Annotated in this window: 48 protein-coding genes and 4 pseudogenes; 26 read left to right on the top strand and 26 right to left on the bottom strand. The window is 69.7% G+C overall.

All coding sequences use genetic code 11. The features are described 5' to 3' along the window. Nucleotides 1-121 precede the first annotated feature (121 nt). The 3 genes from ACEXOX_RS43835 to ACEXOX_RS43825 form a co-directional block, all read right to left on the bottom strand. A complete protein-coding gene (locus ACEXOX_RS43835; protein WP_406518355.1) occupies nucleotides 122-838 on the bottom strand; it encodes an alpha/beta fold hydrolase in 717 nt (238 codons plus the stop codon). A gap of 64 nt (nucleotides 839-902) precedes the next feature. Next, nucleotides 903-1,535 carry a TetR/AcrR family transcriptional regulator gene (locus ACEXOX_RS43830; RefSeq protein WP_406518356.1) on the bottom strand — a complete coding sequence of 211 codons (633 nt, stop codon included), beginning with the start codon at nucleotides 1,533-1,535 and terminating at the stop codon, nucleotides 903-905. Beyond that, nucleotides 1,532-2,011: an aldo/keto reductase gene (locus ACEXOX_RS43825; protein WP_406518357.1), complete on the bottom strand. Its 480-nt coding sequence runs from the start codon at nucleotides 2,009-2,011 to the stop codon at nucleotides 1,532-1,534. The genes ACEXOX_RS43830 and ACEXOX_RS43825 overlap by 4 nt, the downstream gene beginning before the upstream one ends. A 126-nt stretch (nucleotides 2,012-2,137) precedes the next feature. Between ACEXOX_RS43825 and ACEXOX_RS43820 the strand changes: the two genes are divergently transcribed. The 4 genes from ACEXOX_RS43820 (at nucleotide 2,138) to ACEXOX_RS43805 (ending at nucleotide 7,157) form a co-directional block, all read left to right on the top strand. Next, nucleotides 2,138-4,111 carry a helicase associated domain-containing protein gene (locus tag ACEXOX_RS43820; protein WP_406526170.1) on the top strand — a complete coding sequence of 658 codons (1,974 nt, stop codon included), beginning with the start codon at nucleotides 2,138-2,140 and terminating at the stop codon, nucleotides 4,109-4,111. 112 nt (nucleotides 4,112-4,223) lie between these two features. Then, nucleotides 4,224-5,957 (top strand): hypothetical protein, encoded by a 1,734-nt coding sequence (locus ACEXOX_RS43815; protein WP_406526169.1) that lies wholly within the window; start codon nucleotides 4,224-4,226, stop codon nucleotides 5,955-5,957. Next, the gene (locus ACEXOX_RS43810; RefSeq protein WP_406526168.1) at nucleotides 5,947-6,321 is read left to right on the top strand and encodes a hypothetical protein; all 375 of its coding nucleotides are present in this window, start codon (nucleotides 5,947-5,949) and stop codon (nucleotides 6,319-6,321) included. The genes ACEXOX_RS43815 and ACEXOX_RS43810 overlap by 11 nt, the downstream gene beginning before the upstream one ends. 215 nt (nucleotides 6,322-6,536) lie before the next feature. Beyond that, nucleotides 6,537-7,157: a hypothetical protein gene (locus ACEXOX_RS43805; RefSeq protein ID WP_406526167.1), complete on the top strand. Its 621-nt coding sequence runs from the start codon at nucleotides 6,537-6,539 to the stop codon at nucleotides 7,155-7,157. 1,620 nt (nucleotides 7,158-8,777) lie between these two features. Here the strand turns inward: ACEXOX_RS43805 and ACEXOX_RS43800 are convergent. Continuing rightward, on the bottom strand, nucleotides 8,778-9,038 hold the full coding sequence (locus ACEXOX_RS43800; RefSeq protein ID WP_406526166.1) for a hypothetical protein: 261 nt from the start codon (nucleotides 9,036-9,038) through the stop codon (nucleotides 8,778-8,780). A 722-nt stretch (nucleotides 9,039-9,760) separates the two neighbouring features. Between ACEXOX_RS43800 and ACEXOX_RS43795 the strand changes: the two genes are divergently transcribed. Then, nucleotides 9,761-10,291, top strand: a complete 531-nt coding sequence (locus ACEXOX_RS43795; RefSeq protein ID WP_406526165.1) for an EF-hand domain-containing protein — start codon at nucleotides 9,761-9,763, stop codon at nucleotides 10,289-10,291. A 1,234-nt stretch (nucleotides 10,292-11,525) separates the two neighbouring features. Here the strand turns inward: ACEXOX_RS43795 and ACEXOX_RS43790 are convergent. Beyond that, nucleotides 11,526-11,849 carry a hypothetical protein gene (locus ACEXOX_RS43790; RefSeq protein ID WP_406526164.1) on the bottom strand — a complete coding sequence of 108 codons (324 nt, stop codon included), beginning with the start codon at nucleotides 11,847-11,849 and terminating at the stop codon, nucleotides 11,526-11,528. 2 nt (nucleotides 11,850-11,851) lie between these two features. Between ACEXOX_RS43790 and ACEXOX_RS43785 the strand changes: the two genes are divergently transcribed. The 6 genes from ACEXOX_RS43785 to ACEXOX_RS43760 all read left to right on the top strand — a co-directional run bounded on the left by ACEXOX_RS43785 (nucleotide 11,852) and on the right by ACEXOX_RS43760 (nucleotide 20,098). Then, a complete protein-coding gene (locus ACEXOX_RS43785; RefSeq protein ID WP_406526163.1) occupies nucleotides 11,852-12,919 on the top strand; it encodes a serine hydrolase domain-containing protein in 1,068 nt (355 codons plus the stop codon). 812 nt (nucleotides 12,920-13,731) lie between these two features. Beyond that, the gene (locus ACEXOX_RS43780; protein ID WP_406526162.1) at nucleotides 13,732-16,152 is read left to right on the top strand and encodes an AbfB domain-containing protein; all 2,421 of its coding nucleotides are present in this window, start codon (nucleotides 13,732-13,734) and stop codon (nucleotides 16,150-16,152) included. 873 nt (nucleotides 16,153-17,025) lie between these two features. After that, on the top strand, nucleotides 17,026-17,766 hold the full coding sequence (locus tag ACEXOX_RS43775) for a hypothetical protein (RefSeq protein WP_406526161.1): 741 nt from the start codon (nucleotides 17,026-17,028) through the stop codon (nucleotides 17,764-17,766). Between the two features lie 43 nt (nucleotides 17,767-17,809). Further along, nucleotides 17,810-18,529, top strand: coding sequence for a hypothetical protein (locus ACEXOX_RS43770; protein WP_406526160.1), 720 nt, complete (start codon nucleotides 17,810-17,812; stop codon nucleotides 18,527-18,529). A gap of 2 nt (nucleotides 18,530-18,531) precedes the next feature. Then, a complete protein-coding gene (locus ACEXOX_RS43765; RefSeq protein WP_406526159.1) occupies nucleotides 18,532-19,113 on the top strand; it encodes a hypothetical protein in 582 nt (193 codons plus the stop codon). A 406-nt stretch (nucleotides 19,114-19,519) separates the two neighbouring features. Then, on the top strand, nucleotides 19,520-20,098 hold the full coding sequence (locus ACEXOX_RS43760; RefSeq protein WP_406526158.1) for a hypothetical protein: 579 nt from the start codon (nucleotides 19,520-19,522) through the stop codon (nucleotides 20,096-20,098). A gap of 92 nt (nucleotides 20,099-20,190) precedes the next feature. Here the strand turns inward: ACEXOX_RS43760 and ACEXOX_RS43755 are convergent, their stop codons facing one another. The 3 genes from ACEXOX_RS43755 to ACEXOX_RS43745 form a co-directional block, all read right to left on the bottom strand. Then, nucleotides 20,191-21,426, bottom strand: coding sequence for a hypothetical protein (locus tag ACEXOX_RS43755; protein ID WP_406526157.1), 1,236 nt, complete (start codon nucleotides 21,424-21,426; stop codon nucleotides 20,191-20,193). Nucleotides 21,427-21,724: 298 nt separating this feature from the next. Beyond that, a complete protein-coding gene (locus tag ACEXOX_RS43750) occupies nucleotides 21,725-22,858 on the bottom strand; it encodes a hypothetical protein (protein ID WP_406526156.1) in 1,134 nt (377 codons plus the stop codon). Between the two features lie 35 nt (nucleotides 22,859-22,893). Beyond that, nucleotides 22,894-23,262 (bottom strand): hypothetical protein, encoded by a 369-nt coding sequence (locus tag ACEXOX_RS43745; RefSeq protein ID WP_406526155.1) that lies wholly within the window; start codon nucleotides 23,260-23,262, stop codon nucleotides 22,894-22,896. Nucleotides 23,263-23,525: 263 nt separating this feature from the next. Here ACEXOX_RS43745 and ACEXOX_RS43740 point away from each other — a divergent pair, with 263 nt between their 5' ends. The 4 genes from ACEXOX_RS43740 (at nucleotide 23,526) to ACEXOX_RS43725 (ending at nucleotide 26,155) form a co-directional block, all read left to right on the top strand. Further along, nucleotides 23,526-23,843, top strand: coding sequence for a hypothetical protein (locus ACEXOX_RS43740; RefSeq protein ID WP_406526154.1), 318 nt, complete (start codon nucleotides 23,526-23,528; stop codon nucleotides 23,841-23,843). Next, nucleotides 23,840-23,995 (top strand): hypothetical protein, encoded by a 156-nt coding sequence (locus ACEXOX_RS43735; protein ID WP_406526153.1) that lies wholly within the window; start codon nucleotides 23,840-23,842, stop codon nucleotides 23,993-23,995. Before ACEXOX_RS43740 ends, ACEXOX_RS43735 begins: the two co-directional genes overlap by 4 nt. A 233-nt stretch (nucleotides 23,996-24,228) precedes the next feature. Further along, nucleotides 24,229-24,924: a response regulator transcription factor gene (locus ACEXOX_RS43730; RefSeq protein WP_406526152.1), complete on the top strand. Its 696-nt coding sequence runs from the start codon at nucleotides 24,229-24,231 to the stop codon at nucleotides 24,922-24,924. Beyond that, on the top strand, nucleotides 24,917-26,155 hold the full coding sequence (locus ACEXOX_RS43725; protein WP_406526151.1) for a sensor histidine kinase: 1,239 nt from the start codon (nucleotides 24,917-24,919) through the stop codon (nucleotides 26,153-26,155). Before ACEXOX_RS43730 ends, ACEXOX_RS43725 begins: the two co-directional genes overlap by 8 nt. A 108-nt stretch (nucleotides 26,156-26,263) precedes the next feature. On the opposite strand, the gene ACEXOX_RS43720 is transcribed toward ACEXOX_RS43725, so the two are convergent. Both ACEXOX_RS43720 and murF read right to left on the bottom strand, forming a co-directional pair. Then, on the bottom strand, nucleotides 26,264-27,382 hold the full coding sequence (locus tag ACEXOX_RS43720) for a lipid II:glycine glycyltransferase FemX (protein WP_406526150.1): 1,119 nt from the start codon (nucleotides 27,380-27,382) through the stop codon (nucleotides 26,264-26,266). Between the two features lie 8 nt (nucleotides 27,383-27,390). Then, on the bottom strand, nucleotides 27,391-28,773 hold the full coding sequence (gene murF, locus ACEXOX_RS43715) for a UDP-N-acetylmuramoyl-tripeptide--D-alanyl-D-alanine ligase (protein ID WP_406526149.1): 1,383 nt from the start codon (nucleotides 28,771-28,773) through the stop codon (nucleotides 27,391-27,393). Nucleotides 28,774-29,284: 511 nt separating this feature from the next. Between murF and vanH the strand changes: the two genes are divergently transcribed. The 4 genes and pseudogenes from vanH to ACEXOX_RS43695 all read left to right on the top strand — a co-directional run bounded on the left by vanH (nucleotide 29,285) and on the right by ACEXOX_RS43695 (nucleotide 32,630). After that, nucleotides 29,285-30,316, top strand: coding sequence for a D-lactate dehydrogenase VanH (gene vanH, locus ACEXOX_RS43710; protein WP_406526148.1), 1,032 nt, complete (start codon nucleotides 29,285-29,287; stop codon nucleotides 30,314-30,316). Next, nucleotides 30,313-31,352: pseudogene (vanA, locus tag ACEXOX_RS43705) on the top strand (D-alanine--(R)-lactate ligase). Before vanH ends, vanA begins: the two are co-directional and overlap by 4 nt. Further along, a complete protein-coding gene (vanX, locus tag ACEXOX_RS43700; protein WP_406526147.1) occupies nucleotides 31,349-31,957 on the top strand; it encodes a D-Ala-D-Ala dipeptidase VanX in 609 nt (202 codons plus the stop codon). The pseudogene vanA and the gene vanX overlap by 4 nt, the downstream one beginning before the upstream one ends. Next, entirely contained in the window at nucleotides 31,929-32,630 is a 702-nt protein-coding gene (locus ACEXOX_RS43695) for a hypothetical protein (RefSeq protein ID WP_406526146.1), read from the top strand. The genes vanX and ACEXOX_RS43695 overlap by 29 nt, the downstream gene beginning before the upstream one ends. Nucleotides 32,631-32,970: 340 nt before the next feature. On the opposite strand, the gene ACEXOX_RS43690 is transcribed toward ACEXOX_RS43695, so the two are convergent. The 4 genes and pseudogenes from ACEXOX_RS43690 to ACEXOX_RS43675 form a co-directional block, all read right to left on the bottom strand. Then, nucleotides 32,971-34,251 (bottom strand): IS701 family transposase, encoded by a 1,281-nt coding sequence (locus tag ACEXOX_RS43690; protein ID WP_406526412.1) that lies wholly within the window; start codon nucleotides 34,249-34,251, stop codon nucleotides 32,971-32,973. Nucleotides 34,252-34,566: 315 nt separating this feature from the next. Further along, nucleotides 34,567-34,845 (bottom strand): annotated as a pseudogene (locus ACEXOX_RS43685) (transposase); the annotation flags it as partial. Next, nucleotides 34,842-35,396, bottom strand: a complete 555-nt coding sequence (locus ACEXOX_RS43680; RefSeq protein WP_406526677.1) for a helix-turn-helix domain-containing protein — start codon at nucleotides 35,394-35,396, stop codon at nucleotides 34,842-34,844. The gene ACEXOX_RS43680 and the pseudogene ACEXOX_RS43685, both read right to left, overlap by 4 nt. A 1,329-nt stretch (nucleotides 35,397-36,725) precedes the next feature. Next, a complete protein-coding gene (locus tag ACEXOX_RS43675; protein WP_406526145.1) occupies nucleotides 36,726-37,049 on the bottom strand; it encodes a hypothetical protein in 324 nt (107 codons plus the stop codon). A 222-nt stretch (nucleotides 37,050-37,271) separates the two neighbouring features. Here ACEXOX_RS43675 and ACEXOX_RS43670 point away from each other — a divergent pair, with 222 nt between their 5' ends. Next, nucleotides 37,272-37,781, top strand: a complete 510-nt coding sequence (locus ACEXOX_RS43670; protein ID WP_406526144.1) for an LAETG motif-containing sortase-dependent surface protein — start codon at nucleotides 37,272-37,274, stop codon at nucleotides 37,779-37,781. Between the two features lie 531 nt (nucleotides 37,782-38,312). On the opposite strand, the gene ACEXOX_RS43665 is transcribed toward ACEXOX_RS43670, so the two are convergent. The 3 genes from ACEXOX_RS43665 to ACEXOX_RS43655 form a co-directional block, all read right to left on the bottom strand. Beyond that, nucleotides 38,313-38,888: an SUKH-4 family immunity protein gene (locus tag ACEXOX_RS43665; RefSeq protein ID WP_406526143.1), complete on the bottom strand. Its 576-nt coding sequence runs from the start codon at nucleotides 38,886-38,888 to the stop codon at nucleotides 38,313-38,315. A 354-nt stretch (nucleotides 38,889-39,242) separates the two neighbouring features. Further along, entirely contained in the window at nucleotides 39,243-39,854 is a 612-nt protein-coding gene (locus ACEXOX_RS43660) for a Clp protease N-terminal domain-containing protein (protein ID WP_406526142.1), read from the bottom strand. 9 nt (nucleotides 39,855-39,863) lie between these two features. After that, on the bottom strand, nucleotides 39,864-40,067 hold the full coding sequence (locus ACEXOX_RS43655) for a hypothetical protein (RefSeq protein WP_406526141.1): 204 nt from the start codon (nucleotides 40,065-40,067) through the stop codon (nucleotides 39,864-39,866). Nucleotides 40,068-40,119: 52 nt separating this feature from the next. Here ACEXOX_RS43655 and ACEXOX_RS43650 point away from each other — a divergent pair, with 52 nt between their 5' ends. From ACEXOX_RS43650 to ACEXOX_RS43635, 4 genes are all read left to right on the top strand, one after another. Then, complete coding sequence (locus ACEXOX_RS43650) at nucleotides 40,120-41,580, top strand: FAD-dependent monooxygenase (protein WP_406526140.1); 1,461 nt, start codon at nucleotides 40,120-40,122, stop codon at nucleotides 41,578-41,580. A gap of 750 nt (nucleotides 41,581-42,330) precedes the next feature. Beyond that, the gene (locus ACEXOX_RS43645; protein ID WP_406526139.1) at nucleotides 42,331-43,116 is read left to right on the top strand and encodes a transposase; all 786 of its coding nucleotides are present in this window, start codon (nucleotides 42,331-42,333) and stop codon (nucleotides 43,114-43,116) included. A gap of 143 nt (nucleotides 43,117-43,259) precedes the next feature. Continuing rightward, nucleotides 43,260-43,400: a hypothetical protein gene (locus ACEXOX_RS43640; RefSeq protein WP_406526138.1), complete on the top strand. Its 141-nt coding sequence runs from the start codon at nucleotides 43,260-43,262 to the stop codon at nucleotides 43,398-43,400. 478 nt (nucleotides 43,401-43,878) lie between these two features. Beyond that, nucleotides 43,879-44,439 (top strand): VOC family protein, encoded by a 561-nt coding sequence (locus tag ACEXOX_RS43635; RefSeq protein ID WP_406526137.1) that lies wholly within the window; start codon nucleotides 43,879-43,881, stop codon nucleotides 44,437-44,439. Between the two features lie 249 nt (nucleotides 44,440-44,688). On the opposite strand, the gene ACEXOX_RS43630 is transcribed toward ACEXOX_RS43635, so the two are convergent. From ACEXOX_RS43630 to ACEXOX_RS43610, 5 genes and pseudogenes are all read right to left on the bottom strand, one after another. Beyond that, complete coding sequence (locus ACEXOX_RS43630; RefSeq protein WP_406526136.1) at nucleotides 44,689-45,537, bottom strand: PIN domain-containing protein; 849 nt, start codon at nucleotides 45,535-45,537, stop codon at nucleotides 44,689-44,691. A gap of 506 nt (nucleotides 45,538-46,043) precedes the next feature. Continuing rightward, nucleotides 46,044-46,367 carry a toxin-antitoxin system YwqK family antitoxin gene (locus ACEXOX_RS43625; protein WP_406526135.1) on the bottom strand — a complete coding sequence of 108 codons (324 nt, stop codon included), beginning with the start codon at nucleotides 46,365-46,367 and terminating at the stop codon, nucleotides 46,044-46,046. Nucleotides 46,368-46,791: 424 nt separating this feature from the next. Further along, nucleotides 46,792-47,048: pseudogene (locus tag ACEXOX_RS43620) on the bottom strand (transposase); the annotation flags it as partial. A gap of 865 nt (nucleotides 47,049-47,913) precedes the next feature. Continuing rightward, the gene (locus ACEXOX_RS43615) at nucleotides 47,914-48,219 is read right to left on the bottom strand and encodes a transcriptional regulator, SarA/Rot family (protein ID WP_406526676.1); all 306 of its coding nucleotides are present in this window, start codon (nucleotides 48,217-48,219) and stop codon (nucleotides 47,914-47,916) included. Then, nucleotides 48,147-48,440, bottom strand: a complete 294-nt coding sequence (locus ACEXOX_RS43610) for a hypothetical protein (RefSeq protein WP_406526134.1) — start codon at nucleotides 48,438-48,440, stop codon at nucleotides 48,147-48,149. Before ACEXOX_RS43610 ends, ACEXOX_RS43615 begins: the two co-directional genes overlap by 73 nt. 58 nt (nucleotides 48,441-48,498) lie before the next feature. On the opposite strand from ACEXOX_RS43610, the gene ACEXOX_RS43605 reads away from it, so the two are divergent. After that, nucleotides 48,499-49,443 (top strand): amidohydrolase family protein, encoded by a 945-nt coding sequence (locus ACEXOX_RS43605; protein WP_406526133.1) that lies wholly within the window; start codon nucleotides 48,499-48,501, stop codon nucleotides 49,441-49,443. A gap of 1,949 nt (nucleotides 49,444-51,392) precedes the next feature. Here the strand turns inward: ACEXOX_RS43605 and ACEXOX_RS43600 are convergent. From ACEXOX_RS43600 to ACEXOX_RS43585, 4 genes and pseudogenes are all read right to left on the bottom strand, one after another. Further along, nucleotides 51,393-52,490 carry a serine aminopeptidase domain-containing protein gene (locus ACEXOX_RS43600; RefSeq protein WP_406526132.1) on the bottom strand — a complete coding sequence of 366 codons (1,098 nt, stop codon included), beginning with the start codon at nucleotides 52,488-52,490 and terminating at the stop codon, nucleotides 51,393-51,395. A gap of 787 nt (nucleotides 52,491-53,277) precedes the next feature. Then, nucleotides 53,278-54,110 (bottom strand): annotated as a pseudogene (locus ACEXOX_RS43595) (PIG-L family deacetylase). Nucleotides 54,111-54,740: 630 nt separating this feature from the next. Further along, nucleotides 54,741-55,172, bottom strand: a complete 432-nt coding sequence (locus ACEXOX_RS43590; RefSeq protein ID WP_406526131.1) for a hypothetical protein — start codon at nucleotides 55,170-55,172, stop codon at nucleotides 54,741-54,743. 517 nt (nucleotides 55,173-55,689) lie between these two features. Continuing rightward, nucleotides 55,690-56,814: a DUF6183 family protein gene (locus ACEXOX_RS43585; protein ID WP_406526130.1), complete on the bottom strand. Its 1,125-nt coding sequence runs from the start codon at nucleotides 56,812-56,814 to the stop codon at nucleotides 55,690-55,692. Nucleotides 56,815-57,052: 238 nt separating this feature from the next. On the opposite strand from ACEXOX_RS43585, the gene ACEXOX_RS43580 reads away from it, so the two are divergent. Continuing rightward, entirely contained in the window at nucleotides 57,053-57,196 is a 144-nt protein-coding gene (locus tag ACEXOX_RS43580) for a hypothetical protein (RefSeq protein WP_406526129.1), read from the top strand. Nucleotides 57,197-57,671: the final 475 nt, after the last annotated feature.

Genomic DNA, 57,671 nt, shown 5'->3' with positions numbered 1-57,671 from the left:
ACGACCTTGTCCCGCATGCGCTGCTGCGCGGCGGGCTGCTCCTCGGTGAGCGGGCCGTGGGAGGCCAGGGGCAGCCGCCCGCCCCAGTCCCGGTCTTCGGCCGAGGGCTGAGCGGTGCCGGTCATGACGCGGCGAAGGCGGTGATCAGGTCGGACAGGGCCTGCGGTGCCTCCATCGGTACCTGGTGGCCGCAGTCGACCGACGCGATCGTGACGTTGGACAGGTAGGGCACCGTCAGCTTCTTCTGCATCTCCAGGCCCCAGGCCGGGTCGCCGTCCGCGACGATCAGCAGGGTCTCGACGTCGATCGGCGCGGCGCGCTCGGTCCAGTCCTCGTATATCCCCTCCTTCAGCCAGGCGTCCCAGGCCTTGCGGTTCATCCGCGCGTAGTCTTCGCAGGCACGGTCGAACACTTCCGGCTCCAGCGGCAGCGCGGTGCGATCCAGCACGAACTTCTTGGCGTCTGCGTCACCCCGACGGCTCTCGAACAGTTCGCGCGGCAGGTCCTCGCCGCCGGCCTCTTGCCCGAGCGGCGTGGGGGTGATCAGCACGAGCTTCGCCGGTGGAGGTGCGAGCCCCAGCCCGGCGCCGGCCCGGCCGGCAAGGATCTGCATGATCTTGCCGGTCATCGAGTGGCCGACCAGCACGTAGTCGGTCAGGCGGAGTTCGTTGATCGTGGCGGCGAACGCAGCGGCCATCTCGGCCATCGTGTAGCCCGGGACCGCGTGCGCCTCGCCGTGGCCGGGCGCGTCCACCGCCACGACCCGGAACTGCTCCGACAGCGGCGCGCTCGCCTCGATCCATTCACGGCGGGCGAAGCTGAACGAATGCGAGGTCACAAGGGTGCGCCCCGGGTACTTCGCATGGGGCTGCTGAGGAGTGTCGGTGAAGGGAAGTATGGTTCTAACCTCCGGTTGCCGTCGGTGGTAGGGGCGGGGTGGTCGGTCGGGTGAGGAGCAGGCCCTGTACGGCGGTGCGGGCCAGGCGCACGCAAGAGTCCACGTCGACGGGCTGGTGGCCGAGCAGCAGGCGGAACGCCACCGGGCCGAAGAGCAGGTCGATCGCCGCATCGGGTTCGACGTGCGGGTCGAGTTCGCCGCGCGCGACCCCGCGTTCCCACAGCGCCCGGAGCGCCGCGCGGCGCGGGGCGAAGAACCGGGCGTTGAGCAGCTCGGCGGTGCCGGGTTCCAGCACGGCGGCAGCGACGAGCTGGGCGAAGACGACGCCGTCGCGGCCTTGGTAGTACTCGGCCAGGTGGGCGACGGCCTGGACCAGGTCGTGCGCGCTGTCCCCGGTTTCGACCAGCGGCACCAGGCGGTCGATGTGCGCGGCGAAGGCTTCGATCGCCAGCGCGGTGCGGTGCGGCCAGCGCCGGTAGATCGCGGGCTTGCTCACCCCGCTGCGGCGGCTCGCCGCCTCGACCGTGCACGCGGCGACGCCGCCTTCCCGGAGCAGTTGCGCGGCGGCGGTGAGTACGCGCTCCTCGTGCGCGGCCTCGCGGGGCCGTCCCCGCCCGCGGTTCTGCGGGCCGGTCACAGCTGGGCCCGGGGCCGGACGGCCTGCAGTGCGCCGTGCCGTTCGCCGGACACTTCCCGGGCGAGCGGATCGAGCCGCGCCAGCACCGTGTCGTCATCCTGCAGTGGCCGGTGCAGGTAGTACAGGTCGATGTGTTCGACGCCCAGGCGCAGCAGTGAGGCATCACAGCAGCGGCGCACGTAGTCCGGCTCCCCGCGCACACGGCGACGATGATCACCCGCCGAGCGGTCGATGCCGAACTTGGTGGCCACCACCACGTCCTCGCGCCGGTCCGCGATCGCACGGCCGAGCAGGACCTCGTCGTGTCCGGCACCGTAGATGCCGGCGGTGTCCAGCAGGGTGGCACCCAGATCCAGGGCCCGGTGGGCGGCCGAGAGAGCCCGGTCCCAGTCGGACCGGCCGTAGTACTCGCCCATGCTCATGCAGCCCAGTGCCTGCGCCGAGACCTGAAGCGTTCCGAGCGGGGTGTGACGCATCGCCACCTCCTTAACGTTCCGGTACGTAACGTAATTTGGATCCCACAGATCCGCAACACCCGCCCCCGGAACTCGGGCGGTACAGCGCCGAACCGCCCGTGGAAAGGCCACCCCGGGGACCGGGGCATGGCCGAGGTGAAGATGAAGCGCGCCGAGCAGGCCCACCATGCCGCCGCGGTACACCTGGCGGCCGCGGACCAGCCCCCGCACCGTCGACCGGCACACCGTTCCACGAGCTGGAGGCCGCCCGGCCGCGTACCCCCGGACCACGTGTGGGCTACGCGGCCGGGCGGCTACCACACCGAGGCCGAGCGGCGCGAGGCCCTGCGCCAGTTCACCGGCGGCATCGACGCCGCCGGCCGCCGGGCCCACCGCACCCTCCCCGCCTCCGTACACACCCTCGGCAAAGACAACGACACCACCAGCGAACACGGCATCGAAGCGACCTGCTTCGCCGGCACCCGCGGCTCCCAGGCCGAGAGCATGCAGAACACCGGCCGGACGCTGCGCCCCCACCGCGACGGCCGCACGAAGACCGCCCGCGTCATCGTCCCCGTCTTCCTCCAGCCCGGCGAGAGCCCGACCGACATGGTCGCCTCCGCCAGCTTCCGCCCGCTGGTCGCCGTGCTCCAGGCCCTGCGCTCGCACGGCGAGCGCAGGGCCGGACAGCTCGCCTCCCGCGCCCTGACCCGCAGCAAGCACCAGCGCAAGGTGCACGTCAAACGCGACGCGCAGGGCCGGGTCATCGGCGCCGGCACCGAGGGCGACGGTGAGGGCCAGGAGCAGGACGACACGGACGCGGCGGCCGAGCCGGCGCTGCTGCACCCTCTTCCCGGGATGCGGCGACGATCGCCGCCTTCCTGCGCACGCGGGTGTACCGGCCGGTTCGCTGGTGCGGCTGGAGGGCTACCAGGCCTGCTGCGCCGGCACGCCGAGAACAAGATCACCGGCCTGTACGCCGTCCCCTACGACGTCAAGACGACCGTCGGCGTCACCGAGGACCTCCCGCTCGGGCGGCGGGTGCGCCAGCAGCGCAAAGCGCTACGGGCCGGAGAGCTGAAGGAGCGGCGCAAGGAACTCCTGGACGCGCCGGAGGCCGGCATGGTGTGGGAGCCGGGAGAGGAGGCGTGGGAGGCCAAGCTCGCCGCGCTGCGGTCGTACCGGCGGGCAACGGGGCACCTCGCGCCTCGCCGGGACGCGGTGTGGACCGACCCCGCTGATGGGGCGCAGGTGCCGATCGGGCAGCACATGGCCAACCTGCGTCGCAAGGGCGGTCTCGGGAAGGATCCGAAGCGGGCGGCGGAGCACGCGGCGCAGCTGACCGCGATCGCCCCGCACTGGCACTGCCCCTGGCCGGCCGCTGGCCCCTGGCCCCTGGCCCCTGGCCCCTGGCTGGCAACGCCATTACCGCGTCCTCGCCGGCCCGGTCGACGCCGGCGGTCCCACCGTGCTGACCGAGATCCAGCCCGGCGTGCTCTTCGGCGGCGACGGCCTCGGACGGTGGCTGAAGCGGCAGACGAGCTGCGTGGGCACAGCTGTCGGAGGAACAGCGGCAGCGGCTGTCCGAGCCGGGCGTCAAACCCACCGGACGCCCGCTGCGGCCCCTGCGGCCAAGGGCACCGGGAAGACGGCCGGGAAGGCCGCAGCGGCCTTCCCGTGCGGCGCCGCGGTCCTCGCCCGGTACATCGCCCGCGAAGGCCACCACGCGTCCCCAGACACCACACCGAGCAGCTCACCGTCGAAGGCGAGGACGCGCCGGTGACCGGGAGAGCGGGCGTATGGATCTCCCGCACCACAAGCCGACGCGGCAAACTCAGCCCGACCAGGGGGCAACACTCGCTGAGCCGGGGGTGGAGCGGGCCGGCCTGGGCTGTCTCGGTGGCTCCACGATCGTGCGGTGCCAAGACCGGGACAGCGCTGCCTTCATGGCCTGTGACGAACCCGTTCCGTCACGCGGATACCAGAGCCGAAGCGGGAGACCGGCGTGCCCGGCACCGTTTGGTCACGCGCCCGTTCATACGTTCAGGAACCGGGACTTACCAACGCTCAGGTAGGTACGGTCGCCTGATCACCGTCTCTGCAGGGAAGTTGGCTGGTTAGGATGTGACAAAGCGGGCCTTCTCATCCCGTCACCCTATGCTGCTGCCCTCCAGATGATCCTCGTCACGCCGACCTCTTTGCGGCGAGGCAAGCCCGAGTGTGGAGGAGCGCCATGAGTACCGTGTACGTGCCGCAGTCCTCGCAGGTCACTGCACCGCCGCAGGCTGTCGCCCCGTACGCGAGTGAGGCCACTCGCCTGCTCTGTGCGGGGGCGTATCTGGACGCGGAGTACCGGGACCGGGTCCTCGACGAGCTCTACCTCATGGAGCACCGGGTCGCGGCGCCTTCCCTCGGATTCGACGCCGCCCGGGTCCTGGCCCACGCGCTGCGCGCCCGGCGGGTGGAACTGGTCTGGTCCTGGGCTGTGCTGGGGCTGCTGGCGGCCGGAGCTGCGGCGTCCGGCTGGTGGTTGGTGACGTTGGTGGTTCCCGGACTGCTGCTGACCCTCGGGCGCCGGTTACGGGGCACCTCCGAGGACCCGCCGGGGCGTCGGCGCCTGCCCGCCTTCGGGCTCCGCTGGGCCGGACGGATTCTTCTCGCCTATCTCGTGGCCACGAGCCTGGCCATAGGTTTCGGAGCGGCCGACGAGGGTGACGCGTACGGCGACGTGCTGGCGTTCTTCCGTGGCTCGGTGCCCTCCGCTGTGCGCTTCCTGCTGCCGGAGAGGGGGCCGGGCGGGATCAGCGGGCTGCAGGCGTGGCTCGCGCTGGCCGCTTTGCTGGTGATGGCGGGGTGCGTCGCCGGGCAGCAGGTGCATTTCACCCGGGTGCTGCGGGGCGAACTGTCCCCGCAGCACTTCCCGGACGCGGCCAACGACCCGGCCGAGCCGGCCGGCGGGCGCCGCTTCCAACGGCTCAAGCACCGTATCCGGCTTGAGCAGCACGCCCCACTGGTCATGTACCACAAGGCGCGTCCGTTCTGCGGCGCCGGCACCGCGCACGACACCTGGGCCCTCGCGGTCGAACTGCGGCCGGACCCGGCCAAGGAGAGGCAGCCGATCGGCAACGGTACGGTCCTTGCCGCGGTACGTCCGTTCATCGAGCAGTTGCGCGAAGTGGCCGAGACGTCCGAGGGCGAGGGCCGGGTCGTGCGGGACCGGCTGCGTCATCTGCAGATCGACGAGTGTGTGTTCCTGCCGGTGGAGGGGCTCCTGCGCCGTGAGGACGCGCCGTACGACGAGTTCGAGCTGCACCGAACGCGAGCGGTCGAGGAGGGCGGCGAGAAGCGCCGGCACTTCCTGCGGGTCAGGGTGGGCGGCTGGGAGGAGGAACTGGTCGTCACCGTCTTCGTGCGTGTCCACACACAAGGCCGGATGCTGATGCTGGAGGTGGCCCCGCACGTCCTGTTCCCTGTGCGTGAGGATTTCAAGGACGCCGATCACGAGGCCTACGGCTTCGTCGACCAAAACGTCCTCGGCAAGGCGGTCCACATCCTCACCCGCATGGCCGGCGCGCCGGGACAGGCCCTGGTCACGCTCGGCCGTCGCACAGTCCGTGGCTGGCGCCGGCTCACCGGCAAGACCGCCGGCGGGCTGCCCGAAGGCCCGGCGGTGTCGGTACGCGAACTCGCCGCGCAGCCGGGCGGGTCGCTCTTCCAGTCCATGGACGTCGACCGCTACCTGAAAAGCGTGCAGGACCGCATCGCGTACGGCGTGAAGGCGGCGCTCGCGGAAGCCGGCTACCGCACGGACGAGTTCGTGCAGAAGGTCGTCCACGTCAGCCACGGCGGCGTCAACATCGAGTCGGTGGAGGGCAGCACGTTCGCCGTCGGCGACCACACCCGGGTCACCGCGACAAGCGGCGGGCAGACTCCGCCGCAGAGGGGGCCTGCCCGCGATGGCCAGTGAAGAGCTTCAGCCCCGCCTGAGCATCGGCGATGTGCCCTGCAGCGCATTCGCCGCCGGCAGCCGCGCGCAGGCCAGGAGCTGCCACGGGACCACCGCGGCACGCGACCACGGTATCGAACGGCTGCTCGCCGCCCTCCGGGAACCGAGAGCCCACCTGCCCAGGACGCGGGCGGCCGAACAGAGCGCGGAACCCGACGAGGCCCCGGCCGGCGCGGAGGACGAGATCACCAGCACCGCAAGCGCGGACGGAACAGGACTGCGGCGCCTGCGTGCACTCCTGACCGCCGCGGCCTCGCCGACCACCGTGCTGACCTCGGCGGGAACCTCGCCGGCCTGCTGGGAATGCGGCAAAGGGGCGCGATGACGGAGAGACGGCGCTACTGGAACGAGGACACCCAGAGCTGGCAGGACCGTTGCGAGCGCGGCAGGACCCCCGCAGTGACTCCCCCTTCCCCGCCCGGACCGGGCCTCTGGCCACCACGGCCGCCGTCCCGCCGGCCAAACGCACTGCGGCCTCCCGCCGCCAGACCGCCCACCTCCGCCAGGCCCGGCGGAGCCGGCCGCCGTGTCCTGTGGGCGGTGCTGGCCACCGCCGTCATCGCCGCCGCCGCCGTCACCCCGGTACTCCTGGAGTCCTCCGACGGCGAGAAGCCCGACCGCGCCGCCGCATCGGCCGCCCCGTCGCCATCCCGCCCCGCCGCTCCCGGGGCGTCCGCCCCGGGAGCGGACGCCCTCCCCGACGGCTACCGGCTGGTCGACGACGAAGAGGGCTTTCGCACCGCTGTCCCCAAGGGGTGGGGCCGTGTGCCGAGCGAGGGGCCGGCCAAGGCCTTCGAGGTCGACTACGACGCGCCCAGCGGCACGCGCTTCCTGCGCGTCTTTGAGGTGTCCGAGCCCACCCCCGAGCAATCCTTCGAGGAAGCCCGCCAGCGGGAGGACTTCACAGCGCTTACCGCACCAGAGCCTTTCACGGACCAGCACGCCTCCGGGCACAGCATGGAATACCGGATCGGCGATGCGGGGCAGGCGCCCTGGTACGTCGCCGACATCCGCTTCAAGGCCCCCGACGGCAACCTCTACGGCGTGGCCGCCTACGGGGGCGACGACGACCTGACGGACGAACGCACGGTCGCAGCGGCGGCCCTGCGCCACTTCTGCCCTCCGCGCATGACATGCGCGGACCCAACAGGCACCCCGTGAGCAACGGGCTCTTCGGCCCGTTGGTGAAAAAATCCGGAACAGGAGCCTGATCCGCCGGAGGAAGGCCCGGCCCCCGGGCCCGGAGCAGAGCCCCCGGGCCGCCGCGCCGAGGGGGCCGACCACGCCGACACCGCCGAGCGCGCCGGACAGGCTCGCCGCCGACTGCCCCGGACGAAGGTGGCCTTCGCCCGGCCCCGGACCAGCCGCTGCGTACGGTCCGCCGGCTGCCGTGCCTCCCGCCGGCCACGGCAGCCGGAGGAGCATGCCGACCGCGCCCGCCCGCACGGCGCTCGGACCGACCGTGCCGGGCCGGTGAGCTGGCGCTGCAGCGCGGCGCGTACGGCACCGACCTGCCTCTCGCGCACGCTTCGGCGTCGGTGGCCCCGGCCATCAGACGTTCCGGAGGTGATGCTCAGGCGCAGCGCGGCCAGCTGGAACACCGGCCACTGCGGGCCGGCCTGGCGGCGGCCGCCCTCCAGTTCCTCGGCCCAGCGCAGGCTTGTGCCCACCAGGCGGGCAAACTCCGCGCGCGCGGTGCGGCGGCGGTGCGCCAGCAGCGGACCCGGCGCCCGAACCGGAGGCTGTTCACGGGCGCGCCGCAGCGAAAGGCGAGAACCCGCACGCTTCGTGTGCCCTGTTTCGGGTCTAGCGCATTGAGCGTCCGGCATATGATGCACTTCCCGAAGCAGACCGCCCCAGCGTGAAGCGCCCGGCAAGGTGCTGGACGCCGGGACGTACCAGCGGCTGCGCACCGCCGGACCACCGGCCCGGCTGCGCGGGGAGACTCGCGTGCTGCGGTTCGGTGGCGGCCGCACAGGTGCCGGCCCGCTCGCGGGCCTCGGCGTCGGTGCACGACAGCACCTGCGTCTCGCTGGCGCTGCCGCCGACGACGGCCTGGGCACGCCCGCGATGCTTCGTGGACTGCGGCGCGGGGTGGTGGATCTCTGGGGCGAGTATGCGCCAGGCATTGCTGCTGTAGCGGGCCAGGACGCGGGGGAGAACAGCTCGCGGGCGTCCGGGCCGCCGAGGGCGCGGGCGGTCGCGGACCGGGCGGCCAGGAGGACGCGCATGCGCAGCGGGCGGCCCCTGCAGACGCTCTCGTTGAGCGCGTCGATGGCCGGGAAGACCTCCGGGCCGCCAGGCTCGCGGGGCTTCTCCCAGTAACGGGCCGGCTGCTGCACCATCGCGTTGATCCCTTCGAGGAGGATCAGCAGCCGCAGGCCGATGGCTTCGGGGGCGGCGCCGGTGCCCAGCTCGTCGGCGACCCGGGTGCGGCGCCGGCCTCCCAGGCCGAGCGCGGTGAACTGCTCGTGGATACCGGCGCAGCAGGTGACGTCCGGGATGCCGCGCGCCCACGGGCGGGAGTCCGCTCACTGTCCAGGACGAAGACGTGCGAGCCGTGGCAGAGCATCCGGCAGGCGAGGCAGCGCAGGGCCACCGACCTGCCGCCGCCGGTGGAGACGGCGGCCAGAATGCGCGGGGATTCGGCGTCCGGGCCGACGGAGACGACCCGCCCGCCGGCCCGGACCCGATGCTGGGCGCGGCCTCCTTGGCCGGGCCACCAGCTCCCGCGTCCTTGGGGTCCTTGAACAGGGCCCGGGCCGGGGCCGGCGGGTCTTTTCACCAGCACGTACGGCGCGGCCCCGGCCGGGTGCCAGGCGCACGTGCCACCTCCCAGGCGAGCTTGTGGGTGACGAGACCGGCGACGACGCCCCGGGAGAAGGCCAGGCTGGCGGGCAGGTCGCTGCGTATCTGCGCGTCGCCGTCGGAAAAGTTCTCCGGAATGTGCAGGTAGCAGCGCGGATCACTGTGCTCCGCGATCCCCGGCCGCCGGTACAGCACCTGGCGCAGCGGGACAGGTACCCCTGCACCACTCGGCACCGCTCAGCACTGTGGTGCATCGGACGGATCCGCGCCGCAGCTGCCGCATCCGGCGCTGCGGCTGAGGTTCAGGGGACGTCACCGTCCCCGTCCCGCCGCCCCGCAACGCCCGGCCGGGCCCGCACAGCGCCCGCCCGCCGGCGCCGGACGGTCCGGGCTCCGTCATCAGCGCGGCCCCGGTGACGATCTCCTGCGGCGTCCGGCCGGTGATGCCGGGCAGCAGGCCGTCCAGCGGGCCGCCCACCAGCTCCGCGTACGTCCGGCCGGCCGCGGGCCCGGGTGCGGGGCGCCGAAGTACGAGCCAGGCCCGGTCCGGTCCCGCAGCAGTCCTGGTCCCTGCCCCGGTCCGCACAGCCGGTCTCCCCGCGTCCACCGTCAACACGAGCGGCCCTCCCCGTCCCTGCGGCCGGCCCGCCCGCAGGAACTGCCTGTGGACCGGCATGGCAGGAGCGGGAGCGGCCGGGATCAGCAGAGACGGTGCGCGGCCGGGCGGTGGGCGGCTCGTGGCGCTGGTTTCTTCGCGCTGTCCGGCAGAGGGAGGCCCGCCGCCTGCCCGCTGCGACGACCAGCGGGGCTCGCCGGACGCAAGGCACGGAACGGAACAAGAGTGACTGACGCCTAGCCGGACACGCTAGTGCGGTTACAGCCGGGTATGCGCTGTTTTTCCTTCGGATGGGTATCTTGGCGGCTGCTACGCCGTGGAAGCCGCCGGGAGGAAGCACATGTCCCACCCAGAGCCCGACTCACCGCAGCACCGCATCTTCGCCATGCTGGACGTGGACGGAGACGGCGCCATCACCCATGCGGAATACCTCGGGCGGGTCGACCGTGTGGCCTCGGCCATGGGCCGCGCCGCCGGCCATCCGGTGGTCGCCGGTGCCCGTGCTGCCCACGATGCGGTCTTCGAGGACATGGACGCCGATCACGATGGCCGCGTGACCTTCGAGGAATACCGCACATGGGTCGGGCACCAGACGTTCGAACGTTTCTGCCGCCGCGCGCTGGGATCCCTGTTCGACATCGCCGACGCCGATGCCGACGGGCGACTTGACCGCGCCGCGTTCACCCGGATGCGTACAGCGGCGGGCAACGGAGCAACGGACGCCGGCCAGGCCTTCGACGCCCTCGACACCGACGGCGACGGACTGATCGACCGTGACGCCTACCTCCGGGGCATCCACGCCTTCGTCACCACCGGCAGCTCCCCGATGGCCGCGGCATACGGCACCGGCCGGCGCTCGAAAGCCCCCTGAGCCGCTGACCGCCCGGTGACAGCGCCTGCTGCGCCGCCAGACGCTGCCACCCGGCCCCGGCAGGAGGCACGCCGCACCCGGCCCTCGGCCCTCACCCTTCGGCCTTCGGCCTTCGGCAGCACCCTGCGGCCGGTACGGAAAAACACCGCGGCCGTGCGGCGGATGCCGTCCAGGACCCGGCCGGCCAGGAACGGACCGATGCCGAACACGAGATCGCGGCGCTCTCCCCCACCTGCTTGCCGAACTTGCCCTGTGCCCTACCTTGCCCTGTGCCCTACGTGATGCCTTTCGCTGCGCCTTCCGGCACCACACCCCCGGAAACGGACAGCGAACGTAAAGCAGTACAGCTGCGGATAGAGAACAGCAAACGCCGCCACCGACGCGGACAGACCGACGGCAACGGACATCACCCCGCAGCAAGGCCCGGACCTCTCCGTCCGGGCCTTCTTCATGCACTTCACCGCCCCCGCTGCCCGGCCGCCACCGACGGCTGCTCAAACAGCCGGCGGGCTGCGAGCTGAGACCGCGACACCAACCTCAGCGCCCCTGCACCCCTCCGCCCGACCACTACCGATCAAGAAGGAGCAGGCCCTGAACGGCCGTCAGGCTCAGCCCGGGACAATACCGTCACCGTCGTCGCCTACCGTGGAAACACCCCCGGAGCCGCGGCCCGACAGCCCGCCTCCGGGCGCACTCGCGCAACACGCCGAGGCACCGCCCGGCCGCGCGGCCACCGACCACGGACGCGACAGCCACCGCCCTGCCCGAAACCGCCCGCCGACCGCCGACCGCCGACCGCGCCAAGCAGCACACCCACGCCCCAGCCCGAACCCACCCCCGCCCCGCCCGAGCCGCCCCGCCCCCGCATACCCCGCCACCGCCCGAACGCGGCCCGGGCACGCACCTTCGGCCGGCAGGCCGTACGCCGCACCGGCCAGCACTTCTCCACCACCCTGCACGGGAACGCCACCGCCACCCTCACCGGCATCCTCACCGCGGTCTTCGGCCTGCCGCCCCTGCCCACCCCCGCCCCACTGCGCACCGGCAGCAGCCCATCAGCCCCCCCCGCACACCACAACGCAACACCACAGACACCCCCGACCAGCCAACCCGCCGACACACTGGGCAGACACCGAAACACACACCGGACCCAACCTGGCCGTACGGCCCGGCACCTGCCCCCGGCCTCGTCAACGACCATGGCGGGCACCGGTCAGGGCCGGAAACGCGGGAGTCAGCGGCCGGCCTTCTGCTCCGGCAGGTCCGGTCCCTCCTGTTCTTGGCGCTCGTCCTCGGCCTGCTGGCGGACCGCGGTGGCGGGGAGGGGTATGGCTTCGTCCTCTGTCCACAGGCAGCAAGACGAGACCCGCTGGTGCGCCGCCGCCAGCAGATGATGCCGGGCTCGCGCCCCGGAGCCTGCCCGCTCCCCGACGACGCGTCGGGGTGGAATCCGGGACGAGCCGGGGGCATCACCGATGAGCAGCGCGCGGTGCGGCGGTGAAGGTTGCTCCAGCGCGCAAACCGCGCCGATCCGCCCCGACGCGTTCCAGGGAGTCACCGATGAACCCGCGTTCTCACGCCGTCCGCCGTCTGGCCACCACCGGCGTAGCACTGGCTGCACTCGTCACCGCTCCGGCGGCCACGGCCGTGCCCAGCCCGTTTGCCCCGCATGCCTCTCCCGGCACCCGTGGCCCGGCCGCCGTGAGGGCGCTGCTGGCCACCTTGCCCGACCGGGTGACGGACACGGCCTTGGTGCGGGTGGCCGGCTGGGGCCTGCGGCCTGCGTATACCGGGAGGGCCGGGCGGGTGGCGGCGGGCCGGCGTTTCCCGGTGGGCAGCGTGACCAAAATCTTCACCGACGCCGTGGTGCTCCAGCTGGTCGCCGAAGGCCGGATCGGCATCGACGAGCCCGTCCGCCCCCACCTGCCCGAGGTGGTTCCGGCTGCCTACGCGGGCGTAACGGTGCGTCAGCTCCTGGATCACACCAGCGACCTGCCCCGCCCGGCCCGGGTGCCACTGGACCCGTACGCGGTGGTGGCCGCCTCCTTCGCGGCGGACGCGGCGGCGCGCCCCGGCCGTATCCCGGCCCCCGGAACCGTCCAGCAGTACAACGGGCTGAACAGCTTCGTGGCCGGACTGCTGGTGGAGCAGATCACCGGCCGCCCCTTCGTCCGCGAACTCGACCGGCGGATCCTGAACCCGCTGGGCCTGCGCCACACCGGGTTCTCCGAAGATCCAGTGATCGCATGGGCCTGGTCGGAGGGCGGGCTGGTCTCCACCCCGGCCGACCTCGACACGTTCCTCAGATCGCTGCTGGAGGGCAGGCTCCTGCCGCCGGCCGGGCAGCGGCACCTCTTCGAAGTGCCCGCGGTGCCCAGCGCGTCCGAGAACACCAGCTGCCCCACGTCCGCGGCCTGCTTCAGCGCCGGCGGGCTGATGAGGATCGACCTGAACGGAGTCGAGGTGTGGGGCAAAACCGGTTCCAGCGGTGGCTGGACCAGCGGTGTCTTCGCGAGCGCGGGCCAGCACCGCCGGTCGGTCCACCTACTGCGGCCCGGCGCTGCGGCCACCTCCGCACAGCAGCGGGCCCGCGTCGAGGCAGTGGTCAAGGCGGCCCTGCTCGGGTGAGCCGTGCGCCGTTGTCCGGGGACCAGGCCCTGTAGGCGATCAAGCCGCACGACGGCGATCCCACCCACAAAACCCACTCCGGGAGGCACGGCGCGTGCGGCAGCCGTTCTGCTCTCCGTCACACCCACGTGTCCAGCAGGTCTCCATCAAGCGGAATTTCTCCTACTATTTGAATTCCGGCGCACTGCTTTACTGGATCATTGCGTGTTTTTCGGGTTAAGGTCCGTGTGACCAGCTCAACCGGGCAGCGTTCCGCGGGGGACCGAAGAGGCACTGATGCTTCGGCGGTCCGGACGCCCCGAGGTATTTCACCTGCAGACCAGGGGAAACTGTGAGGTGTAAGTCTGTGCTTTTCGCCTTTCGGGCGGGCGCCCGTGCAGCTCTGCTGCCCGATGGATCGCCCATCCGCTGTGCGCGATCCCGTGTCGCTTCCCGCTGACACCGCGGCATTCTTTCCCGTCGCTCTTTCGCCTTTCACCTCTCACCTCTTCTCCGCCCCGGGGTCGTTGACGGCTCCACCCGTGGCCGAGAAGCACTTCATTCCGGGACCGTGAGCGACCGCCGGGTCGTGCGTCCCGCATCACCGCGCCTTTCGGCTCGCTGATTCCCCTCGCCGCCCGCAGGGGACCACGGCGACGACCGTACGGTTCTGCCTTTCCGACGCTGTTTCGCGGCGATGCCGCCTGCCCGCGGAACGCCGCCTGTTGCCACCCACCTTTCGCATGTCTAGCCGCCGGTACCAAGGCGGCAGGAGGAGTTCTGGCATCACCATGGACACACAGCGCATGACTTCCGCACGGATGAGACGGATCGTGACGCGGGGCCTTGTGACGGCCACCGCCCTCGCGGCCGTCACGGGCGCCGTCGCGCCGGGTGCCGTCGCCGACAGCGGCCCCGGGAGATCGGAGGTCGTGGCCGGCCCGGGAGGCATCGGGACGTCCGACACCCAGCGCGTCGACGCTGCGGCCGTGGTGGGGCTGGACCCGACCGCCGCGGTACTCCTGCTCGGCGACTACGACTTCATCCACGCGCTGTGGCAGAAGGCCAGCGACGCGGGGGAGCGGCTGGACGCGGTACGTACCGCCGCCGAGCAGGCGATGGCCAGTGGGGTCGCCGAGGACCACGTGCGCTTCATCGTCTCCGGCGTCCACGAGGCGTACAAGCTCGACCAGCAGCGCGAGCGGGAGAAGGCCGAAGCCGAGCGGGCGGCCCGGCTGGCCAAGACCCAGGTGCTGCTCACCGTCGGCATCCCCAGCACGCCGGAGCTGCTCGCCCTCAGCGACGACAACTTCATCCGGGCCGTCGCCAAGCACACGGCCTCCGGCCCCGAGGTACGGGCTGCCGCGCTCCAGGCGCTGCTCGGTGAGGCGGCGGACTGGCGGGAGTTCATCGTCAACGGCGCGCGCGAGGCCCACAAGCGGGACGTGGCCAACGAGTTGAAGGAACTGGAGGAGCAGAACCGCAAGGAGGCCGAGCGCCGCAAGGAGCTGGCCGCCCGCAAGAGCGCCGCGGCCTTGTTCCGCATCGCGCCCACCGAGGCGATGCTCACGCTGAGCGACGACAACTTCATCCGGGAGCTGCTGCGCCAGGCCCCCGCCGACCTGCGGGACACCGAACTCTACGCCGAGGGCCAGCACGCCACCCTCAGCTCCGACGCGGCCGTGTGGAAGGCGTACATCCACACCGGTGCCGACGCCGCGTACAAGCGCGACGACGAGAACCGGCGCAAGAAGCTCGCCGAGGCGAACCGTAAGCTCGCCCTGCAGATCCAGGCCGCCGCGGAGAACAGCCAGGTCAACCCCAACCTGGCGGCCGCGGCCAAGACCGCGCTGAAGGGCAGCGACGCGGACGTCGAGCGGTTCTTGAAGGCGGACACCCAGTACCGGCTCAAGCGACAGACCCTGAATGTGTGGAACCGCGGCCAGGTCGTGCGCCAGTCCAGTGCGGACGGCGGGAAAGCCCTCCTCAGCAAGTCGATCAAAATGTCCAGCTCGGTGGCCGACCGCGAAGACGCCACCTGGGTGATCGTGCCCTCCCTCGCGAGCGAGCCCGGTTGCTACTCCTTCGAGTCCGTGCGCAAGCCCGGCCACTACCTCAGGAGCGGCAAATCCGAGCGGGACGGGCTCCGGGTGGAGGTCGCGGCGGACGACCGCAGCTCCAAGTTCCGCAAGAGCGCCTCATGGTGCCCCCACCAGACCTTTGGACACGGCCGCGACCTCCCGGCACCCCTGCGCGACGCGGTGTCCTTCACGCAGAACACCGCGTCCGGCAACAAGTGGCTCGCGCCCACGACGAAGGACGTCTACGCGCGCACCAACCCCGATTCCCCCTGCCCGGTGAAGGGGGACAGCCCTCCCGGCAGCCTGGGAGATCTCCCGGCCGCTGGCGCCCTGACCTGGCAAGACGCCGCTCGATTGACGGTTCGGGGGCGGCGCGGGCAGCCCGGCCCCCGGGCCCTGTCAGCACCGGACCAGTACGTACGAGGGCGCACCTGCCGCCGTGGAAGGGGAGAGCACATTGGTGGCGGATTTCGCCGGTCATGCCATGAGACGCCGGAGGTGGGCCGTGTTCTGGGCGGCGGCAGGCATGCTGGCCTGCGCCGGTGCCCTCGCGGACGCGGCACCCGCCCGGGCGCACACCATGGTGGCCGGCGCACCGGCCGGACAGTCGTCGCTGGTGGTGGCGGCCGCGGCGGACGAGGCGCGGGCGAGTGTGCTGCGCCTGGCCAAGTCCGGGCAGCCCGCGGAGATCCGCGCGTCGGCATGGAACGCGTTGCGCAGTACGCGGGGGACGCGGCGATTGCGGAGTGGCTGGCCCCCGGGGGCGGCTATGACGCGGCGAAGCAGCGCGTGCGTGACGCGCGGTCGCGCAACCGCACTTTCGGCGGCGGCGGACGCGGCGGGGCTCAACTCCAAAAGTTAGGCCGAACTGCACGCGCAGCAGGCCGCCAAGTGGCGGGCGAACGCCGAGGAGCACGCCAGGGCGGCCGCCCGGCTCGCCGAGGCGGCGGACCGGCAGGCCAAGATCGCGGCGGACGCGGCGGCCAAGTCCCGCCAGGCCCGGATCGAGGCCGAGCAGGCCGAGAAGCAGGCGTGGGAGCACGCCAGGAAGACCCGCGAGGCGCGGATCGAGGCGCAGCGCCAGGCCAAGGTCGCCGCCGAGCAGCGCAAGATCGCCGAACGCGAGCGCGACCTGGCGGCGGCGGCGCGCGTGCGGGCCGAACGGGAACGTGACGTCGCTGCCCAGGCACGCGCGCGAGCCCAGTCCGAGGCACGCACCGCCTCGTCCAGGCGGGCCGACGCGCAGGCCGCCGCCTCGGTGGCGGCGGAGAAGCGGGGCAAGGCGCAAACCCAGGAAGGCATCGCCGCCAAGGCCGACGGGCTGGCCCGGGGCGAGGAGAGCAAGGCCCGCAAAGCCCGTAACGACGCGGTGGATGCCGAACGTCTCCACCAGGCGGAAGAGGCCAGGGCCAGGGCCACCGACGCGCTGGCGACAAGGCGAAGGGCACCGAGCACGCCGAGACCGCGCGGGCCGCGGCGACCGAGGCGCGATCCGCCGCCAACGCGGCCGCAACCGCCGCCGGTACCGCCCGTACCGCGGCCGACCAGGCGTCCGCGGCGGCGATACGTTCGCGGTCGGCGGCCATCGAGGCGGCCGGAGCGGCCGCGCGTGCGCGTGCGGCGGCCAGTGAGGCCACCGCGCATGCCGCGCGGGCCAACGCCGCCGCCACCAAAGCCGAAGCACGGCCGCCGCGGCCAACGCGGCGGCGAACGAAGCCGAACGCCAGGCCGCTGCCACGCACGCCGCGGCGCAACGGGCCAACTCCAAGGCCGCTGAGGCCACCGCGCAGGAAGCCCGCGCCGGCATCGCCGCCCACGAAACCTCCCGGCTGGCCGGGCTGGCCGCAACCCGGGCGAGCCAGGCTTTCCAAGCCGCCAACCGCACCCGGGAGGAAGCCGACGGCGCCACCCGCGAAGCGGCCATGGCCCGCCTGCAGGCGACCACCGCGGCCCAGGCCGCCGCGTCGGCTCGTACCCACGGCCGCGGGCAACGCCGACCCCGCGAACACCGCCATCCTCCTCACCGCGCCGTTCACCGGCGCGGACGTGAACGCTGACTTCGCCGCGGATGTGGCGCGGGCCTCCCTGGAGATGGGCGCAGCGGAGGCCACCAAGGCCGAAGCCAGAGCGGCGGAGGCGGTCAAGGCCGCCGAAGCGGCCGAAGCCGCGGCCGCACGCGCCAACGCCGAGGTGGGACCGGCTTTCAAGGCGGCGGCAGCCGCGGCGCGGTCCGCCGCGGACGCGGCGCGCTCCTCGGCGGCGGCGATGAAGTCCGCGGCCCAGGCAGCCGAGGACGGCGCCAAGGCACGGGCCGCCGCGGCACGGGCCAACGAGGCCGACGCCCAGGCCCAGGCCGACGCCAAACTCGCCCGCCAGTCCGCCGACCAGGCATTCGCGGACGCGGCGGCGGCACGCAACGCCGCCACCCGGGCCGAGGCCGAACGTGCCCGCGGCGCCGCCACCGACGCGGAGAACCAGGCAGCGGCCGCCGGCAGCGCCGCCGCACTGGCCGAGAAGGAAGCGGGCATCGCCCAGGGCGCGGCCACCCAGGCGGAGAAGGACGCGGCCGACGCCGACAAGCTGGCCGACTCCGCCGAGAACGCCGGCACCTACGCCAAGGAAGCGGACGAGGCCGCCAAGAGAGCCGAGGAATACGAGCGCGAGCAGCAGCGCAAGGCCAGGGAGGAGGCCGCCAGGAGAAAGGAGGAAGGGCGACAGCTCGTACTCCCTGGAGGAATACAAGCGCGAGGCCCTCGAAGCGGCGGGCATCACCGCCGAACAGCTTGAGGCCGCCGAGGCACTGGCCCAGCAGGACCTTCTGGACTACCTGATGGACAACGGCGCCGAGATCCTCGTGGAACTCGCCGCCGAGGAAATCAAGGAGTGCTGGGACGACCCCGACATCCCGTCCTGCCTGTGGGCGATCGTCAACAACCTGCCCTGGTCGAAGGCCGCCAAGCTGGTCGGCAAGCTCCCGAAGATCGGCAAGGCCATCTGGGGCATCAACGGCTTCCTCGACAAGTCGGCCAAGGCGAAGAAGCTGGTCGACAAGAGCGAAGACGTCCTCGACAAGGCTTGGAAGAAGCTCCCGGCCTGCGTGAAGGACAAGAAGAAGAGCCCTTCCCTGGCGCGGAGTTCCGCGTCATCCGTGAGTGGTGCACACTGCTCGTTCGCGCTGCCGTCCGGTGGTGGCCATGACACGGGAGGCGTGGGCCTCAAGCGCGAGGAGTTCATCGCTAAGCTGGTCGGCGGCAAGGTGGCCAAGGACGCGAACGGGCAGGACATCAAGATTGAAATGCCCAACGTGGGGTCGAGCGGTCTCGACGTCATCGGACCGAACGGTGAATACATCTACGTCGGCGGTGGCGCCAAGGCCAAGAACCCCGCCAAGTTCGGCAGCGCCCTCAAAATCAACAAGTACGCCGCCGACCAGGCCGGCGTGAAGGCGATCTACTACCTGGCGGACAACACGCCAGAATCGGCGATCAAGCAGGCCAAGAAGGTATTCGGAGACGAGAATGTGCACATCTTCACGCTGCCGAGCTGCTAGCCATGGCTGACGGATTCATCCGGTGGTACCGGGAATCGGCGGCCGTACCGGCCTTCGCCGAACAGACGCAGCTCTTCGCCGCACACGGCATCGCGCTCACGCACCCGGTACGGGGCAAAGCCGTGGTCCTGGACGTCGAAGGCGACGGTGTCCTCATGCACCAGGAGGAACTCGGCCGCCTTCTGGGCCTGCGCATCGCGTCCCTCACGATGCAGTGGTGGTTCTCCGCGGACATCGACGTGACCGACGAGTACGCGTACGAGCCGCTCGGCTGCGAGATCCAGACGTTGTGGCTGGACGGCCTCACACCGCAACAGGCCGACACGGTCGAGGCAGCCGTCCTCGCGGCGACGACGACCCTTCCGACACCGACCCGCGCCGTGATCGTCGACCGGCAGGGCGCGGGTGACCCCGCCGACTGGGACTCGCCCGTCCTGTACGACGGAGAGAACCTGCCAACCGTCCACGACCGAGTATACGCACGTCACCCGCTCACACAAAAACTCCTAGAAGCACAACCAACCCTTAACAGCAACGAAACCGCCAGCGACCTGACCACGCTATCCCCCACCCCCACGCACTGACGTCCGAAGACAGCACACCGCACGGCGACCGACCGGGGACCGCCCTGACACGTCGGCCGCCCGCGCAACAGGGCCGGGACTGGAAGCGAGGCATCGACCTCCGCGCCAGTCCCTGGCCTATGTCAGTCCCCGGCCTAGCCTCGGGCTTTCGCGAAGTGGGTTGTCCGATGCTTGGTCAAATAAGCGGAGAGCACTCCTGGCCTGCAACGATGGGACTTCTCTAGTGTGATGCGCTTGAAACGGACGTGGCCCCAGCAGGCCAACGGCCCAGGAAGACCTGTCATGGAACGGTGTTGCGCTGTGTGTCTGACCGCCGCCGGCCGGACCTTGCGGAAGACCGGCGTGCCCCACTCGGCCCCAGCGGATCCGCCACGTCCGCCCGAACCGACCTACATGGAGCATCCGTATGCGAACACGCTTTGCCCCCAAGCCCCTCGCCGGGCGCCGCGCACCCCTGGCCGCACCCGGCCGGGTCCTGCCCGCCCTCACCCTGGCCCTGGCGTTCTTGACACCGCCTGCCACCGCAGCATCCGCTGCGCCCCAGCTCATCCCCTCCAGCCACCTCTGTGCCAAACAGGCCAACCAAAACCAGGCGGTCCCGGAGGCGCGAGAATTCGTCCTGCGCGGGCTGACCGGCAACGCCAGCCGGGCGGGTATGCGGTGCGCCGACCTGCGCCACATCGACAACCGGCACACACCGGTGGCGACCTTCATCGACATCCCCCACCTCGCCGCGTGCATTCGGCGTGCCACCGGGCCGGCCGTCAACGGTATCGGCCAGACAGGGCCGAATCCGGCCACCGGTGGTGCCAATACGGTCTACGAAGTGACCGGCACCGGAGGCAACGCCCAGGGCATCCCCAACAGCGCCACCTGGCGAGTCGTGGTCAACACCCGGGCGCAGAGGATCACGACCGTCTACAACATCCAGCCCGGGCACGGGGAGCAAAACCCCGCCCGGCGTACTTTCGCGGACTGTGCCTGACCGCAGGCTCACCGCTCGGCTCCGCGCGGCTGGCCGGGAGCCGGCGGCCCGCGGCGCCGGTCTGTCTTCCGGCGGCCAGCCTGGTTCTCGGCTCAGGAGATGCTGTATCGCTCCACCTTGTCGTACGGACCGTTGGTCAGGTTCACCGCGTAGAGATACGTTCCGTCGGGGTTGACGGCGATCGAGACGAGCCAGTCCTGCAGTGTGGCCCTGGCCACCGTGTAGATCATGCCGCCAGAGGTGATCTTGCGGACGCTGCGGCCGTCGACGATCAGGTACAGGTTGCCTGCGCGGTCGGTGGCCATCGCGCCCGCATTCAGCAGGTCCGCATCCAGGGCGGGCACGTCGTCGAGCCCGGCGTCGCGCCCGCCTCCTGCGATGATGTGCGCCTGCTTGCCCTGCGGCGTCATGCTCTTGACGAACGCCTGGCTGCCTCGGCGGTAGGTGAGCAGGACGCGGAAGGACAGGTCCGCCAGCAGCCCCTGGCCCGCGTCGCGGCGGACCTCCGCGAGCGGCGTGCGGACGGTGCCTCCGTCCGGCCGCAGGTGCCAGAGCTGACCGGTGCCTTGCTTGGAGAAGAAGACGACGCACAGCACGTACACGTTGCCGCACAGGTCGGCCGTCACCTGCACCGGGCGAAACGGGCTGCCGGCGTCGCAGCGGGCGAGGGTGCTGATCGTGCTGCCCGGTCCCGGCGACACCTGGCGTACCCGAGTCTGTTCCGCGATGTGCAGCGCCCCCGCTCCGTCCACCGCAAGCCCCGTGGGGCAGTCCAGGAGGGCGTCGGTCGCCTTGATGCCGTCCTCCGTCGAGGTGCCTCCGCCTGCTACGACAGCACACGTCCCGTCCGCTCCTGCTCGCCAGACGCGGGCGGTGGTGTAGTCCGAGACATAAAGGTTGCCCTGCGCGTCGAGTGCGACTCTCTGCGGCTTTCTCACCTGCTTGTTCAGCTCGTCCAGCGCGATCGGTTTCCGGCCGGCGGCGCCTTTGCTGTGCCGGTCCTCCATCCTCTTCTGCAGTTGCTGCCGCTTCTTGTCACGCTCGGCGTCGGTCAGTCCTTTGAGTTTCGCCACCATGTGCTGCGCGGTCAGCTTCAGCACGGGCAGCGGAGTCTCCTCCGGCAGCATGTGCGAGAGCATCAGGCAGTAGCACACTGCGGTCTGCTTATAGGTGATGCCGTTGGACGGAAAACGGTAGATCCAGAAAGCGCCGTCGACCCGGACCAGCGCTTCGCCGGTGACCGTGATGCAGTTTGCCCGTTCCTCCCTGGTGCCGGGCGAGGAATAGGCCAGGCAGTTCTCGAAGGCGTCTCCCAGCGTCGCGGCCACCGACGAGGTGAAATCTTTGTCGGTTGGGGCGAGCAGCTTGGCCAGGCCGCCGGGCAGGAAGTCACCGGGCGGCGCGTCCTGTGCTGTCACACATGTCGCGGTGACGCAGTGGTAAGGGTGGGCCGGGCTCTTCACCGCTCCCCAAGGGCGGGCGGGAAGGTGAAGGCCTCGCTCGTAGAACTCTCTCGTCTTCGCCTCGGCCAGATGGCTGACCGTGCGAAGGAAGAACTCCGCCAGGTCCTCAGCTGTTGCCCTGTGCGTCATCGGTGTGCCCTGTGTCCGGCGCCCGCACCGGCCCTCAGCGGATCTTGTGCGCCTCGACGGCCCAGTTCTTGGCGTAGTTGAGTACGTACAGAGCGCCGCCCTGGACGTTGACGGCGATGTCCGCCGGCGTGAAGTCATCGCGCTTGGCGACCACCGTGGAGATGTACCCGTCCGGGGTCACCTTGCGCACCCGCCGCTCACTGTCCGCCCAGTCGGAGATGTAGAGGTTCCCGTGGCTGTCGGTGTCGAGGTCGTAGGGGTCACCGAGTTTCGCCTCGATGGCCAGTTTGCCGTCGGCCGTCTCCGACCCGCCGCCAGCCGCCACGGATTCCAGCTCTCCCCTGGCCGTCATCCTGCGTACCCGGTTCTCCTTCTTGTCACCGGGGTTGATCACCAGCAGGTACGGGTAGCTGTCGGCGGCCGCGGCCTGCTCGGTGGTCCCCTTCTGCAGAACGTGCGCCGCCACCTCCCCTGGCCTGACGTGCCAGATCTCCACCTCCTGGTCCTGCCCCTTGTCCCGGAAGGCGCTGACGTAGAGGTTCTCGCTCTTGTCCAGACCGAGGCGCATCGGCCTGGCCTGCGTCTTGTTGCCCGCCAGCTTCTTGGCGTCCGCGACCGTGGCGAGCTTGCCGCTGGGCTGGACCAGGCAGACCCTGCCGGCCTCGGAGTCCAGGACGAACAGGTCGCCCACCCCGCCCACCACGACGTCGGTGACGGACTTGAACGAGGCTTTCGTGGCATCGTCCAGCGTATCGTCGCTGCTTGGCCCACCCCCGGCGATGATGGTGAGAGTGCCGTCGAGTTTCTTGCGCCAGACTGCTTTGGTCTCATCGTCAGCGATGTACAACGACCCGAACACGTCCACTGCCAGACTGCGGGGTTGTTTCACCTTCGCATTGACATCCGTCAGGGCAACAGTCCTGCTTCCGGTGTCCTTGCCCTTGTCGTGGGCGTCCTTGAGTTTTTTCTTGAGCTCCTCCCTCTTTTTCTCCTTTGCAGCGTCGTCCTTGAATGTCATGGAGTTGATCATCTGATTGACCATCAAATACAGCAGTTCGATGCGCACTTCTTCCGGGTACACCAGGGAGGCCGTGGAGCAGTAGGCCATCGCATTTTCGGCCTTGTCCACCAGGCCCTTGTACTCGAAGTTGTACTTCCACATCTGCACGTCCAGCCGGACGATGGACTCCTCCCCGAAGACCGTCAGGCATGACGAGATCTCTTCGCTGACTCCCCTCCGCCCGCGCCGAGGAATGTTCTGGCGACCGTCGTCAGTACTTCGTTGGCGGCCTTCTTGAATTTGTCCTCGCTCAGGTTGAGGATGTTGTCCAGTGCGGACTGGAGCTCCTTGGACAAATCCTGCTTGAACTGCGCATACGACCTCTGCTTGAAGTCGAACGGGTGCGCGACCACCTTCACCGGGCCGAAGGGGTCACTGGAGACCCTTTCGGCCCGCTCCTGGTACTGGCGAATTTTCGCGTCGGCCAGCTTCTCGACCGCGCCCAGAGCAAACTTGAGCTCGTCTGCCTTGTCGCCAGTGATTCCGCCGATAATTTTCCCGAACTTTCCCATTGGTTCCTCCGAGTACCACCGGTTGCGCGCGTGCCCCGTCCTTCCTTCACGGTCACGTGCACGTTCGCCGACCGCAATCGGTAGTGAACGCCCGCGTAGAGCGAGAAGAAGCGCCGACAGCACAACGGCAAGGCCGCGAGGCTGTTCGCTGACGCCGAGGGCATTACGCCGGACAGGGGCTGCCGCGCACCTACGACCTCTCCCGCGTCTTCGTCCGCACCACCAGCGGCTGGATCACCACACCCTGGGTCCACCTGCCGCTGGTGAACGCCCCCTTCGCGGACTTCACCTGGGACCACGCCCGGCGCCTGGCCGCCGCGGCCAGCCTGGACGATCCGAACGAGGCCGACGTCGCCCGGGTCCTGGACACGCTGCTGACCCGGGCCGAGCACGGACCGGACATCCGCACCGCGCGGGTCATCGGCCGCACCCGTACCACCGCCCTCCCGGCGCACGCTGCGGCACCCGAGACCGGGAACACGCCCGACCCCGGGCCCGACTCCGCGGCGGCCTCGCCGTCCGCGCAGGTGGTGGCCTTCGGGGTCTTCGACGCCCACGCCGAAGCCGAAAGGTGGCTATGAGCACGCCCGCGACCGCACCGCCGCAGCCGGACACCGGTGAGCAGGCGCCGCCGGTCTCCCCGCTGACGACGAAGGAAGGAAGGCGCCGCTACGTCGAGCACGAGACCATCCCGCCGAAGCTGCTGCCCGCCACCGAGCGGGCCGCGCTTTGACGGACGCGAGTTCGTGTCATCGAAGTTCGACCACTGCAGGTCATCGGCTTGCCGTGATCGATCATGGCGCCGGTGGACGGCCGCTCGGACTGCACCAGGCCGGCGTGCTCGCACTGCCGCACGGCTGAGCTGTGCCGGCTGCCCGCGTGTTCCTGGGGCCCTGCCCAGAAGCGGCTCAGTTCGATCCCGCTTTCGATATACCGGCGATATGCACCGGCTCGTAGCATCTGACCATGCGTGTGTTAGTCGTCGAGGACGATCCCTACATGGCAGAGGCCATCCGCGATGGGCTGCGCCTGGAAGCCATCGCGGCCGACATCGCCGGTGACGGTGATACCGCCCTGGAGCTGCTGAGCACCAACACTTACGCCATCGCCGTCCTGGACCGGGACATCCCCGGACCGACCGGTGACGAGATCGCCCAGCACATCGTCGCTTCCGGCGGCGGCATGCCGATCCTCATGCTGACCGCCGCCGACCGGCTCGACGACAAGGCCAGCGGGTTCGAGCTCGGCGCCGACGACTACCTCACCAAACCCTTCGACATGCGGGAACTCGTACTCAGGCTCAGAGCACTCGACCGCAGGCGCGCCCACAGCAGGCCGCCTGTACGAGAGGTCGCAGGCCTGCGTGTGGATCCCTTCCGCCGCGAGGTCTACCGTGAGGGCCGCTACATCGCGCTCACCAGGAAGCAGTTCGCTGTGCTCGAAGTGCTCGTCGCTGCCGGAGGCGGTGTCGTCAGCGCGGAGGAGTTGCTGGAGCGAGCGTGGGACGAGAACGCGGACCCGTTCACCAACGCCGTGCGCATCACGGTCTCGGCCCTGCGCAAACGCCTCGGCGAGCCCTGGCTGATCGCCACCGTGCCCGGGGTCGGTTACCGCATCGACACCGGACCGGACGCCGATGACCGGGGAGCGGAGTGTGGATAGGCGTCAAGGGTTAAGCGTCCGCCTCAAGCTCACCCTCAGCTACGCCGGGTTCCTCGTGATAGCGGGCGCCTTGCTGCTCGCCGCCGTGTGGCTGTTCCTTCTGCGAGGAAGGTCGAACAGCCTTGAACTCCCCGATCGGTCCAACTTCCTACGCGTCTTCGACCCGAGCAATTTCGGCCCGGTCGTCTTCGTCCCGGCGGGAATCATGGTGCTGGCGTTCCTGCTGGTGTTCGGTCTCGTGGGCGGGTGGATTCTGGCCGGCCGGATGCTCGCCCCGCTGACTCGCATCACCGACGTCACACGCAGGGTGGCGAACGGACCGCTCTCGCACCGGATCCGCCTGCCGGGCCGCCGGGATGAGTTCCGCGAACTCGCCGACTCCTTCGACACCATGCTCGCGCGGCTCGAAGCCCACCTCGCCGAACAACAGCGATTCGCGGCCAATGCCTCCCACGAACTGCGCACCCCGCTGGCGGTCACGCAGGCACTGCTCGACGTGGCCCGCGACGACCCGGACCGCGACACCTGCGAGCTGCTCGAGCGCCTGCGCGTGGTCAATACCCGGGCCATCGACCTCACCGAAGCCCTGCTCCTGCTCAGCCGAGCCAACCAGCGGTCCTTCACCAGGGAACACGTCGACCTGTCCCTCCTGGCGGAAGAAGCCACGGAAACGCTCCTCCCCTTGGCAGAAAAGCATGGCGTCGCCCTCGAAGCCTCCGGTGACACGAGCACCACCATCGGCTCACCGGCGCTCCTGCTGCAGATGACCACGAACCTGGTGCACAATGCGATCGGCCACAACCTGCCGGAACAGGGCGCCGTATGGGTGACCACCAGCGCCCGCCCCGATACCGTAGTGCTCACCGTCGAGAACACCGGCGAAAAGCTCACCTCACAGCTGGTCTCGACACTCACCGAGCCATTCCAGCGCGGCACTGAACGCTTGCACACCGGCCACGCAGGTGTCGGCCTCGGCCTGGCCATCGTCAAAAGCATCACTCAAGCACACGACGGAACCCTCACCCTCACCCCCCGCCCCGCCGGCGGGCTCCGCGTCACGGTGCAACTGCCCGCCGCGTCAGCGCACACACGACCAGACCGACCAATTCCAACCAACGCCCGCACCGCACCAGGCAAACCCGCTGCCCGCTCACGGCCGGAGCGACATCGCGGGATCCGGCGGCCGACCTGCGCCGGGTGCGAGGCGAACGAGCGGCCCGTGGAGCGCTGAGGCGGCCCGTGCACCCGTCGGACACGCCCCACCCGAACTACGCCGGTTGCCGCCTTCCTGCGCCCACGTCGCCTCGCGCCCGCCGAGCCCCGCCACCGGCAGGCTGCCTCAGCCTCGGCGGGACATGTAGACGTCGAAGGCCTTGTAGAGCAGGCGATTGAGCGGAAGGTCCCATTCGCCGAGATACTCCACGGCTTCGCCGCCGGTGCCGACCTTGAACTGGATCAGGCCCAGATGCGGGTCGTTCTCGTCCACGGTGTCGGTGATGCCGCGCAGGTTGTAGACCGTACATCCGGCAGCCAGCGCGTCGGTGACCATCTTCCACTGCACGGCGTTCGACCCGCGTACCTCCCGTTTGGTGGTGGCGGAGGCGCCGTAGCTGTACCAGGCGTGTTGCCCGACCCGGATCCAGATGGTGGCGGCAACGAGGTCACCTTCGTGGTGGGCGAGGTAGAGACGGATCCGGTCCTTGTCCTCGGCCAGCAGCGCCTCGAACATGGCCGGGAAGTAGCTGAACGGCCGCGGGATGAAATGATCGCGCTTCGCGGTCTCGAGGTAGACCCGGTAGAAGTCGGGCAGATCCCCGATACCGCCCTGGGTTACGACGACGCCCGCCTTGCCGGCCTTCTTGATGTTGCGCCGCCAGAGCTGGTTCATCCCCTTGAGCAGTTGATTCTCGTCCTTGCCGACCAGCGGGACCTGGAAAACCCAGCGCGGCTGCCCGGCGGAGAACCCTTCGTCTTCCTTCGGCGGGCGCCAGCCCAGATGTCGGAGCTGGACGCGTGCCTGGGCAGCGACGTCGTTGACAGTGTCTGGTGGCACGTCACTGAACCTGGTGATCCCCGGGTCGGCGATCGCGGCCTTGACCGTCGCCGCACTCCAGGTGCGGGCCGCCACTGTCGTCCCGATGCGTATGGCGAAGGCGCCGGAGCGCTTCAGGTGCTCCACCAACGGGCCGAGCCAGCCAGCCAGATCATCCGAGGCCCAGTCGATCACCGGACCTTCGGGCAGATACGCCAGCGACGTCTTGACCCCGGGCAGCCACCGATACAGCACCAGGCCCGCGCCGACCAGTTGATCGCGGTCGTCGAACCAGCCCAGCGACTCCGACCCCCACTCACTCTTCACCGACGCCCAGGCCGGGGTCTGCAAAAAACTCACCGCAGGCTGGGACGCGTTGAACGCGGCGTGCTCGCCCGCCGTGATGGTCCATACCCGAAAAGCCACAACCGCTCCTACCTGTCGTCCATCGGCCGGTCAGCCGACACCTCGTGGGGTCCGCAGGCGAGCGCGGCGGCGACCTCGTCCAGGCGCTCCCCGCGGGAGCCCTTGACGAGCACCACATCGCCGGCAGCGAGCCGACCGCGCAGCCACTGGACGGCCGCGGCGTTGTCGGCCAGCGCCACCGCCCGTTCTCCGGCGCCGTCGGCGAGCGGCCGGGCGCCGACCGCGACCACCACGTCGGCCCGGGCAGCGGCGTACTCCCCAACGGCGCGGTGCTCGGCCTCGCTGCCCTCGCCGAGTTCGAGCATCTCGCCGAGGACGGCGATGCGGCGCTTGCCCTCGATGGCCGCCAGCGCGTCCAGGGCGGCACAGGTCGAGTCGGGGTCGGCGTTGAAGGAGTCGTCGAGCAGCGTTGCGCCGCCCGGGAGGTCACGCAGCTCCAGGCGCCACTTCGACAGCGAGACCGTGGGCAGCGCCGCCGCGGCCGCATCGAGGGAGACACCCGCCGCCAGCCCCGCCGCCGCGGCGGCGGCCGCGTTGAGGGCCTGGTGCGTGCCCACGAGCGGCAGCGCGACCAGAGCCCGGGCGGCGGCGGTCCGCAGGGTGAAGGACGGGCGGGCGAGCCGGTCCAGCGCCACGTCGAGGACGCGGACGTCGGCGTGTTCCGCCCGGCCGAAGGTCAGCACCGGGCGGTCGGTGAGCGAGCGCATCGCGGCCACCCGGGGGTCGTCGGCGCAAAGGACCCCGGTGCCGCCGGGGGCCAGGCCCTGCACCAGCTCGCCCTTGGCCCGGGCGATCGCCGCGCGCGATGTGAGATGGCTGAGGTGGGCCTGGCCGACGTTGAGGACGACAGCGACGTCGGGCGCGACCAGGCCGGTGAGCTTGGCGATGTCGCCGATGCGGCGCACTCCCATCTCAAGGACGAGGAACCGGGTGGCCGCATCGGAACGCAGCATGGTGAGCGGCACGCCGAGCTCGTTGTTGAGCGAGCCGCTCGTGGCGATCGTCGGCGCGGCGCTCGACAGCACGGCCGCCAGCAGGTCCTTGGTGCTGGTCTTGCCGCGGGATCCGGTCACCCCGACGACGGTCAGCCCTTTGCGCAGCCGTGCCACGACGTGGGCGGCGAGCGCCTGCAACGCGGCCTCGGTGTTCGTGACGACGACGGTCGGCAGTGCCGTGGGCCGGGAGCCGAGCGCGGCCACCGCGCCGGACCGGCCGGCCTGGACGGCGTAGTCGTGGCCGTCAGCGTGCTCGCCGGTGAAGGCGACGAAGAGGCCGCCCGGCTCGGCCTGCCGGCCGTCGAGCACGGCTGGCGCGGTCACCGTCACGGCGCCGTCGCCCTCGACCCTCCCGCCGACCACGGTGGCGATCTCGCCGAGGCTGAGCGGGATCACGCCTCAACCACGCAAGGAGCGGCGCAGCGCAGCAACAACCGGCCCGGCGCAGTGAGGGCGGGCGCAGGCGGGCTGGCGAGGCACAGGACGACACAGGCATGTTCGCTGAAACTCATGCCCTCCAGTCAAGAGAGCGTGGTGTTGCCGGTGCGTATGCAGTTTTCGATACGCCGACGATATGTTGCCTGCCACCACCCCGCGCGAGCATGGAGGCGGCCGGCTGCGCCGACTTCGTCCGTGGGATCGACCGGGTCACCCGACAGGTGGAGCATCCGGTCCGGCCGCGGCGTCGTCGGCCCGCCCGAGCGCAGCATCACGGCCGCCCGGAGCTGCGAAGGCGACACGGCGCCGTGTGGCGCAGGCGCCCCGCCGGCATCCTCCACGGGGCCAGGGCCGGTCCGTGACGATCAGGACGGTCATCATCCTGCGCGGGCAGCGGCCGCCTAGATATCGCCGGCGTATCAAAAAACGCATACGTCTCGGCAACACCGCGCTCTCTTGACTGGACGGCATGAGTTCCAGCGAATCCACACGAGCGGCGGCGTGCCGCACCCGAGCACCGGCGCCACCCTCACGGACTGTCTCGGCCACGGGAATCACGGTCTATGGGTGCGAGCAAGATGAGGCCCGCCTCTTCCGGGAGATGGCGCCTCGCCTGGGCGTGGTGCCAACCATCACGACGGCAGCGGTCTGCGAAGCCAACGTTGGCCTGGCCGCCGGCAACCGGTGCATCAGCATCGGCCACAAGACGCACGTCACCCGTGCCACGCTCCTCGCACTGAGCCGCGTCGGTGTGGAGTATCTCTCCACACGAAGCGTCGGATGCAACCACATCGACGTGAGCTACGCGGAGAGCGTCGGTATCTCCGTCGGAAACGTGGCGTATTCTCCCGACAGCGTTGCCGACTACACGCTGATGCTGATGCTGATGGCTGTGCGCCACGCGAAGGCCACCCTCCGCCGCGCCGATGCCCATGACTACCGGCTGGGTGAGACACGCGGCAAAGAGCTGCGCGACCTGACGGTCGGAGTGGTCGGCACGGGGCGTATCGGCACAGCAGTCATCGACCGGCTGCGAGGCTTCGGCTGCCGCGTGCTGGCCTACGACAACCGCCCCAAAACCTCCGCTGATCACGTGCCGCTCGACGAGCTGCTCCGGCACAGCGACATTGTCACGCTCCACACCCCGCTCACCGCAGATACCCGCCATCTCCTCGATGGCCGACGTATCGAGCAGATGAAACACGGCGCGTTCATCGTCAACACCGCACGCGGGCCGCTCATTGACACCGAAGCCCTTCTTCCGGCGCTGGAGAGCGGCAAATTGGGCGGCACGGCGCTGGACGTCATCGACGGCGAGGAAGGCATCTTCTACACCGACTGCCGGAACAAGCCCATCGAACATCACTCGCTGTTGCAACTGCAAGAGCTGCCGAATGTGTTCATCAGCCCGCACACGGCCTACTACACCGACCACGCGCTGCGCGACACCATCAAAAACAGCCTCATCAACTGCCTCCACTTCGAAAGCGGGAACACATGAACAGGTTGAAGATCGGCATCGTCTTCGGGGGCTCTTCCGAAGAACACCCCGTCTCCGTCAAGTCCGCCCAGGAAGTCGCGAAGAATCTTAACACCGATAAATACGAACCGTACTGGATCGGCATTACGCAGTCCGGCGCCTGGAAGCTCTGTGACGTCCCCGGCGCAGACTGGGAAAAAGAGGGCGCCCGTCCGGTCGCGCTGTCACCCGACCGAAGCGTCCACGGACTGCTCGTCCTGGAACAGGGACGATTCGAAGCGATCCGCCTGGACCTCGTGCTGCCCGTCGTGCACGGCACACTCGGCGAAGACGGGGCACTCCAGGGCCTGCTGGAGCTCTCCGACATCCCCTATGCCGGCTGCGACGTCCAGAGCTCCGCCATCTGCATGGACAAATCCTTGACCTACACCGTCGCCAATAGCGCGGGAATCGCCACGCCAAATTTCTGGGTGGTCGCAGAGAACGAGAAGGTCGACGCCAGCCGGCTTCCTACCCTGTCTTCGTGAAGCCGGCCCGTTCAGGCTCATCCTTCGGCGTCAGCAAAGTCACCGGAGAAGAGGACCTGCCGAGTGCACTGGACGCGGCACGACAGTACGACTCGAAGATCCTGATCGAAGAGGCCGTGACCGGGAGCGAAGTCGGCTGCGCCATTCTGGGGGATCCCTCCGCCCCGATCGCGGGCGAGGTGGACCGCGTAGCCCTCTCACACGGATTCTTCAGGATCCACCAGGAGGACTCACCCGAGACCGGCTCGGAGAACTCGACGTTCATCGTTCCCGCCGACATCTCCGAAGACTCGCGTCGGCTCGTCCAAGAGAGCGCCAAGACCATCTACCGAACCCTGGGCTGCCAGGGGTTTGCCCGCGTGGACATGTTCCTCAAGGAGGACGGCCAAGTAGTACTCAACGAAGTCAACACCCTGCCCGGCATGACCTCCTACAGCCGCTATCCCCGGATGATGGCCGCCGCAGGACTGCCGCTTTCCGACGTGATCGACCGGCTCGTGTCCATGACGCTGCACCGGAAAAAGCGATGAACGACGAGTTCGTGTACCTGGACGAACAGGTGCCCGGCATCCGCTGGGACGCCAAGTACGCCACCCGGGACAACTTCACCGGAAAGCCGGTAGACGGATACCTGGCCAACCGGATAGTCGGGACCAAAGCTTTGTGCACAGCCCTTAGGCAAGCGCAAGAAGAAGCCGCGTCCCTCGGTTTCGGCATGCTTGTCTGGGACGGATACCGTCCGCAACGCGCCGTCGACTGTTTCCTGCGCTGGTCAGAACAGCCAGAAGATGGTCACACCAAGAGGCGCCACTACCCCAATATCGACAGATCCCAGCTTATCGACAAGGGGTACGTGGCCGCCCAGTCGAGTCACAGTCGCGGCAGTACGATCGACTTGGCGCTCTACAGCCTTGCCACCGGAGAAAGAGCCCGCATGGGCGGCGACCACGACCTCATGGACCCCATCTCGCATCATGGGGCAAGAGGACTAACGCCCACCGAAGCGGAAAACCGCGAGCACCTTTGCTCCATCATGGAAAACTGCGGATTTGCCCGCTACGCCTGCGAGTGGTGGCACTACACGCTGAAAAGCGAGCCCTATTCAGATGTCTATTTCGACTTTCCCGTCACATGATGGAAGCCTCCTCCCTTACGTCTCACAGTGGGGAAGCCTCGACCGGAACGACGAGGTTGTTATGCGGCGTACCGCCTCATCGGGTCTCGACGTCTTCCTGAGGCGCACCGATCCATCGCAACTGCACGACTGGGCCTCCGGCGGATACCATTCGCGCGAGGAGTACCTCTTCTGGTCCCGCAAGGTCTGCGGTCTGGCATGCCTGCAGTCCCTGCTCCATGGCTGGACGGACATTCGACTGTCGATGCGTGAACTCCTTGCGCTGGCCCTCGACTGGGGCTGCTACGTCGTGGAGCCCCAGGGCAAGGTCCAAGGACTGATCTACAGGCCATTCATGGCGTGGGTCAGCTCACAATTCGGATTCACATGCCAACTGGTCGAGAACGCGCCGATTCACGAATCTGCCCCAGCAGTGCGCCCCGGGCACGTCCTGATCGCTTCGGTATCTGCTGAGATCCGCGACCCAAGAACCCCCGCACCGCGACGGGGAGGGCACCTGGTGCTGGTGCATGCGGTCCATGGCGGGATGGTGCGGTTCCATAATCCGTCGGGCTACTCCCACAATGCAGACTCCGCATCGCTACCCATGCGCGTCTTCGAGCGATTCCATGCAGGACGAGGGATCCTGGTCAGCGCGACACCGTACCGTGCGCCGCCTCCGACAGCCCAGTGACAACCCCGTCCGGCCCTCGGTGACAGCCGGCATGCAGCTCACCGGCGGTGATGTCGATCAAACTTCGATGGCACGCGGTCAAGATTCGGTGGCACAGGACAGGCGCAGCCGTGACAGGCCCGCCTCGCGGCGCACCTACCTGCGGAAACAGGGTGTGAGACTCACAAGCCAGTAGTTGCCTTCGGCGCACCGGGCGGCTGGCGTCCGACCCTTGCGTGGGCCGAATCCACGTGTGGCGGTCCCCTAGTAGGACTCCGTTAGGTCTGTCTCGGTCTTGGTGCCGTGTGTGTCCTGTTGGGTAGGGGTTGATGGCAGGTGGTGCAGATGCCGGTCCAGCACCTCAGGAGATTCTGGAGGGTGTCGAGGACCTGGTAGAGGGTGCGCCCGGTGCGGGCACTTTTGGGGCCAGGCGCTGTTCGGTGAGGAAGGCATGGGCGGCGGTCACGAGGGTGACGTGGTGGTGCCAGCCCGGCCAGGAGCGGCCTTCGAAGTGGTCCAGGCCCAGGCCGTGCTTGAGTTCGCGATAGTCGTGCTCGATGCGCCAGCGGACCTTGGCCAGACGTACCAGGTTGGCGATCGGGGTGTCGGCCGGCAGGTTGGACAGCCAGTAATTGGCCGGCGCCTCGGCATCGGCGGGCCACTCGATCAGCAGCCAGCAGTCGGGCAGGATCCCGTCCCACCAGCCATGTTCGGCCGAGGCCGCGGCCTTGACCGGACGCTCGACAGCCTTGCCGGCCGGGCGGACGCGCACGGCGGCGAAGCGGGAACGCAACTCTCCTCGGGAGCCGCCTCGCCAGGTGAGAGGGGCGAACGCCTCCTGCCCGAGGCCGACGGCCAGGGCAGCCACCGATGGTGCGGCCTGCCGGTATCGCGGCTGGGGCCAGCATCCGACCGGCCCGTTGCGCGCCGGGGCGACAGGCTCTGCCTCGAAGGGATGGGCGCTCGCATCCGAGCGGATGGCCAGGACGTAGGCCAGCCCACGCTCGGACAGCGCCGTCCGCAGGCGGGCGTTGGTGCCGTAGGCGGCGTCGGCCACCACGACCGGGGGCCTCATGCCCCAGTGGGCCAGCGTGTCGAGCATGTCCAGAGCCAGCCGCCACTTCTCGCGGTGCGTGACCTCGGGCGGAACGCGGGTGATGGCCCGGCGGCCGGTGTCCGACGCCCACTCCTCGGGCAGGAACAGCCGCCACTGCAGCGGGCAGGAAGCCGTGTCGGTCGCGGCATGGACGCTGACCGCGACCTGGCAGTTCGCCCGTTTGCCCAACGCTCCGCAGTACTGCGGAGCCACGGCGACCGACATCTGTCCGTCTTTGGGTACCGACACGTCGTCGATCACCCAGGCCGTCGGGTTGATGAGCGGCAGCGTCCGCTCGACGATCCGCCGCTGCACCGGCACCGGATCCCACGTCGACTGGTTCACGAACTGCTGCAAGTTCTGCTCGTTGCCGTCCGGCAGGCGCGCGGCCATCGCCTGGATCGATTTGCGGCGGCCGTCCAGCATGAGTCCCCGCAGGTAACAGTCGCCTTTGGCACGCTGGTCCTTGCGCGGCACCGACGCGAACACATCAGCCACGTACAACGCCAACGTGGCCCGGACACGGTTCACTTCAGGTGCATCCACACACCCAACATGCTCGTGATCAGCGCTGATAGGAAGACCTAACGGAGTCCTACTAGTGCTGGATTCCTCAAACGGTGTACACGTATCGGCGTCGTAGCAGGCGAGTTGGTGGTGCGGGTCTTCCCCATACCCAGGGTCGGGCGCAGGTGTTGAGCTGGAACGTGGCGAGGCGGGTGGCTTGTTCAATCTCGGATGGTCCGGCGAAGGACTGGCCGGCGAGGGCGGCCTTGCGGAAGATGCGCCACCAGCCTTCTGGAGGTTGAGCCAGCAGGCGCCGACGGGGATGAAGACGTGCCGGATTCTGGGATGGTCCTCAAGCCAGGTGCGGGTGGACAGACTGTTGTGTGAGGACAGGTTGTCGGTGACAACGTAGATGTCACCCGTGAGGTTGGCTGCCTCAATCTTCTGAAGAAACTGCTGGTAGAAGGCACTGTTGCGGGAGGAGGCGGTCATGGTGACCTCATGCCCGTCCCGCACTCGCAGAGCGCCGTAGCCCCAGGTCTTCTGCGGCCCGCGGCCGTAGTCGACCACGGACTTGATGCGGTGGCCGTCCGGCGACCAGCCCGGCGCCGGCGGGAACGTGCGCGGGATCACCGGTCCGAGCTCGTCGGCGCAGACGACCGTCGCGCCCTCGGGTGGGCAGGTGTAGAGGCCGATGATCCGTGTCCTTTTCCCTCGAATTCTGGGTCCTTCGAACGGGTCCGGGACCTGGTACGGCGCCAGCGCACCCCCTCGGCCAGCAAGATCCTGCGAACCTGGCTGCGGCCGATCGCGATGCCCAGCCGTCTGGCCTCGGCGGCCAAGGCATCAAGGGACCACTGAGGTGGCCCGGACTCATCCACCGCGGCCAGCTCGCCGTCCGCCTGCACAGTCAGCCGGCCCGGCGCCGGCTGACTGACCAGACCGATAACCCTGGAGCGTTCCGACTCGGTGATCCGCCGTTTACGGCCCTGCCCACCCAGGTTTTCCAGCCCGTCCAGGCCCAAGCGATTGAAGTGGTGCAACCAGCGGCGTACCGTCTTCAGGCTGCACCTGAGCTCGTCCGCGATGGCCGGCACCCGCTCCCCGGACCAGCTCAGCTCAACCATCCGTGCCCGTAACACCAGATCCCGCGGCGCCTTGCGCGCTCGCGACAACCGACGCACCAGCCGTTGCTCGTCCTCGTCACGGCCCGGCCGTGCCCGCAACCCCACCGTCCAGCACCCGCCCCCGAGCACCCGAACCACCCCGCCAGCAGGTCACATACCCAATGAAAGAGGAATCCAGCACTAGGCACCCCACGTGTCGAGCTTCGACTTGTCGAGCTTCGCACGGTGAGCGCTTCCAGCTCCAGCTTCAGCCTCGGGGAACACCAGTACAGCGTTCGGAATGATCTTGGTTGGCGGTGGCGTTGACCCGCCGGACTGTCTCGTCGCTGTCGACTTCGGCGTGGAGCGTGCCAGGGGAACCGGTCGCCGTCATAGCCCCCACTCGGTCCGGCGGGTACACCACACCGGCGGTGCCGGCCCTGAGGCCAGCCGTCTATCACCGGCACCCCGTCGAGCCCGACGGAACACCGCAGTACCACAGGAGCCATCCCGCGCTGTCACACCCCCGACATCCGGCACCGTCCGATACGGCTTGAACAACCGAGCAACCTCACCGGCATGCAGGTGAGTCGCGGCCGCGCGGTGCGCCGCTCACCGCCGAGGCCCAAGTCCCCACCGCACAGGGAGCCGCTGCTCTCCTCGCTGCTGAACCCCTTGTCCGCTTCTATGAGCCGGAGCACGATAGTTGTCACCATCGGCATCCGCTGACCCGCGGCTTCGACCGGGCAAAGCGCGCACGTTGTCATCAGGCCAGTGCGCTCCCTGTCACCAGCAGTGCACGAAATATGGTGGGTGACACCGACTCCCGGCCGCTCGAGCTGCACAGCGGCCCTGGAGCCAGCCCGGTGCGCCCCGTCCGGCGGACCCGCCAGGTGCGACGGCTGTTCCGGACCTCAGCGAAATATTGCCCCGGTGCTCATTGGGGGATGAAGGCTTTGCCGAGTGACACGAAGGACACTCCTTCCTCGTCGTCGCCGGACCCCGAACCTGGGCTGCGCACCGGCTACATCACCGGCCAGGGCGGTGTTCAGCTACGGACATCCCTTTGTTGCGCGTCCCGTAGCAGCCGACTCCTCATCGTCTACTCCTACGGCGCCCGCATCCGGACGCCGGTTGCCATCTCGCCTCTTCCGAACGCCCGCCAGCGGGCAACCATGGGGCCAGCTGGCATCACGCCTTGCGCCCCAGGTGACTGCGCCGAATTCAAGGCGCCGGATCAGGCGGGGCGCTGGCAGGCCACGCCCCGAGGACGGGTCGACCTGCGAAAGCGCCCGGTGAGTACCGTCACACCGGGTGCGTCCGCTCGGTGCACAACCATTCGATGGCCTCGCCGGTCACATACTTGTTCGGCTACGGGGCCGTACCGCGCTTGCCCACCGGCGGCCGTCAGTCCGGCTCCCCAAGAAAGGTCTCAATGAAGCTCCACCGTGCCCTGGCGACCGCAGTTGTCACGGCCGTCATCAGCCCCCTGACCCTGCTCGCGGCCCCCGCCGCGTCTGCGACGGACCAGGCGCCGACGCCCACTGCCACGCCCTCCGCGTCGGCCCCGGCCATCGCCGCGTCGACCAGCGCCGACGGCACCCATGGCGGTGACAGCGCTGCCCGTGACATGGGCAGCGGGGAGTCCATCGCCGAACGGCCGGCCGCTGAGCCGACGCCCACCGCCTCGGGCTCGAACTCGGCGAAGCCGAGTACCACGCCGTCCTCCACCACAACCCGCTCCTCCTGCTTCCCGATCTTCGACGTAGACCGCGGCAAGACGGGGCTGGCCGGTCTCCCGGGCAAGATCGTCGCCGATTCCGGCTGGCATGAGTTCACCTACCGCGTCACCAACGTCTCCAAGATTGCGGTGAGGGCGACCGACATCTCCCTCACCCTGGGCACCGCCGACCCGAACCTCAGCGACATCGCCGAACTGGACGTCACGGTGCAGTGGTTCAACCCGAAGACACGCACCTGGAAGCCCATCGAAGGCGAGGGCGCCAAGGTCCAGGACAGCGACGACTTCGCCACCATCAAGCAGCTGAAGCCGGGCGAATACGCGGACGCCAAGCTGCGCATCAAGGCCGGCGGCAAGGCCAAGGCCGGCACGGGATACTTCTTCACCATCGGGTACTCCTACGGCGAGGACGACCGGTGCGGCTTCGACAACATCAGCCAGTTCGACTTCACCGTCCTCTCCCCCACAGCAAGCCCGGCCCGGTCGACGACGCCAAGGGCAAGCCCGTGCACGGCAAGGGCAGGCCGGGAAAGCCGGGCACCGCCGGGAATCAGCCGGCGTCGCACGGCGGCCATGACGAGCTCCCGGTCAGCGGCACGCTCGCGGAAACCGGCTCCTCGGACAGGCTGCCGAACCTTGCCGCCATCGGTGGCGCCGCCGTCCTCGCCGGTGCCGGAGCCGTCGTCATCGCACGTCGCCGCAGGACCGGACCCCAGGCGTAAGGAGCCGTGCACCCTGCGTCCGCTACCACGTGGGCTGCTCCCACTGCTCCAGCGGTAGCGGGCGGTGGCGCTGAGGCACTGGGCTCCACCCCGGGGGCCCACCGATGAAATGGCCCTTCGCCCTGCACCAGGAGGGCGACGCTGACGCGATGACCTCGGCCCATCTGCACATCGGTCTGGGCGTTGGCGGCCGCGTCGGCTCCCGGTCAGCCGGAGCCCGGCGGGGCAGTGCCGGCGGTGGACCAGGGCGGACGATGCTGGGACACGGCGCCAGGACCGGGGCGGCAAGGCGGGTCAGTCTGCCGGATCCCAGCGCACGCGTTCCCGCGGGCGCTGGGACGGCGCCGCGCGGAAGACCGGCCAAGCGCGCCGGCGTCCCGCAGAACACATCGCGGGCAGGGAGCCGGTGGCACCCATGCCCCTGCCGCGACGGAAGCTGTCTTCCCCTGTGCCGTGAGGCGCTTGTAGAGCAAGTGGGGGTGAAAGCCCCCGGCACGGAACTCTTCACAACCAACGTTCCGCTGGTGCTGATTACCGGGCGTCCGGGTCAGAGACCCATTTCAGGATGTCGTGCCAACGAGAGTGAGGGACGTCCAAGGCTGCCGGGTCGATAGCTCGCATCTGCTCGGCCAGACGCTCTCCTGCTTGCTCGGCCTTCTCGTAATCGAGGTCCTCGTTCATCTCTTCGTCGTAGTTCGGACGCTCGGCCTCAAGCAGGCAGAGGAAATGGGCGAAGGAGCGAAGGTCCTTGTTGAGCGGGTAGACCTCATCTTCGTCCTGGGGGAGACACAGGACGGTACCGGTGGCGACGTCGAGGGCGATGTCGTCGTACGGGACCATGCCGATCAGAACCCAGTCCGCCGCATTACCGGGAAGGTTCGTCCAGCGGGCGTTCAGGTTCTCGTAGCACGCGCCGGCCTTCTTGAGCTTCGGGTCACATCTGCCGATCAGGTCGAACCATGGGTTGGCGCGGACCGGGAGCCCTACCTCACGCAGGAAACACCGGCTGGGCTCATGCCCGATGCCCCCCAGCTCCTCCTCCGCGAGGGTGACTATCTCGTCTGCATTGAACTGGCTCTCCAGCAACGCCCTGTCGGCGGTCATCATGCGAGGCCAGCTCCTTTGTGTTTGTCGCACCCGTGAGACTGTCGGTTGCCACGGGAACATCAGTGGATCGCCACGGATACGTCAATGGGCCTTCATTGACCGCGGTGGGGTCTGCGCCCTGCACGGCTCACATCATCGTGCAGCATCGTCTCCGACCCAGCGCGCCGGCAGGAAAAGCCGTCGTCCTGACCGTCGGTGACGGCGGCAAGTAGCGCGTCCCCGCTCCGGGGGTGTAGCTCCTTTGGAGGGACGGCCCCGCCAGCGCAGACCTGCGGGTTCACAAGTGGCATGTGATCCCTCCGGCCATACTGGTCGGCCTGGGCTCCCTAGCGACGATCTTCCAGCCGGTCGTGATTACGGCTGACGCGGCCACTCGCGGCGTTCGCCCGGTGGGGATCCGTGCCTCGCATGCCCGATGTGGCAAAGCGCCAGCTCAGCCCGTCCCTCCAAGGAGCTACATCCCGTCTCAATGGCCGTGCTGGCCGCCCGACGCGATGTGCGCTCGTGCCGTGGCGCGGTCCACGCCGAGATGGTCCAGTAGGTCCGCGACCGGGTCGGGCCGGTTGTGGGTGAGCAACGCGAGCAAGAGTTGGCGGGGGCTTGGCTGTTTCTGTTCTTGCGTGTGGTGTTCTTGATCGCCTGATTGATGGCGGCTCTGGCGCTCGTGGTGAGTGCGGTGGCCGGAACGGCAGGATGCCTGCGCGGTTTGGCTTGTGGCGCCTCATCGACATCGAGCCCGATAGCACGCAAGGCGGCCGTGTCCAGGTCGGCCAGCGCGGCTCGGGCGGTGGCCAGGTCCACACCGAGCACATCTGCACCTGGTACGCGGATGCTGGTGGAGTTGGCTGCCGCGAGCAGACCGAGCAGGAGGTGCTCGGTGCCGATACGCCGGTCGCCGCGATGCCGGGCTTCCTCAGCCGCTGATTTCACGGCCATCACGAACGGGCTCTTCTCCGCGCCGAACATCACGACCCCTCACTTCCCGTACCTGGCGTGCACGGACTGGCGTGACATGCCGAGTGCGTCGCCGATCTGTTCCCAGGTCCACCCTTGCTCCCGGGCCAGTGCAACCGAGACGGCCTCGACCTGCTCGGCCAGCCGGTGCAGCGCGCCGACCGCGCGTAGCCCCACGGCGGGGTCGTTCGACCGGATGCGCTTGGACAGATCTTCCAGCTCCATGCCTGTCAGGCTAGGTTGACACAGCGCTCGCTGTCAAGCTAGCCTGACAGGCATGAGCGAGGTTGCGATCATCGGCGCGGGCCCGGTCGGGCTCATGCTGGCGTGCGAGCTGAGCCTGACCGGCGTGGTGCCGGTTGTGCTCGACAAGCGAGCGGGACCGGGCGAGTTGCCCAAGGCCAACGGGCTGGTCGGGCAGATCGTCGATCTGCTGGACCACCGCGGACTGCTGGAACGCCTGAGTGAGGGCAGCCCGTTCTGCGGTGTCCCGCCGGGGTTCCCGTTCGGTTCGGTCCCGCTGCGCTTCACCGGGGTGGACGGCATCCCGCTGCGCATGCTGATGATCCAGCAGCCCCGGCTGGAGCGGTTGCTGGGCGAGCGCGCGGCCGAGTTGGGGGTGCGGATCCGGTGGGGCCACGAGCTGACCTCGCTCGCCCAGCACCAAGACGGCGTGACGTTGGAGGCGGCAGAATCCCGTCTGGACGCCCGCTATGTGGTGGGCTGCGACGGTGGCCGCAGCCGGGTCCGGGAGCTGGCCGGCATCGACTTCCCGGGCACGACGGACGACGAGGCGTTATGGCTCGGTCATTTCACCACCGACGCGGGGACCGGTGTCTTCGACAGCCCCGACATGGGCGGGCTGCGGCCGGGCTGGAACCGCACCGAGGGCGGGCGGCTGATCCTCACCTCACTCCAGCCGGGCGTGCACCTCGTTGGTGTACGGGAGAAAGGGACGCCTACTGCAGGTCCGGTCACGTTCGCCGAGTTCCGGGCGGCCGTCCGCAGGGTGCTGGGCAGGGACCTACCGCTGGGCAAGGCGACCTGGTTGTCGAGCACGGTGGCCCAGGCTCGGCTGGCCGAGTACTACCGGGCGGGCCGGGTGTTCCTGGCCGGGGATGCGGCCCACCTGTTCCCCGCGGGCGGCTCGTCACTCAACATCGGCATGACGGATGCGATCAACCTGGGCTGGAAACTCTCGGCCCGGCTCCACGGCCGGGGCCCTGAGAACCTGCTCGACACCTATGAAGCCGAGCGCCGGCCTGCCGCTGAGCGTGCCCTCATGCAGACCCGTGCCCAGGCGGTACTCGACCGTATGGAGGGTGAGGATGGCGAAGCCCTGCGCGCGCTGCTCACCGAGGTGTTCGCCTACGAGCAGCCGCTGCGGCACCTCACTGACCTGTTGCATGGCAGCGACACCCGGTACGGCACGGCGGATCATCCCCTGGTCGGCCGCCTGGTTCCCGATCTGCCGCTCACGACCGACACCGGCGCACGACGGGTGGCCGAACTCATGCGCCGAGGCCGTCCCGTCCTGCTCGACCTGGGCACCGGGACGATGCTCGACGGTGACCTCGACGACTGGATCGACGTGGTCAGGGCCCGCTGTGACGACCCACCCACCGACGCCCTGCTGATCCGCCCGGACGGCTACGTGGCCTGGGCCGGCACCGTTGGGCTCGCAGAAGCGATCAAGACATGGTTCACCCCACCCGACGGCACGGCGAACACGACGTAGACGGCGGAGCAGACCAGCGGATGGCTGAACCGCACCTCGCCACCGGTGATCGTGACCAGGTCGGGCACCTCGATAAACGCGGGCATGCCCAGTCATGAGGATCCGACCTGCACGGTCGCGAAGTCACCGGTGTCCTCTGCGATCCGAGGCCGAGACGATGGTGCTATTCGGCGTCAGCGAGGACAAACAGGTCGAGAACTGCTCACGGACGGCTGGTCGATGACGAGCGCGTCCGAACAGGGCCAGGGCCAAGGCCGTGGCCAGCGTGTAGACGGCCTGGACCAGCGTCCAGGCATGGTTGTCGGAGAAGGGTGCGGCTCCTGGCTCATACAAGATTTTCGTGAGCGTTGATCGCCTTGCTGGGCCGTGACATCGCGCTGTTTCGGCGGGATGCTGTCGGTGTGTGACGATGTGTTGAAGCTGTTGCCGCAGCTTGCTGTTGTGGAGGTCGGTTCGATCGAGGAGTCCGGCGGCGTGGTGGTGATCGCCGCGCGATCCCGGGCGGGTCCGGCCGCGTGTACGGGTTGCGGCCGGGACTACGGATCGATCTATCGGTCCGTAGTCTGTACTGCGAGGATCCGGCCTGCTCGAAGATCACCTTCGCTGAGCAGGTCGAGGGACTGACCGTGCGCTACCAGCGCCGGACCACCGCGCTACAGGCGATCGTCGTCGCTGTGGCGACGGCGCTGGCGGGGAAGGCCGGATCGCGACTACTCCGGGGACCGCAAGGACGGTACCGCCACCGCGCACGTGGGCCGCCAGTGGCTGGGCAGGTGGGGCAAGACCGACAACTGCGTGGTCACGGTGACCCCGGTGTGGACCGACGGCCGGGTGTACTACCCGCTGCACGCGGTGCCCTGCACCCCGGCCCACCACTTCCCTCGCAAGCGGAACGACCCCGCCTTCCGCACCAAGCCGCAGTTGGCCGCTGCCCTCACGATCGAGGGCAAGCAGGCGGGCTTTCACTGCCGGGCGGTGGTGGCCGACTGTGCCTACTCCGTCAGCGACGACTGGTACCTCGCGCTGCGCGATGCGGGCCTGCCGTACGTGGTTCACCTCAAGCCGCGCCGCGGCACCTGGGCTCCCACTGCCGAGCCGCACACTCCCGTCGACGCCGCCCGTGCCCTGGCCTGGCACGATACCGAACACTGCGGTGACTGGACACTCGTTGAGCGCCACTTCTGCGACGGTCACACTGAAACCTGGTGGGCCGCCGACGCCACGCTCGGCGGCTGGCACCCGCTCGGCCCGGCACGGCTGGTCGTCGCCGCCACCGACCCGGCCACGCTGCCGGAAAAGGCCACCTGGTACCTGGCCACCAACCTGCCCCACCCCGACGCGCCGCACGCCGTCACCGGCCCGCACCCGTCGGCCGGCCTTGCCGAAATCGTCCGCCTCTACGGGCTGCGGCCCTGGACCGAGCAGAGCTACAAGCAGATCAAGAACGAGCTCGGCCTGGCCGACTTCCAGGTCCGCTCCGACATCGCGATCCGCCGTCACCAGACCCTGGTGAACTGCGCGTTCTCCTTCTGCTGAGACCAGGGGTTCGCCCCGCCCGGCCCGGCCCGGCCCGCTGGACGTCACCGCACCGGATCCTTGCCCCGACGACCAGCCAGAGAGGGGAGCCACCACGTCCCGCCAGCCCCAACTACCCTGCTGGCCCCGGGGCCTTACGCGCCGTGCGTTCCTGGCTCACCCCGGCCACCACCCTGCACCGCTGGTGGCGGGCCTGGACCGACAAGGGCCCGCCCGCCGAACTCCAGGCCCTGGTCGACGCGGTCGCCTCCGGCAGACTCCTTGATCTCTACCGCCGGGTTTAACGAACTACCGGTAACGGCGCGCACCCGGCCGGGCCTGTCGTACTACCCGACATGGGTGCGCCATGTCGGCCGGCCCGGACGCAGTGTCCCCGCCGACCGGCTCAGGTTCCGGATCCGGACTGAGTCGTGATCGGGCTTCTAGGGTTACCCGCTGGGAGGACGGATCCAGTAGTCCGGTACGCGTCACGCGTGAGCAACGGGCGGACGGACGGGGCGGGCGGGCGACGCCGACGTCAAACCCGACCAGGTCCTCACTGCCCACCGCTCAGGAGCGTACGTGCGCCCTGATCCAGCCCCGCAACAGGGCCTGGGACCTGTCCGGCCGGTCATGCAGTTCGTTGGCGTTGACACCTCACCCGCGTACATGGCCAAAATTGATTTAACGTTCAATCTGTTCTGGTGGCATGCTGCTCAGGGCGGCGCCGACCAGCCCGGCGACCGACCCAACGCCCCACCTATCTACAGGAGATGACCCGACATGGCGCAGACGCAGCCCCGGCCTCAGGCGCAGGCCCAGTCCCTGCCCCTCCGTCTCCATCACCACGCCTGGATCACCGACGACCAGGAAGCCAACCGCCGCTTCTACGAGGACGTGATCGGCCTGCCTCTGGTGGCCACGTGGACCGAGCGCGAGGCGATGGCCGGCGTCGAGCGCGCCTACAGTCACACTCTCTACGGCCTGGCCGACGGCAGCGCGCTCGCCTTCTTCCAGTTCGCCGACCCCAAGGACCAGGAGGAATTCAGGACCAGTATCAACTCGACTCCCATGCGTCACATAGCCTTCAAGGTCGAGGCCGGTGCACAAGAAGCCATCCGCGAGCGCATCGACGCAGTCGGCTCGGCGGACGCGAACCCCCATGTGATCGACCACGGCTTCTGCGTCTCGCTGTACGTCACGGACCCCAACGGGCTGATCCTGGAGTTCGCCGTCGACCACCCCGACGTAGAGAAGATCGACGCCGAGCAGCGCACCACCGCACACACCGACCTCGCCCGCTGGCTCGCCGGAGACCACACCAGCAACAACCGCTGGCGCTGACCTGCACCCTGCGGCGCTGGCCGGAGCCGCTTCGGGCCGGCCGCTCCGGCCACGAGGGCGCTGCAGACACCGTCAGCAGTTGTCGGCCTCTCACACTGCCGGTTGCTTCACAGGGGGTCACGCCAGCCGCACTGGGACAGGTCCTGGCCGCGGCTCAAGAGGAGGAGTTGTGGCCCGGTACCGCCCCGGCAGCGGACCTGGAAGCTGATGCGGTTGCGGAGCAGGCACCATCGGCCGTCGCTGCTCCAATCATCCGAGAGGCTGCGGCTGACCGTCCCGAGTCGTCCCAGGACAGCAGCGGACCGGACTCCCCGCCTTCCGTGCGCGCGTCGGCCCCGGCCGGAGACGCTGGCGCAGCCGGTGACCGCCAAAGCACGGGCCTTGCACTTGGTACTCGACGCGGACCCGTCCGGCATCAGCCTGGAAACGCTGCTGCCCCGACTGGAGACTGAGCGGCACATGGCCGTCCGACGCCAGGTGCGCGGCTGGCTCAGCGAGTGGGCTATTGATGGATAGATCCAGTGCCCCGACGGAGAACGCTACCTGCGAGGTGAACTGGACCTGCGCACTCCCACCCTCGCCACCAGTCAGTGTGCGCCGCAGTTCCTGCGACGGGCCTACCAGCTCGTCTCCAGCACACCGGAAGAAGAAATGACCAGTCGAGAGCTGGCCAACGCGATGGGCGGCGGACATCCGGCAATCATCGAACGCCAGCTCGGTCACCGACGAGTCAGTATTCAGCCCTCCGGTGTGACGGCGCCCAGCGAGTGCGATCGCCGCGGCCCGGCTTCCTCCGCCGTGCCCTTCGTAAGTGGTCCTCAGGGCTTCGGCGGGCAGGTCGCCGTTCACGTCGACGATCTGTGCACGGCCGAGGCGGGCCAGGGCGGCCAGGTGGCGAACGGCGCCGAGGGCGGCGCGCTCGCCGGTCTGCCGGGTCTGCAGGTAGCCGAGTTCGGCCAGGCACAGCGGGGAGATGACCAGCGTGCGGGGCAGTCCCAGTACTTCGCGGGCGGCGCGGTGGTTCCGGTCCCGGGCGTTGAAGACCGCGAGCAGGGCCGAGGTGTCGGCGACGGCGAACGCCGGCGGCGGAGTGGTCACCGGCGCAGGTAGGCGTGGGTGTGTTCGGGCAGGTCCGGCGGGCCGTGGAACAAGGCTGGCCAGTCGGGTGCGGCCGGGTCGTCTGCGAGTGCCGTGGCGGGGACGACGACCTGGCCGACGGCCCACTGGACGGTGACCGCCGCCGGGGACTGGCCGGTGACCCCTGCCAGCTGACGCAGGTAATCCGCGGTAGCGCCCGTGGACGTGACGTGCGCGGTGATGCTGGGCCCGTCCTCGGGCGGCAGCTCCGGTGGCGGCTGGTCACTCTCCTGATTGCTGCCCGTTCCGCCAGTGTGCCGGGTCGGCGGACCAATGGCTCGGTAGATCCCAAGATGCCGGTTGTGTTATCGGCCTTCAGCCATGACCGGTTCGCAAGCCCTGACCCGGTCTGCAGACGCCGCCGGCGCACCAGCCCCCGTCATGTTTTTCGTGGTCCTGCAATGGGGCCGCTGACCTCCGGATCCGGCATGACTGTCGCCCCCGGCCCCCTGGACGCGGATGTCGGTTCAGGTGTCTTCGCGGCGCCACAAGCCCAGCGCGTCCCCGCGCTCGTCCCACGTCTGCTCCTCGCGAAGTGAGGCGACCGACCCGTCGACGAACCGCCGGCACTTCACGACGCCATCGGGGTGCCATTCCCGGCACTCACCTACGGCACGGCCGTTACGGGCCATCCCCTCGGACCGCGGCGTCCCGTCCCGGTACCACTCCCGGCAACGGCCGTGTAGGACACCGTCGGAGAACTCGTTCAAGCTGGTCAGAGACCCGCCGTGGTACTCGGCCACCTCCCCGGTGAACGGCTCACCGCGGAAGAGCAGACGCTGAGCAGTCAACGCTGAGGCACCAGCGCAGCATGGTGGAGACCCAGTCGCTGGCGTACAGGCAGTACGCGCTTTCCCCAGGCGACAGCCATTCGGCGGGGTCCTTGCCGCCCTTGGCGCGGTTCGGCCCGGAGCTGTCTGCTACCAGGCCGCGCGACAAGGCGTACCGCCGCGTCTTCGGCGGCGCCGAAGCTTCAGCTACGAGGACATCCGGAAGCCCGAGGCCCTGGCCAGGCCGAGCGTTTCGCCCAGGACGACCCACGGGACGTACGGCACGTCTTCGCCGCGGTCGACCGTCTCAACGGACGGCCCCTTTCTGATGTTGCATTAGGCGGTACCGACGCCTTGCGCATCCCCGCGGCGCCGTACCGCCCGTTGACCGGATCAGGGCGCTGGTCAAAGGCGCCAGGTGCGGATGCGGTCAGCCGCAGGCCTCAAGCCGGACTACGTCCAGGATCGCGGTCCAAGAGGTGGCGCCGGGGTCGAGGACGGCGACGAACGAGTACGGCCACCCCGGAATGACCTGCGCGTCGTCCTTCGCAGCCGCTCGACGTCGGTGTCGCCGCGGCCCAGACCGCCGTACAACGCACCGTGCCCCCACCGGTGCTCGGTCAGCAACCTCAGGCCGACCGGGGACTTGACCGGTCCATCCGCGCACAGTACGGCGTCGGCGAGTTCGAACGGACGTCTCATCTGCACCACTCCACGCAAGCGCGATGTACACGTACGGCCCACTCGCCCCTTTGGACAGTGGTGTTGTGGCCCAAGGTGTATCGCCACCGATATCCTTGACATGCCAGCGCTCAGTGAGAGCGTCCAGAAATGCGATAATGACGCTGTTCGCCGAACATGCCTCATCGCCATCGAGATACTCGTCGTACAGGCGATTATGGTCCCTGGCCAATTCCCGGCTACTGGACGGCACCTCACCTTGCCAAACCGCCAGGTCGTAGCTCATATTTCACTCACCACGTCTCGCGCACGACAGACTTCAGCGCTCACAATGCCCCTCCACCTGACCTCATCCACCATGCCGTTGCCCCGCCATAGGAGGTCGGTTTCTGATCCGGCCATCTCCTACTCCTTGTGTGCGGTCCTGGCTCGGTGCTCGTAGGCCCCTTGTTCCTGGGATCGCTGGTCAGAATTCGGGTGTACGGGCCCTGCCAGGGGCGGACCCCTGCGCGTCGATCCGCGTGAGCCGTAACTCAATGGCTACCTCGCTGCGGCCGAGTTCCTGACTCAGGTCTTCTGCCATTTCCTGGCTCTCCTCTGCCGTGGCGCCTTGAGCGCAGCGCAGCGCGAGTTGTTCCTCCTCTTCCTCCGTCCACCTCTCGTGGAATCGGCTGTGCGTCTTGCGGCCCTCAGCGACGCTGTTCACGAGTTGCGGCAGTGGCCGTGCACGATTTTGGGCAGTGCCCGGCACGGCCGTGCTCACTGTCCAGGAGGAACGACAGCGCTCCTCGGCCGTCCGGCATTGTGCGACCTGGACAGGATCTGCGGCGCCCGGGCCCGGGGGCCGGGTCAGAGGGCCAGGCCCGCGAGCCCGTCGCCCGAATGCTCAGCCCTCGTCCGCCGCCGGTCCGGCCGGCCTGGCAGTGGTCTCGCCGATGATGCCGGCCAGGCGGTGCAGCTGCGCGGCGAGGGTGTGCCGCTCCTGCGCGGTGAACTGTGACAGCGCCGCATACTGGCGGGCCCGCAGGCGGGCCTGCATGACCGCGAGGTGTTCGGCGCCTGCCTCGGTCAGGCTGACCAGGACTTGGCGCTCGTCGTGTGGTGAGCGGCGCCGGGTGATCATACTGGCGCCCTCCAGCTGCTGGAGCATGCGGGTGGCGGTGGGCACGCTGACCTCGGCGCGAGCAGCCAGGCGGCCGACGGGCAGGCCCTCGCCCCCGGTGACCTCGGCCAGGGGGCGAGCAGGGTCAGTTGGGCCAGGGACAGGCCGCCGGCGGACTGGCCGACAGTGGCGGACCGTGAGCGCCGCATCGCGTAGAAGAGCCGGTCGGCGGCCCGGGCCAGATCTTCGATGCCGGGCTCCACCGGCAGGCCGGGGGTGCTGTGGGTCTCGGGTTCGCCTGCTCCTCGCATGGCTGTTAGCTTACTGAGAGAGTTTAGTTAGCGCGCTAAATATTAGGGATGAAGCACTATGCCGTTCCCCGCTCGCATCGACGTCCACCAGCACCTCGTTCCGCCGGTCTGGGCCAAAACCCTCGCCGCGCTGGGCCTGGACTCCGGCGGCTGGCCCATCCCCCACTGGAGCCCGGAGAGCGCCGTCGCGATGATGGACCAGCAGCAGATCGCCACCGGCGTCCTGTCCGTCACCGCGCCCGGCGTGCACCTCGGCGACGAGGCACAGGCCCGGGACCTCGCCCGTGCCGTCGACGAGTACGGCGCCGAGGTCGTCAAGGACACCCCCGGCCGCTTCGGCCACTTCGCCAGCATCCCGCTGCCCGACGTCGACGCCGCCGCGGCGGAGGCCGTCCACGCACTGGACCACCTGCACGCCGACGGCGTCGTACTGATGTCCAACTCCCGCGGCCGCTACCTCGGCGACCCTGACTTCGAACCGCTGTGGGCCGAGCTCGACCGCCGGAGCGCGAACGTCTTCCTCCACCCCGCCCAGCCCCCGATGGACCTGCTCCCGGGCACTCCCGCCCCGCTCGCCGACTACGTCTTCGACACCACACGCAGCGCCCTCGACCTGGTGCTGAAAGGCGTCATGCACCGCTACCCGAACGTGCGGGTGATCCTCTCCCACGGCGGCGGCTTCCTGCCGTACGCCGCCTACCGCTTCGCCGGCCTGACCTCCACCGCCGTCGACCGCGAACGCAGCGCCGAGGACATCCTGCGCGACCTGAAGCGGTTCTACTTCGACACCGCCCTGACCGCCAGCCCCAGCGCCCTGCCCGCCCTGCTCGCTTTCGCCGAGCCCGGTCACGTCCTCTACGGCAGCGACTGGCCCTTCGCCCCGCACGAGGCCGGCAGCTACTACAACCACTTCCTCGAGACCTACCCCCACTTCGCCGCGGGCCAGGCCGAAGCCGTCAACCGCAACAACGCCGAACTTCTCTTCCCCCGCCTCGCCCGCTGACCTGCGAGCGAAGCACCACGAAACCGCTTGAGGCCACAGCCTCGCCGGGCGGGGCGCCGCACCACGGCACTCACCGAGCGAGGACGGCGCGCCTGGCGTCGTCCGCGGCGAGCCGGACACCGGCGACACGGTCGCCTGCGAGTTCGCACGCCTCCACCTCGCCAGGCACGGCCGTGGCACCGTGGGCCGCGAACCGGGCCAGTTCCTCTTCGGCGGGCTCGGTCTGGGCGCGGTGGGCCGAGCGCGACGCGCGCAGCCAAGGTCTGGGCGGCGCCGAGGCCGGCCAGGCCGCCGCCCATCACGACGAAGCCGACACCCTCGGCGACATCGCCCGACCCGGGCGTGCGATGTCAGCTTCTGCTGGGGTCGCCATGCGCCCACCGTGCGGCAGTCCGGCCGGCGGTGCAAAGAACTTCGCGGAAAGCGCGAACCTGCTCCATGACCGACAACCTCGATGTCGTCCCCGACGCGGCCGGGCCACGGCTGCGCGCCGTCCGCAAGCAGCGCGGATCGCTGCTGGAGCAGCTCGCGGAGCTGACGGGCACGTCCGTCAGCACCCTGTCCCGGGTCGAGCCGGTACTGCGGCGGCCGATGGGGTGTGGATACCCCTCTCCCGCGGCCCGGGCGGCCTCCGCGCGTTCAAGTAGGTCCTGCCGGGTGCCCGCACAGAGCCCCGAGCAGCTCGAACAGCAGGTGCACTACGGCTGCGAGTGGCTCCACGTCCTCACCGGCCAGCTGCGGCTCGCTCCCGGCGAAGACGCACTCCGACGCGGATACGGACGGACGGGTGCACCCGGCCTTCGCCGTGCACGTTCAGCGACACCTTCCCCATCACCCCGCCCCGCCGCCGGGCAACCGCCTGCCCTTCGCCGTCGAGGCGGAAGAGCAGACGCCACGGCCGGTGCGGCTCGATCCGGTTTCCCGGATGACCACATCGGAGCGTGCCGGTGGCCCACCTTCGCCGAGCCCCCTACTGTCTTGAGCCCGACCAGCCCTCATGCAAAGGCCAGGTGGTTTCGCTGTTCTCGGCACCACCACCTCCCGGTAGCGGCCCGAACCCGACCCTGAGCCCGGGAGGCGGACCAGTGCCTTCACCCGGCAGCGATCACCCCTGCGCCGGGCGCGGGAGTGGTTCGGCGGCCTGACCGAGGCCGGCCGGCCAGACACATCGGACACCAGCCCGCCCGCCCAGGCCGCCGAGTGCAAGTCCCGCTCCAAGGTCCTGTACTGCACAGGCAACACGACAGGGGCCTCCAGCCGGTACTCGTGCTGAGGGCATGGATCTTCCCACTCCGGAGGCAACGACATCTGGTACTGGACGCACTTCGAGGACCAGGACTGCTGGGGCAATGTTCCGGCGGTGGATGTGAGCACGCATCAGGACCCCGCCCCCGGCCTGCCCATGTGCTCGTAGCCACCCCTGCTTTCAGGGGGTCTCGCCTTCCCCGTCCCACCGGCAACAAGCACAGCACCTACCGGGCGCCGACGGGAGAGGCGACCGCGTCGGTGGCGAGGGCTTCGTGGTGGGTTTCTTACTGGTGGCGGGCGGCGCGCGTGGCGACGAGGTCGTCGAGCTGGTCGCCGCGCTTCGTACCGGCCGCCGCACCCTTCGCACTCGCAGGTCCAGCGGGGCCAGGCGCCCCGCCCCTCCACCGTGCAACCCCTGCTGCGGGTCGCACGCGGCTCCCCCGGACTTGAGCAGCCGGTACATCAGCGGACGCGTGACGACCGTACGGCGGCATCGCCGGCACCGCTCCACAGGCAAGGGACCAGGCGTCCGGGCCTTCGGCAGGCATCACCACTTCCCTCCTGCCCGAGGCCGGCTTCTCCGGGGTGTGAAGGTGAGGCGTTGCGTCATGACACAGCCGGTGTGCGTACCGGCGGGCCCAGTGGGCCCCGTGCGGGAGGCGGGGCACCCGCGCGGGGCCAGGTGCGGTGGTGGAGGTTCTTCAGCCCTGTGCGGTGTGCCGCCAGGGCCGCACGAAGTCGTGGAGGGCCCGCTGTGCGGCCGGGGCGATCACCGGATCGTTGACGGGAGTGCCGGCGGGGTGGAGGAGGTGGTCGAGCCCGGGAAGGACCCGCAGTCCCGGGCCGGTGGTGCGGGCGGCGGCGAGGCCCGACAGCAAAGCGGGCATCGTCCGGCAGGGCACATTGGTGTCCTCGGTGCCGCAGGTGACGAGCGTCCGTGTGCCGGGCGCGGCGCCTCGGGCGACGGACGGCGGGAAGAGAGCGTCGTCGCTGCGGACAAAGTCCGCGTTGACCGGCCCGAACATGCCCTGGAAGAGGGCGGCGAGGGACGGCAGCAGCGCCGAGGTGTCCACCGGCCGCCGAGCGCGGAAGTCCGCGATAGCCCTGGCCACGCCCCGGTTGTTCCACCACGCCTGCTGTGGGGTGAGGTGCCCTGCGGCAACCGCCCGGTTCAAGGCGTCCGCCAACTGGAGGCGGATCAGATCCAGCAGCCGCATGCTCTGCGGGGCGATGAGCGCGAGTCCGGCCGGCTTCTCCTGTACGGCACGGTCGACGAGCAGTGCTTGCAGGCCGCCCTCACTGTGCCCGACCACGAGCAGCGCTTGCGGGTCGGCTTCAGGCCGGGCACGCAGGGCGTGGTATGCCGCCACGGCCTGTCGGGTGTAGGCGGCCATGTCGGGAGCGCTGCCGCGTCCGCCCAGGCCCGTGCGTCCGGTGCCGTATTTGTCGAACCGCAGGCTCATCACACCGTCGCCGCCGAGGACATCGGCCATGCGGGCCAGGGTGTGGGGGGTGAGGCCGGGCGGCTCGTCGCCGTTGCGGTCGGTCGGGCCGCTGCCGGGAAGCAGCAGCGCCGCGGCGAGCCGGTGGCCCGCGCGGTGGGCGGGTATGTGCAGTGTGCCGTACGCGGTGACGCCGTCCGCGGTGAAGTGGATCTCGCGGTCCACGGCGGGTACGAGGGCGGCTCGGGACCCAGCGGCCCCCCAGGCCGTGCCCGGTGCCGGCCCGGCCGTGAGGACGGTGAGCGCCGCCATGAGCACGGCGAGCACGCTGCCGCGCCAGGGGGTGCGTGAACGCATGGTTTCTCCCGATGATCCGAAGGGGGCGAAGCGAGTGGGAAGCCGGGGAAGCGGCGGCCGGGGCGCAGGACGCCAGCCTCTGCCCGGATGGCTGAGCAACTCACTTGCCTCTCCCCGTTGATGAACAAACCTGCCGCCTGCCGCAGGCAGTAACGGATCAACGAAATATGACACACGTTTCAAGGTTCGAGGGGAACATCCCGCTGGGCCGGCCGCCGACATCTTCGCGGCCGCGGTGCACGCCTGCCGGACAGCCGGGAACGCGGGACGGCCGTCGGCCGCGTCCTGGACGTCAGTCCCGACACCGCCGCGCGAGAGGCCCTCGTGCGTTGGGGAGCGTCGTCCGGAGGCAGTGACAGGGTCGTCCGCAGCACTGTCTTAGGGCGGCGGATCGCGCACGGGGCGGCCACCGGCGCGGACGCTCTGCGGCTTCTGGCGCGGGGCGTCCGCGCCGGTGGTGAGGCTGCCGCCTTCAGGCCCGGCGGCGCAGTCCAGGCGGTGCACCGCAGGCCGCCCGCCCCGCATCACGCCGACGCGCCAGCAGTGCGCTTCTTCGGCGGCGGGTCGAGGAGGCGCACCGCGTGCCGGCCCGGCGCAAGCAGGAGGCGGGGAGCCGGGCAAGGCACCTCTTGGGTCGGCTGCGGCGGGCCGGCACGCTCAGCTGCGAGGCGGCCCGCGTCCCGGCCGAGTACCGGCTGGCCTCCTCTTGGCCGAGCGGGCGGTACTCGCGCCGCTGCTGCGGGCTCGCTCTGCCGGGAGCCTTCCCAGTCCCGGCCGGATGGGAAGGTCAGCGCAGGCCGGCGAAGAGATCGTTCTCGGGTACGGGGGCGCCGGTGGCGTCCTGGACGCGTACGAAGGTCTCCATGCCCATCAACTCGCCGAACCGCTCCTTGCCCATCTTGAGGAAGAAGATGTTCTCACCCTGACTGGCGTGCGCGGCCAGCGCGTCGAACTTCTGGCCGCTGAACGCGGTGGTGTCCACCCAGGTGGTGATCTCATCGTCGGGGAGGCCGATCTCGGCCATCGCGGCGGCCTCGGCGGGGTCCGGCTCCGGCATGTCCGGGTGGAACTCGCGCATGATCTCGGCGAAGCGCTGCATCCCCGAGCGGGGCATCGTCGTCCAGTACACCTTCGGTGTCAGCTCGGTCATCTCGAGCGCCGCCATCGTGATGCGGTGGGCCTGGATGTGGTCGGGGTGGCCGTAGAAGCCGTTCTCGTCGTAGGTGACGACCACATCGGGCCGGTAGTGCCGCATGAGTTGCGCGAGCCGGGCGGCGCCTTCCTCCACCGGGGTCTGCCAGAAGGACTTGGGGGCGTCGTTGCTCGGCCAGCCCATCATCCCGGAGTCGGCGTAGTCCAGCATCTCCAAATCACTGATCTTCAGTGCGTCGCAGCTCGCCTGGAGCTCTTGACGGCGCATCACGGCGACGGCCGCCGGATCGTGCCCGGGATCGCCCGGCTTGGCGCCCCCGGTCCGTCACCGCAACCGCCGTCGGTACACGTCACGAGGACCGTGCGGATGCCTTCGGCCGCGTACCGTGCAAGGACCCCTCCGGTCGAGGTGGCCTCGTCGTCGGGGTGGGCGTGCACGGCCATGAGGGTCAAGGGGCGGTCGGTCATGTAACAGTCCTCCTGCAGAAATATGGTCTGGTCCGAGTGCGCGGCGGGCGTACCGCGATCCCGAGGCCCGGATTCCGGCAGGCGGACAACTGGTGGTCTCCGTGTTGTCCGCCCGTGCGGCGCCGGTGCCTCGGCAGATGCAACGGCGCCGACCGGTCTGGCTGTTCCCGACGCGGCCGGTTTGCCTTGCAGATGTCGACGTTTCGAACGGCGTCGCTCTGCGGCGCCCGGGTCTGAAGTGCTCGGGAGTCCCCGTGCGGCGGCGTGTCTGCGGGGCCGGCGTGACGTGCTGCCGGGGGGCCGCTGCGTTGGCTGCGGGTGCGTGTGCGGGTCGCTGATGCCGGCGAGGTCGGGCCCGGCTGGGCGGTCCTGTTTCAGTGATCAATGGGCCACCGCAGCGGTCGGCACGCGCGCCCGGGGCGAGGGCCGGGCCGGCTTTCGCCGTGGCGCGTCTCGCGCAGCTGCCACTGCCGGTGCCGGTGCCGGTGCCGGGCGCATCGCAGGCGCCGACCGCCGCGGCCGTCCCCGCTGCGCAGCGCCGTCGCCGAAAGAGCTGGCCGGGGCCCGGGCTGGCGGCCGCCGGCGGCCACGGCGCGCGGCGCCCGAGCGTCCGAGCGCCCGAGCGCCGACTCACGCTCTGGCGCTGACCAGAATCCCCCGTCCTGCGTGGAAGCGCGCGAAGACGCCCAGGGACAGCGTCGCGGAGGCCGCGTTGTGGGAGTAGCCCGACGGGTTGTGAAAGCGCATCGTTCCGGCGTGTGCCGCGTGGATCAGCACCAGGTGCCCGCCCCGGCGCGGTGCGTGCGTCGCCGGGTCGCGGATCTCCCAGGAGACGGAGGCGATCAGGGCCTGGCCGGGGCGCACCGCCGGGGCGGAGGCGTGGACCGGGGTGTTCTCGATCAGTTGGCAGGTGAAACCGAACTGGGCGCCGATCCAGGCCATGAAGGGCCGGTAGATCAGCCCGTGGACCTGGCCCCCGGGCTCCCGCACGTAGCAGGCCCGCTCCAGGGCCAGCGCGAGGAGTTCGCGCATCGACAGGCGGATCTCCGTCCAGCCGTGCAACCTTCTACCGCAGCTTTCTGAGCTTGTGCAATGCCACCATCGGTCGCTGCACCCGTCCTTCCGGCCTCGCGGCCCGGGCCGGAGCACCAGGGCACGGCTGGACAAGCTGCCGTGCTGGAGCAAAGCGATGGGCCTTCCCGGCCCGGGCCCGCACGAGAAGGACCCATGGGCGCGGGCGGCACCTCGCCGTCACCGCGACACCAGTTGGCCGCAGGTGACAGCAACAGCCCTGCGTGACAGCAGTCAGCCAAGGTACATCAGTGAACACCCGCTGGCCTTCCCGCGCGTTGACGACCACCGCCCGACCCCGGCCACCGCGCCAGCCCCGACATGCCGACCGGCCGACAAACAAGCTGTCCGGGGGACATCGACGGCTTTCTGGCTGCGAGCGGAAAGGCCCATCGACACAGCTGCCGGGCGCTTCTCCTGCTGTTCTGGACCCATGCAAATCCGTACGGCCGGTTCGCAGTGGATGTGAACAGCCGTCGTTGTCCGGGATGCCACGGACCGTGGGACGTCAGTCGGTGTCAGTCGCAGCCAGCACGGCCAACTGCCGATGTCCTGGTGCGAGGGCGGCCAGTCCGATGTCCCAGGCCACTTGCTCGAACCACTTCGTATCAGCATCGAAGACGTGCCAGGTGCAGTTCCATACACGTGCTTGGACTTCGCTGGATGTAGCGCATGCCGGACTTCCGGCCAGTGCGGCCAGGGACTGCCAGGCCGCCAGGCGGCCGTAGGCTCCGTAGGAGCCGGAGTTGTATGCCCCTCCCGTGGATGCTGCGGCGAAGAGCACTCGCCATGCCTGGGCCGGTGAACGGACCGCGACCGACAGAGTGGTCCTCTCCCCTGCGCCATGCAGACACTCCAGCCCCAGTCCCAAGAGCGTGTTCGGCACCGATCCGGCGTCCAGTGGCTCTGCGAGGTCGAAGATCCGCGCCTCGATGCGCCCGTTGGACTCTTCGGCCCAGATCGCCACGGCCGTGGCCATCGCTGTGGCAGTGGCCTGTGTTGTCGTCTCCTCCACCGACGGGACACGCGCGTTGGCGCTCACCACCAGTTCGCGGCTCTCCGACGGTCCGTACGGCATTGAGTAGCTACTGCTGTGGGTACCGTAGCTCGGCAAATCCGCCAATCCCTCCACGTCGGACAGCGTCAGTGGCAGCCAACCCAGAGGGTGATGCCTCCAATGCGGCAACGTCGCCCACCCCGCAATCCCCGGCGTCTCCTCGACGACGACGCCCCGGAGCACCAGTTCGTGGACCAGACAGGCCCGAAGCTCCTCCGAAGCGTGACCGGTGAACGCCACGGTCAGATCCGTTGCCTCGTGGCTGGAGGCCAGCAACGAGGCTGTGTAGCGATCCAGCTTTCTGCCGGTGACCTCAGCCGAGGAGACCAGCCGCAGCGCCTGGGCGGCATTCTCGGGACCGGCGGTGGTGGCCAGCAGCCGCAGCAGATGGTCGAAGACACTTGAGTACTGCCACATCTGCCCCTCGGGGCCATACGTTCTGACGAGAGCGATGCCGAGGTCCGCAGGAAAGGCAGCGTCCCCCTGCGCGAACCGGTCGTCGACCACCGCCCACACGCCGGTGACGTCCTCCAGGCTCGGCAGTTCCGTCACGATCTTCTGTATCTGTTCAGTCACGGTCCTGAGCCTACGCATCCGACAGCCCTGTCCGGACTGGCTGGCCAGCTTGTTGAGCCTGAAGACAGATGGGGTAAATAGGGCACGCGGCTCGGGTCGGTGGAGTTTTACGCGTGAGCGAGCAGGCAATCATGATTCGCGGCCCAGCGACCGGTCGGGCAGGTCGTCGATGTCGAACTCAACGCGAGCATGGCGACAGGCCCGCGGGATCGCGCGCAGTGCGCTGGGCGTGCTCAGCGTGTCTGTGCTGTGGCTGCTGGCGGGAAGTGCCGCGCTCGTCGGCTTTGTGCAGGAGACTTATCCAACACCTGGTGTACTGATCCTGACGGGCACGGTCCACACCTTTGCTGGCGCCCTGACCGGCTGGCTCATCGGCCTGTAACCGCACCGAGCGACATTGAAAGGATCATGCGTTGACAGACCGGCCCGAACGTCTGTGGCCCGCGTTCGCAACAGGAATGGCTTTACTTGTCCTTACCGTTCTTGTGCGCGCTGTGTGCTGGGGACTCGCCTCTGACCACATGCAGCGCGGGCATCATGACCGCGATACCAACACGCCTGGCGAAGCTATAGGCGCCAGCCTGCAGCACAAGGCCTGGAGCGTGTATCAGGGAACGGCAACGGCTGCCTTGGTCATTGTCGGCGTCACCATTTCGTGGGCAGCAATCATAGTGTGGATCAATCGCCGGGCCCGCCAGTAGTTTCCCATGCTTCGACCGCCCATCAGTTCGGTGTCGGGCTCGACGGCGGCCCCACCGCCTGCTACCACCCGCGCCGGAGGGTGGCGGGCCGCGAGCGGTTCCTCGATCCATATCCGTTCACAGCTTGATGCCGACGCCGAACAGGCCGAATACGAG

Origin of the sequence: Streptomyces sp. Ac-502, from assembly GCF_045222935.1 — a bacterium.
Lineage (GTDB): Bacteria > Actinomycetota > Actinomycetes > Streptomycetales > Streptomycetaceae > Streptomyces > Streptomyces monomycini.
The sequence above is the reverse complement of the archived record's forward strand: the minus strand, read 5'-3'. Positions and strand labels throughout refer to the sequence as shown.

What these genes read in the sequence shown, in the direction of transcription:
- ACEXOX_RS43825 (WP_406518357.1), bottom strand. Translation starts at nt 2,011, where the DNA reads ATGCGTCACACCCCGCTCGGAACGCTTCAGGTCTCGGCGCAGGCACTG.
- ACEXOX_RS43820 (WP_406526170.1), top strand. Translation starts at nt 2,138, where the DNA reads ATGGCCGAGGTGAAGATGAAGCGCGCCGAGCAGGCCCACCATGCCGCC.
- ACEXOX_RS43815 (WP_406526169.1), top strand. Translation starts at nt 4,224, where the DNA reads ATGAGTACCGTGTACGTGCCGCAGTCCTCGCAGGTCACTGCACCGCCG.
- ACEXOX_RS43810 (WP_406526168.1), top strand. Translation starts at nt 5,947, where the DNA reads ATGGCCAGTGAAGAGCTTCAGCCCCGCCTGAGCATCGGCGATGTGCCC.
- ACEXOX_RS43795 (WP_406526165.1), top strand. Translation starts at nt 9,761, where the DNA reads ATGTCCCACCCAGAGCCCGACTCACCGCAGCACCGCATCTTCGCCATG.
- ACEXOX_RS43785 (WP_406526163.1), top strand. Translation starts at nt 11,852, where the DNA reads ATGAACCCGCGTTCTCACGCCGTCCGCCGTCTGGCCACCACCGGCGTA.
- ACEXOX_RS43770 (WP_406526160.1), top strand. Translation starts at nt 17,810, where the DNA reads ATGGACAACGGCGCCGAGATCCTCGTGGAACTCGCCGCCGAGGAAATC.
- ACEXOX_RS43765 (WP_406526159.1), top strand. Translation starts at nt 18,532, where the DNA reads ATGGCTGACGGATTCATCCGGTGGTACCGGGAATCGGCGGCCGTACCG.
- ACEXOX_RS43760 (WP_406526158.1), top strand. Translation starts at nt 19,520, where the DNA reads ATGCGAACACGCTTTGCCCCCAAGCCCCTCGCCGGGCGCCGCGCACCC.
- ACEXOX_RS43745 (WP_406526155.1), bottom strand. Translation starts at nt 23,262, where the DNA reads ATGGGAAAGTTCGGGAAAATTATCGGCGGAATCACTGGCGACAAGGCA.
- ACEXOX_RS43735 (WP_406526153.1), top strand. Translation starts at nt 23,840, where the DNA reads ATGAGCACGCCCGCGACCGCACCGCCGCAGCCGGACACCGGTGAGCAG.
- ACEXOX_RS43730 (WP_406526152.1), top strand. Translation starts at nt 24,229, where the DNA reads ATGCGTGTGTTAGTCGTCGAGGACGATCCCTACATGGCAGAGGCCATC.
- vanH (WP_406526148.1), top strand. Translation starts at nt 29,285, where the DNA reads ATGAGTTCCAGCGAATCCACACGAGCGGCGGCGTGCCGCACCCGAGCA.
- vanX (WP_406526147.1), top strand. Translation starts at nt 31,349, where the DNA reads ATGAACGACGAGTTCGTGTACCTGGACGAACAGGTGCCCGGCATCCGC.
- ACEXOX_RS43695 (WP_406526146.1), top strand. Translation starts at nt 31,929, where the DNA reads ATGTCTATTTCGACTTTCCCGTCACATGATGGAAGCCTCCTCCCTTAC.
- ACEXOX_RS43665 (WP_406526143.1), bottom strand. Translation starts at nt 38,888, where the DNA reads ATGATGACCGCCGACAGGGCGTTGCTGGAGAGCCAGTTCAATGCAGAC.
- ACEXOX_RS43660 (WP_406526142.1), bottom strand. Translation starts at nt 39,854, where the DNA reads ATGTTCGGCGCGGAGAAGAGCCCGTTCGTGATGGCCGTGAAATCAGCG.
- ACEXOX_RS43655 (WP_406526141.1), bottom strand. Translation starts at nt 40,067, where the DNA reads ATGGAGCTGGAAGATCTGTCCAAGCGCATCCGGTCGAACGACCCCGCC.
- ACEXOX_RS43650 (WP_406526140.1), top strand. Translation starts at nt 40,120, where the DNA reads ATGAGCGAGGTTGCGATCATCGGCGCGGGCCCGGTCGGGCTCATGCTG.
- ACEXOX_RS43635 (WP_406526137.1), top strand. Translation starts at nt 43,879, where the DNA reads ATGGCGCAGACGCAGCCCCGGCCTCAGGCGCAGGCCCAGTCCCTGCCC.
- ACEXOX_RS43610 (WP_406526134.1), bottom strand. Translation starts at nt 48,440, where the DNA reads ATGCGAGGAGCAGGCGAACCCGAGACCCACAGCACCCCCGGCCTGCCG.
- ACEXOX_RS43605 (WP_406526133.1), top strand. Translation starts at nt 48,499, where the DNA reads ATGCCGTTCCCCGCTCGCATCGACGTCCACCAGCACCTCGTTCCGCCG.
- ACEXOX_RS43600 (WP_406526132.1), bottom strand. Translation starts at nt 52,490, where the DNA reads ATGCGTTCACGCACCCCCTGGCGCGGCAGCGTGCTCGCCGTGCTCATG.